Genomic DNA, 40998 nt, shown 5'->3' on the forward strand with positions numbered 1-40998 from the left:
CTTGCGCTTCACCTTCGCGGCCTTGCCGTCCTTGTGGACGGTGTAGCCGTCGCTCGCGAAGCGGCTGAAGGGCGAGTCGTACGCCTGGAACCGGTTTCGCATGAGCGAGCCGTCCGCCCACTTCTCGGCGGTCGGGTGCGCGTCGATCGGGAGGATCAGACCGGTGCCCGGGTGGGCGCTCACGTTGTTGTCCGGCTGCGAGGTGTCCCACTTCCAGATCAGCAGACCGTTCTGGTAGGGGAAGTGCTCGACCCAGTTGGGACGGGTGGAGGTCCAGCCGAAGTTGTACGGACCGGTCTTGAGGGTCTTGTCGTAACTCACGTACTGGCGGTTCTCCGCGAGGTAGTACTGCGGGTAGTCCTTGGTGAAGGAGCTGCCGATACGCGAGAAGCCCTTGCTGGTCCAGCCGTTGTCGTCCCCCTCGGCGTTGTCCGAGAAGACCGGGGAGCCGTCCGCGGTCAGCGTGAGGGAGTCGGCGGCGAAGCCCTTCTGCGCCACCCCGCCGTCGGTCTGGTAGCGGAAACGCAGGTCGATCTTCTTGCCCGCGTAGGCGTCCAGCGGGAAGGAGAGCTTCTTGTACGCGCCGGAGGTGCCGGTCAGGGCCGGCTTGTCACCGGCGTCCCGCGGGATGGCCTTGCCGTCCGCGGTGCCGTCCACCGGTTTCCAGTTGGCGCCGCCGTCCGTGGAGACCTCGGCGTAGAGGTAGTCGTAGTTCTTCTCGATGTCCCACCAGCCCTGGAGGTCCAGGGTGGCCTTGGACTTGCCGGTGAGGTCCACCGAGCGGGTGAGGGTGTTCTTCAGGTCATTCCCCATCCCGCTCCACCACTGCTTGGCGCCCTCGGCGGGCTTGGCCACCTCGGTGGTGACGGGCTTGGCGGGCAGCTCGACGACCAGCGCCTGCTTGTTCTTGGTGTTGTACTCCGCGACACCGAGTGTGTGGGTCGACTTCTTCCCGGCCTTGGCGGTCGCGTGGTTCAGCCAGCCGAGCTGGAGCTTGTCCCAGGCGTTCATGTCACCGGGCAGGTCACCGATGGAGTCCTTGCCGGTGCCCAGCCAGGAACCGGAGGACATCAGCGACCAGAAGGCCACCGACGACTCACCCTTGTTGCTGGTGTCGTACTCGTCCGGCAGACCGAGGTCATGGCCGTACTCATGGGCGAAGACACCGAGGCCACCGTTCTCGGGCTGCATGGTGTAGTCGCCGACCCAGATGCCGGTGTTCCCTACCTGCGTACCACCCGCCTTGTTCTGCGAGGGTCCGGTTTCGCCGACTGCGTGCTTGTAGACGTAGGCGCGGTGGGCCCACAGTGCGTTCTCGCCCTGGGCGCCGCCGCCCGCGGACTCGTCCTCACCGGCGTGCACGATCTGGAAGTGATCGATGTAGCCGTCGGGCTCGTTGAAGTTGCCATCGTTGTCGAAGTCGTTGCGGTCCCACTGGTCGTACTTCGACAGATCGGCCTTGATCTGCGCGTCAGTGCGACCGGCGGCTTTCTGGTCCTTGGCCCACTGGTTGACCCCGTCCCGGACGAGATCCTGTACGTTGTCGCAGTTCTTGTCGCCGCAGTAGTTGGAGCCGTAACGGGCTTCGTTCCAGTCGACCTTGACCCAGTCGGAGACCTCACCGTCGACCGAGTACCGGCCGGAGGACTGCCGCTCGTAGTACTTCTTCAGGGACTCCTTCTTCTTGTCCTTGGAGAAGTACATGTCCTGGAAGTGCTTGCGGTTGAAGTCCTTCTTCCAGTCCGTGCTGTTGTCGTCCTTGCGGTCCGGCTCGGCGATGGTGTTGTGCGCCGGGCCCGGGTCACCGCCGTACTTCTTCACCGGGGGCTTCGGACCGTCGCCGTCCGGGTCGACCATCGTGGTGTTGTCGACCTTGTCGCCGAACTCGGTCAGGATGGTGAAGATCTTGTCGGTCTTCTCCCGGGCCAGCTCGACGTACTTCCCCTTGCCGAGCTTCACCACCTGCGAGCCGCCGCGCTTGGTGGTCTTCGCGTCCCCGGAGATGACCTGACGCAGGGCCTCCTCGCGCTGCGCTTCCTGCGTCTTGCTGAACGGGCCTGGAATGTTGTGTTCAATGTTGGCCCTCACGGCGGCCGGATCCCGGCGCTCAACTGGCTTGGACGGAGAGTCGGCCTGCGCCGCTCCTGCCCAGAGGGTGGCCGCTCCCAGCGCGGCCACGGTGGCTATGGCGGCTGGTCGAGCCGCCATGTGTCTACCGTTCACTCTCGAATCCTCCACATTCTCCCCGTAGGTGGGAGTATTTGATCGGAGTGATGAGATAAAAGATAGATCTCGACTTGTGTGCGGAGTATCAAGTAGCTTGACGCGTTTGGCTGTGGACAGGACCGTCGAACTTGGGTGGAGGGCACTCAACGCCTCGGCTGGTCATCCCGGTGAGTCGATACGGGACTCTTCGCGTTTGCCGACCTCGTCTCGGGTGCAGGCGATGCTCCGGGCCCGCCGGGGGCCGGGTTGTCACATCGATCCATCCGGCAGGTCACAAGTGCTCGCTGGGCGGCCATTTCGCCGCCGGAAGAGAAGGGCCGGGGGCCACTGAGGACGGTCATCGGGTTCGCCGATCGCACTCACTGTGCGCGATGAGCGCTCTCCTTCTCCGTGTCAAGCGCCAGACGCATCAGCGCCAGAGAGGGCTCTGAAGTAAAGGGTTGTAAAAGTCGCGGGATCCTTCATGAGACTCGCAGGTCCTCCTGGTGAGGATGCACCAGCCGGGGCAGCGGAGCGGGCCCTGCCGGAAATCTTCCCCGCACGGTTGCGCTGTCCCGGAGTGGGCTTATCTGTTCCGTGCGGGAATGCAGGCCAGTCCACGGTCACCCTTCAATCCCGGTCCTGATTACAGCGGGAGTGCCTATCGGTTTCCTCTCCTTCTGCGGCGTCGGAGTGCCGCCCTCCATGTTGCCGTGGCACTAGAGGAGTTGACGATCCGTGGTCTGGAGAAGGCCGGGGCCGGTAATTGGCGGGGCACGACGAGTTCGCACGGAGGGAGTGATGAAGAGGTGCCCCATGGGCAGGACGCTTGCCACGGCCTCGGCCGTTACCCCGGGTCCGGATGCGGGATCGCGGAGCGGGGCGGACGCTGCGGCGGGGCGCACGTTCTACGTCAACGCGAGCACCGGTGACGACGCCCAGGCCAGCACCTCGCCGGAGAATCCCCGGAAGACGCTGGCCAATATGTCCGAGGCAAAGCTGGAGTCGGGCGACACCGTGGCCTTCGCACGGGGCCAGGAGCGGCCGGGGCAGCAGCTCCGTCCGTCCACGTCGGGTGTCGCGGGCAAGTCCATCATGTACACCGCTTACGGCAGCGGGGCGCTGCCCGAGCTCGACGCGCCAGGCGCGTCCGGTGGTTCCTACGGCGCCACTGTCTTCATACAGAACCAGCAGTACTCCCCGGAAGCCCCATCCCGTCCGTCCCCAATATCGGAGCCGACCAGCATCAGTGAGGTCGATGGGACGAGCGGCCCCGGCCGGGTGGAGAGACTCCAGTGGACGTACCCCTCCGGGCCTTGCCAGGCGATCCGGATGGACGTTCGCGCCCGCCTCGCGCCGAGGATGTCCTATGGCGTCATGGCTGGTGCGCCGGGCCGTCCTGGTCGGCGCACCAGTCGGCCGCCTGGCCCTTGGTGAGCAACGAACGCCAGCGGACGACACCTGCGGTCGGTGGCGAGGTGTGAATCTGCCTCATCTGCCCGGCCTCTGAGCGTTCGAGAAGAGCGGTCTTCGGCCCAGGGTTTTCACCGACGTCCGGATGTGTGATCTGGAGGCTGAACGCCGCGGTCCGTACGCCCGGGCCCCGGCAACCGCATCTCTCGAGTGCGAGGTGTGGAGACCGCCCTTGCTCAGACCCGTCAGAACAGCCGACGGCGTCGGACAGGATGTGTTTCTTCGAACCTGGCTCACCCCGTTCGCGGGCTCGGTCCTGTGTGTTCACACCCTCAAGCCGCCGTGCCAGACACGTCGTGCAGGGGCGGTGGAAGGACGCCTCGTCTTCGCGGAAGAGACCGGAGGCGGCTCGCTGTTGGGCCGGGGGTTAAAGGGATCGCCAAGCGGCGGGATGTGTGGGGTCCGGTGGCGCTCCTCCTCTATGGAAGTCGCAAGTGAACGCGAGCGCTGGAGGAGACCACTGCGGTCACGGGAGTGGCGCAGCCCCGGCTCCTCTTGTCCCGTCCCGCATCTGGAGCGGGGCTTGTTCGGCGCCACTTGCCCCACCGACGAACAGAGGCGATCTGATCGTGAAGAACACACACTCTGCCCATAAGAAGCGTGCGCGAGGCTCCAGACGCATAGCCGCTGTGGCTCTCGCCGTGGTCACCGCGACGACCGTCGCGGGTATCGCTTCGGCATCCGAGGACTCCAGCCACGCCACGACCCACACCGGCGCAAGCGAGGCCGTCGCCGAGACGCAGGTAGTGAAGGCGGCTCGCAAGGCAGCCACCGCCCATGCCAAGGAGACCGGGGTGGGTGCGCACGAGGCACTGATCGCCAAGGACACGCTGGTCGATCCCGACGGCAAGCGGCATGTCCGGTTCGAGCGCACCTACCGTGGGCTTCCCGTGGACGGGGGTGATCTGGTCGTCCACCTCGACACGCACAACGCGTTCCAAGGCGTGACCCGGGCGATGAACCATCAGGTCTCGGTGTCCTCGCTCACCCCCAAGCTGACCGCGAAGGAAGCGGCAGCCAAGGCGTCGGGCTCAGTGCACGGCGGCAAGGCTGTCGGCAAGGCAGAACTCATCGTCACCGTGCAGGGCACCAAGACGGTGCTGGCCTACCGGGTGAGTGTCAAGAGCGGACAGGCCGACGGGCGCAGCGTCGTGCTGGACGCGACCACCGGCAAAGTCCTGGGCGGAGAGGTCATCGCTGATGGCTTCATATCCCCTCAGCTGCGGGAGAAGCTGCGTGACCTCAACGAGGTGGCAAGACCCGAGAGAACATCGCTGGCTGCCTCTCTCACGGCCCGCGCTTCTGGATCCGCAGGCACCGGTATGTCCTTCTTCGCGGGCAAGGTCTCGCTGACGACGACCAAGAGCGGGAGTTCCTACGTCCTGAAGGACCCCAGCCGCAGTGATACGGAGACCCGCGATGCCGGCTCGCAGCAGCTGGAGTCTTTCGGATCCGGGGCGGCGTTGAAGGACTCGGACAACCGCTGGGGCAATGGCAAGACCTCTGACAAGGCCACGGCCGCGGTGGATGCCCAGTACGGGGTGACGGCCACGTTCGACTTCTACAAGAAGACGTTCGGCCGCAAGGGGATCAAGAACGACGGGCGCGGAGCCCAGGCCCTGGTCCACTGGGGCGACAGGATCGGGAACGCCTTCTGGATGCCTCGATGCCACTGCATGGCCTACGGCGACGGCGATGGAAAAACGTTCCGTCAGCCTCTGGTCGCCCTCGATGTCACCGGTCACGAGCTGACCCACGGTGTGGTGGAGGCCACCGCGGGCCTCGAACCCACCCGTGTCGACGCGGAAGACCACCAGTACGGTGAGCCGGGATCGCTCAACGAGTCCCTCGCCGACATCTTCGGCTCCGGCATGGAGTTCGCGACCAACAACAAGGCCAACCCGCCGAACTACTTCATCGGCGAGAAGATCGGCCTGGACCAAGGCTTCCTCCGACGCCTGGACAAGCCGTCGCTGGACAGGCTGGAGGACACCGTCGACTACTGGGACGAGTCCCTCTACGACAAGGAGGTGCACGGCGGCTCCGGAGTGTCCTCCCACGCCTTCTACCTGCTCGCCGAAGGCAGCGGCAAGAAGACCATCGGGGGAGTGCGCTACGACTCCCCGACCTACGACCACTCCACTGTCAAGGGCATCGGCCGGTCCAAGGCCCTGCAGATCTACTACCGCGCCATGACCCGCTACATGGTCTCCAACACCGACTTCCACCAGGCACGCGAAGCCACCCTCAAGGCCGCCGGCGACATCTACGGCAAGAGCAGCACTGAGTACAAGACCGTCGACAAGTCCTGGGCAGCCGTCAACGTCACACCGAAGAACACTCCCCGACGCTGACCTCCCCGACGTCTCGTGAACGTGGCGCGAGACAGCCGTCTCTGGGCTCACCAGCCCAGAGACGGCGGACATCGGCGGGCTCGCAGCCGACGTCGAGCAGCGTGAGATCTGGCCGTGAGCAGCCTGCTGGATGAGCGAATCTGTCGTGGTCGCGTACGACGGGACCTTTGAACTGGGAGACCAGTGCGCGAGTTGTGTGAAATATGTGACTGTTGAGTGCCCTCTAGGTGAAACCAGGCGACGCGTTCGCACGTCACACGACCATGAACGCGTTCCTGGCTCCGCCTGTCTCTGCGACACCAGTGAGTAAACGTCACTTCAGATGCCGTCGGAGCGGGCTGCGATGACGGGACGGCACACGCGGCGACCGCAACGGCCGCGGCGGCGGGAGCCGAGCGGGCGGCATCGGCAGCGACAGCAGCAGCCGCAGCAGCAACATCGGCAGCGACAACCGCAGCGGCGACGACCTGGACGGCCGCGGAAGCAGCGGCAGCGCCATCAGCAGCGGCAGCCACGGGTCCACTGGATGCTGTTGACCCTGTGTCTCTCCCTCCTGGCCACGATGCTGCTCTTCCAGGGATGGAGCACGAACGAGGTCTTCGCGGCCGAGGGCCGTCGCCCCTGCTCCACGCCCGCCCCCCGGGCCGTCTCGGACGGCGGACCGGTGCTGCGGTTCGAGAGGGGGCGGATGACCTCCTCCCAGATGCCCCCGCGCACCGTGGCGCTGACCTACGACGGCGGACCTGACCCGGTGTGGACCCCTCGCCTGCTCGACCTGTTGCGCGAGCATCACGCCCACGCCACGTTCTTCCTCCACGGCACCCAGGTCACCCGTTACCCCGGCCTGGTGCGAAGGATCCTCTCCGAGGGCCATGAAGTCGGGTCGCTCACCTACACCGGGGCCGCCATGGGCTCCGTCTCTCCGGCACGCGCCCGCATGGAGCTGTCGTTCACCCGGGCCGCGCTGGAGGGTGCCACCGGGGTCGGCACCGATCTGCTGCGGCTGCCGGGCACCTCCACCGTGCGGACCCTGTGCGGCGCGGAATGGCAGGCGGCCCGACGGGCCGCCGAGGGCGGCTACGTCCTGGTCGCCGCCGACTCGCCGCATGCCGACCCGGCCAGAGGCGCGATCCGGCAGTTCACCCAGACCGAGGAGGCGTACCAGCGGACCGCCAGACTGCTGCGGAACCGGGACGTCAGCGAGTTCCTCACCGTGACGGCCGGACTGGGGGAGCTCCGGGCCAACGAGCCCGCGTCGCCGAAGGAGCGGTGGCTCGGTACCCGGATCTTCTGGTTCGCGGCCGTAGGCCACGTCCTGGTCACCGCGATGACCTGGATGCTCGGCGTCGTCGGTGTGCTCGGGCTCCTCAAGGTGGCACTGCTCTTCCTCTTCTCACGAATGCACATCCGCCGGCTGCGACGGCACCGGCCGGGAGCTCCCTGGCTGCGCCGGGTCAGCGGGCCGGTCACCGTCCTGGTGCCCGCCTACAACGAGGAGGCGGGGATCGAGTCCACCCTCCGTTCCCTGCTCGCCTCCACCTACCGTGAGCTTCAGATCATCGTGATCGACGACGGATCGACGGACCGGACGGCGGAGATCGTCGAGGCCATTCCCGACCCCCGGGTGACCCTGGTGTGCCAGAGCAACGCGGGCAAGGCTGCCGCCCTCAACACCGGACTGGCCCATACCCGGCACGACATCGTGGTCATGCTCGACGGGGACACCGTCTTCGAACCGGACGCCATCGAGCGGCTCATCCAGCCGCTGGCCCACCCGTCGATCGGCGCGGTCAGCGGCAACATCAAGGTGGCCAACCGGACTGGCCTGCTGGGCAGATGGCAGCACCTGGAGTACGTCACCGGATGCAATCTGGACGTCCGGATGTTCGAGGTGCTGGAGTGCATGCCGACGGTTCCCGGCGCCATCGGCGCCTTCCGCCGTGAGGCACTGCTGGGGGTCGGCGGTGTCAGCGAGGACACCCTCGCCGAGGACACCGACCTCACCATGACGCTGTGGCGGGCGGGATGGCGGGTGGTCTACGAGGAGCACGCGGTCGCCTGGACCGAGGTGCCCGGAACACTCAGCCAACTGTGGCGCCAGCGTTACCGCTGGTGCTACGGCACGCTCCAGGCGATGTGGAAACACCGCGGTGCCTTCACCGAGGTCGGCTCCGCCGGGCGTTTCGCCCGCCGCGCACTCACCTTCCTCCTGGTCTTCCAGGTCGTGTTGCCGCTGCTCGCCCCGGTCGTCGACGTTTTCGCGTTGTACGGGCTGTTCTTCTACGACCCGGTGGGGGTCGGCGCCCTCTGGCTGGGCTTCCTCGGCCTCCAGCTGCTGGTCACCGGATACGCGCTCCGGCTGGACGGCGAGCGGCTGGACGCGCTGTGGGCGGTGCCGCTCCAGAGCCTGGTCTACCGGCAGTTGCTGTATCTGGTGGTTTTCCAGTCCGTTGTCACCGCGCTGTTCGGGGTCCGGCTCCAGTGGCGACGTATGCACCGCTCGGGGCTGGCCGGTCAGCGGCTGGCGCGATCCGCCGTGTCCAGCCCGGTGCACGGCGGATCGCCGCCCGCGGTGGAGCAGCACGCATACGGGACGCCAGGTGCCGACCATGCCCCGCATGCCCATCACGCCAGTCTCCCGGAGGGTTCCCATGAGTGATCAACTGGATCGGTGGGCAGGTCGTGAACTCGCCGCTGTTCCGCCACGGATCGGAAAGCACCGCGGTGAGGGGCTTGAATCCGGCCTTCGTGACTCAAGCCACCGAGGCGGACGCCGCCCCGGCGGACGGCTCCGGGCGGCCACGCGCCGACAGGCGCGGAGGAGGGCGGCCGTGGTCGCCGTGACCGTCGCCGCCCTGTTCGTTTCCCTCAGTTCCTATGTGTGGGCCGACAACGAACTCAACCGGGATGTCGACCTCGACGCGATCACGGACCGCCCGTCGCAGGGCAAGGGCACCACCTATCTCATCGTGGGATCGGACAGCCGGGACGGGCTGTCTGCCCGGGAGAAGAAGGACCTGCACGTCGGGTCGGCCGAGGGCCGCCGTACCGACTCGGTGATCCTGCTGCACACCGGGGCCCACGGCACCACGATGGTCAGCCTGCCGCGTGACTCCTGGCTGACCATTCCCGCATGGGTGCGCTCCGAGACCGGTGAGCGCCACCCCGCGGCACGGAACAAGCTCAACGCCGCCTTCTCCTACGGCGGTCCCGAACTGCTGGTGCGCACTGTGGAGCGGGCCACCGGGCTGCGTATCGATCACTACGCGGAGATCGGATTCCGGGGCTTCGTGGATATCGTGGACGAGACCGGCGGAGTCCGGATGTGCCTGGACCGGGCGGTCCGGGACGAGAAGTCCGGCGCCGATCTGCAGAAAGGGTGCCATCTCCTCAACGGCACCGAGGCGCTCGCCTTCGTCCGGCAGCGCCATCAGGAGGCCGACGGCGACCTGGGGCGCACCAAGAACCAGCAGGCGTTCCTGGCCGCCCTCGCCGCCAGCATCACCACTCCGCACATCATGCTCAATCCGGGGAAGCTGTATCCGATCCTGGACTCGGCGCTGGACACCCTCGTGGTGGACAAGGAGATGGAAGTACCGGACCTGATCTCCCTGATGCAGGCGGTACGTCGCGCCGCCGGGGGTACGGGGCAACGGGTCAATGTCCCGGTGGCGGCCGTTGGCATCCCGACGTCGAAGGGGAGCGCGGTGAAGTGGGACGCGGCCAAGGCGAGGCGTCTCTTCACCGCGTTGCGGAACGACGGGCCGTTGCCGGGCGGTGTGAACTGAATGCGTCCTGGCGCGTGGGAAGGCTTGGCTGGAGCCTTCCCAATGCGCCGTACCGGCACCAGAGCGCGCCCCCGGTTCCGCTGGTACGGGCCGACGCACGCCTCGACAACGGCGTGTTGGCCGAACGCCACGGGAAACATCACCGTCGTGGTGACCAGCACGGTCTATGCTGCCGGGATGATCAAGCCCATTGAACTCGTCATATTCGACTGCGACGGCGTATTGGTCGACAGCGAGCGCATCGCCGCGCGTGTTCAGGTCACCCTCGGAGCCGAGTTGGGTTGGCCGCTGACAGAGGACGAGGTCGTGGACCGGTTCATCGGACGCTCGCACGCCGCCATCCACGAGCAGGTCGCTGCCCGGCTCGGCCCGGACACGGCCGCGCTCTGGTCAAAGAGGTTCGAGCAATTGCACCGCGAGGCCGTGGACGCGGGACTTGCCCCGGTGGACGGCTTGCCGGAAGCACTCGACGCGCTCACTCTGCCGACCTGCGTCGCCTCCAGCGGCTCCCACGACAAGATGCGGCACACCCTGGGACGTACCGGGCTCTACGAACGCTTCGCAGGCCGCATCTACAGCGCAACCGAAGTCTCTCGTGGCAAACCCGCCCCCGATCTGTTCTTGCACGCCGCTGAGCAGATGGGTGTCGATCCCGGAGCCTGCGTGGTGATCGAGGACAGCCGGCCCGGCGTCCAGGCTGCCCGCGCCGCGGGCATGCGAGCCTTCGGCTACGCCGGCGGACTGACCCCGGCCGATCGCCTCGAAGGCCGCGACACCGTCATCTTCCATGACATGCGCAAGCTGCCGACCCTCATCGCCGAGCGGTAGCCCTCTCTTCACCAGGTGCTGCCCATCCAGGAGACGTGACAGGTGGCTCGGTCCCAGGGCTTGTCCGGTCGATCATGTCCGGCGCCGGGTGGCTGTGGCCGGGACTGGCTGAGCCGGTTGGCCGCTCGGTCGACGGTGTTGCGTCTCTTGCAGCGCTCTTCAACGAAGCCGGGCGGCCGCCTGCTGTGTGAGCTATTGCGTAGGCAGGCGGCCTGGCTGTCGGTGTCGTCTCCGGAATGGTGTGCCGAATGTTTCGACGCCGGAGGTGCTCGCGGCTATAGGCCCTGTCCGCGGGGAGGGAGTCGGCGCGAGGCAGGGAGCCAGAGCCGGATCACCCTTCCCGGCTTTCGGGCCGGGGGCCGCGCACCACGTAGAGGGTCGCGCCGGTGAGGAACGCGGTCAGGGCCGGGAGCCAGGAGATGGGCTGGGCTCCAGGTTGAACGGCCCAGGCCCACAGGGCGTGGGCGCGGCTGTGGGCGTCGGCCGGTGTGAGGTAGAGCGACGAGAGGTAGGCGAGGACGGGCATCCAGCAGAGACGGGAGCCGATGACCGTGGCCGCGGCCAAGGCGACTCCCACCGCTCCGAGGAGGTTACGCAGAAGACCCCAGCTGCCGAAGACAGGAAGGGTGGAGGGGGCTACCAGCACCAGGGCGGCGCCCGCGATGACGGTGAGCATCGTCAGATGGGCCAGACGGCGCGGTGGCCAGGGTCGGACGGCGGTCGCGTCCAGCGCTGGGGAGTACTGGTACGTGCTTACACCGATAGCGCATGCCGCGAATACGGGAGCCAGTGCTTCGGCGCGGACCCGCTGGGCCGGGTCGAGATAAATCTCGGACCGGTGGGCGCAGACGGCGGCCAGAGCGGCGACGGCGAGCAGCGCGGCCACAGTGTGGGGCATAGCCCGTGACCGGGCATACAGGAGGACACCGTGGGCGGAGGCGGACTGGCGGTTCACAGGGCGGGCACCTTACTGAAGTCGCAGGAGGGGCCGGCGGCGAAGTAGCGGTTCAGCCAGACGCGTCGCCGGTCCTCTCCCATGGACGTCAGACGGGACAGGGCGTCGGCCGTGGTCCGGCTCTCTGCCAGACCGCGCCGGTCACCCGAGTCGCGTGCCTGCTCTTCGTCGGCCTTCCGCCTGCTCTCGGCGAGGTCATTGGAGACCAGCCAGTCCTGTACCGCGTAGTGGAGGTAGGCATCGGGCCCGCCGTCGCACTCGGGTACGAGGGCGGCGCCGGTCTCCAAGACGAACCGCTCGGGGTCAGCCAGTTCGCCGCGCACGACGTTCTGACCGACGAAGAAGGGAGGCAGGGGCAAGCGGTCGGGCAGGGGATGCACCCCCTTCAGCCGCCCGGTCATGCCCGACAGCGCGGCCGATACCTGCGGCAGCAGACCCTTGTACTCCGCGTCGACGCATACGCGCGGTGTTGTCGTGTTGTCGCACACCTCGGTGCGCGTGTGGGCGGGCCACATGCCCTCGCCTACCCGCACCATGGGGACCGCCGCCGCGATCGCCGCAGCGGCGAGCGGGACTACGGCGCACCATGACCATCGGGGACGGAAGGTGTGGGCGCAGACCACCGCGGCGGCGAGGCCGCCGGTCCAGACGATCATCGTCAGTGGTTGCCACCACACCGGCCCCTGGTCGCCGAAGCCGTTGTCCGCGGCCGGGCTGAGGAAGCGGACCGGGGAGGCGTCGTCGGTGAAGCCGAGCAGTAGATACACGGCGAGGGCGAGGGCGGGTGCCGTCAGCCGCCACGGTACGAGTCGGCCGACGACGGCACCGATGACCGTCGCGCTGACAAGGACCGTCAGGTCCGCGGCCACCGGTACGAAGATCGGCCGTCCGCCGGAGACATACGGCCAGGTGGCCAGGAACGACAGGGCCGCTATTACGGTGTGGGCCACCACAACCGCGAGTGCCACCGGCAGTGAGACCACCAGGAACTGCGTGAACTCGCTCCTGGACGCGGAGGCACGCAGCCCGGTCATACGGCTGCGGTGCTCCCGCGCGCCCTGCCAGCACCCCGCGGCAGCCACCAATGGCCCGCACAGCATTGCGGCACCGATGTGCAGCTGATATCGAGTCTCAGCCCAACTGCCTTGCCAGAAGTCCGCTTTCGCCGCCATCGTCAGTGCCTCGACGACACACACCGCCAGGGCGACCCAGCGGGCCGAACCGCCACGTACCTCGGCGAAGACCGGGTGGCGTGGCCGACGGCCGAGTGGTGTCGCGGGACGCACGGTCCGGCGACGGACGAGGGAAGGAGCGTTCATCGGCCCGCCTCCTGCGCCGCCGCCCCGGAGCGCCGCAGGCGCAGCGCGGCGGCGTAGCCGCGCTCGATGGGGCTCCCGGCGAACGCCTCGTCCTCCCACCGTTCGCCCAGTGCGGCCAGCGAGTCCGGTGTGCCGCGGTACGCCACCGTCCCGTTTTCGATGAGGGTCACCTCGGTGCACGCGGCGGCCACATCCTCCACCAGATGTGTGGAGACGACGACGGTGGTGCCCTCCTCGCCCAGTTCCCGCAGCAACGCCCGGAACTCGACCCGCTGTTCCGGGTCGAGGCCCGCGGTCGGCTCGTCGAGCAGCAGCACGGCCGGGTCGTTGACGATGGCCTGGGCGATGCCGACCCGCCGCACCATGCCGCCCGACAGGGTCTTCATCTTCGTGTCGATGCGGTCCGTCAGCCCGACGCGGGCCACGGCTCGCTCGACCGCCCGGCCGGTTTCCGCCCCGGGCATCTCCTTCAGCCACGCCACGTAGGCGACGAAGTCCCGGACGCTGAAGCCGGGGTAGTAGCCGAAGTCCTGTGGCAGATAGCCGAGTCGGCGGCGGGCGGCGGACAGTTCCCGATGCCCGGAAAGCGGACGGCCGAGGAACTCCACGTGTCCGGCGAAGGGACGGGCGACCGTGGCCAGCACCCGTATCAGGGAGGTCTTGCCCGCTCCGTTCGGGCCCAGCAAGCCGTGCACTCCGGATCCGAAGTCCAGATCGACGGCGTCGAGGGCGATGGTTCTGCGATGCCGGACGGTCAGTCCGGTGATGCTGAGGGCGTTCACGGGATTCTCCAGGAAGTTCATTGGTGGGGCGCCCGGGGGGAGCGGGGCTCGACATCGAACGCGTGGCGCCGCAGGAGGACCAGCACCGCGCACAACGCGGCGGCCGCGGCCCAGCCCGACTGCTGTCCGGTGCCGGACACGACCCGGGCCAGCTGCTCGGTCAGTGCGGATTCCGGGTGCACACCGTCGCCCCGGCGGGTGGCGAGCAGCACGGGAACCAGCATGGTGAGGCTCCAGACGCCGGCGAGAAGTCCGGCCGCGATGGAGCATCCGATGTATGAGCCGAGCCCGAGGCAGCCCGCGGTCAGAGCCAGTCCCGGAAGCAGCCAGGTGGCGGGGCCCGGCGCCCCGGACTGGTTCGGCACGATGGCGCCTGCCGCTGTGAGGAGAGGCAGACTTACCGCGAGCACTGCCACACACCGGGTCAGCAGGAGCCGCAGACCACCGGAGGGGGTCGCGAGGGTGATCTCGTGGACCGGGTCCGCGGACGGGCCGTATGACAGGGCCACTCCTGCCAGCGGCAGCAGCGGAGCCAGGGCGAGCAGCAGTGGCCGGGCGCCGGTGAAGTCCGCCCCGTAGGCCAGTGATACCGCGCCCGCGCACACCAGGAGCACCGCCACCACCCACGCTCCGCGCAGTGCGGGCCCGGCGGCCCAGATCGCCCGGCAGAGCAGTCGGGTGTGACGGGGCTGCGGATGACTGAACACTCGGTGGCTGATGGCACCTTGCGGAGGGAGTGCGCCCAGCAGCGTGCTCCGCACATCCGCCAGCACCCGCGCCGTGTCCTTCCGCGCGCGCACGGCGGCCGACACGGTGGTCGCGCAGTTGCCGCAGTTCTCCGTGTGCTTCTCCAGCGACCATGCCACGGCGTCGCTGACGGTCCCCGCCGCGTAGTGGGTGGCCATCATCTCGTCTACATGCCAGTCTCCGGAGGCGTACCGGACCTCGTCGCCTTGCTGAAGCGGCTCGCTGTGTCGCCTCTTCACGCCAGACCTCCGAGTGGTGCGCGGTCCTGGGACAGCTGAGCCAGCGCGACCCACAGCTCGCGGCGGGCACGCATAGCCCGGGTCTTGACGGTCCCTTCGGGTATGCCGAGCAGTACAGCGGCCTCCCGGGTGGTGAGCCCGTCCACGACCGTTGCTCTGAGTACCTCGCGCAGCTCCGGCGAGATCCTGTCGAGGGCGGTGCCCACGTCTCCGAACTCGAGGCCGTCCAGTACTCGTTCCTCGGCGGAGGGGGCAACCGGCGGTGGGGCGTACTCCACCCGTTCGGCGCGCGCCTGTACGCGCTGGGCGTCCAACAGCCGCCGGGCGGCGATCACCCACAGCCAGCCGCCGCATTCCGCGCCGCGGTAGGAGCCGGCGGACCGCCAGACGGTGAGGAAGGTGTCCTGGAGGACCTCGCGAACGGTCTCGGGGTCGGTACAGCGCCGCGACAGCCGGGCGAACAGCCAGCCGGCATGCCGGTCGTAGAAGGTGGCCAACGCAGCCTGGTCCCCTCCGGCGACGGCACGCAGCAAGGCGGCGTCGTCATCTCGGTCAGCCCTTCGCGGGCGGAACAGTGTCACGCTCCCTCTATCGCTCAACGGCCCGCATCCGGTTCACCAACTCCATGATGAGGGCGGAGCTGATGGGGTGAATCAGCCGTCCGCACTTGGCGCCCTGGGCCGGTATCAATCTGTGATGGTGCGTCAGGGCTCAGCGGATTCAAGCGTCTGCGCTGCAACAGCGGGCCGCTGGGATCCGTGCATGCGAGGGCCCTGCTTCGGGTGCTCAGCCGGTGGACCATGAGGGCCAGAGTGCGTCGGGATCTTGCGCGCTCGCTCAGCGACCCACAGTGCCGCCGAAGGGCCGGGCCCACGTGGCAGTCGGCCCGGCCCCGCGGCTGGCGTACCCCAGCCGCGACTCGTACATCACGTGATCGAGTGCGTACATGAACAGTACGCCCCCGCCATTCGTCGCCTTCTCAGAGGGCAACCGTGCGGCGCGAGGCGAGTGGAGGCCACTTTGTGCAGCTCAGTGCCGGTGCTCCCACGACCATCTCGTGTAACACATAGGGTGCCACTGCCGCTCGGTGTGGTCCGGCCACGGCCTCTCAGGTCAGATGTCCTCTTCGGGGCCGACATGACGAAGGACCGTCTCGTGCTCCCCTGAGGCGACGAGCCCGTCGATGACCTTGGCCATCGACAGCACACCTGGGTCGCGCACGATGAGGCCGTCCCAGCACCACCAGTAATCGCCTTCCGGGTCACCCGCCTGCCGCCGGCGGTCCATGATGCGGTGCACCTCGTCGAGCGTGAATATGGTTCCGGACCAGCGCTCGCCATCGTCGCGGATGACCCACATGTCCACGTTGCAGACTTCGGCCAGGTCCTCTCCTGCTCCTGGTACGAAGCAGATCTCGTACCCATCGCGTCTGACCCGATAGAAGGGACCGTCCCACATGCTCGCCCACTCCGTAACGTTCGGTCCTGCCGCGCCTGCATCAGCAGAGATAGCCGACCAGTAGACCATGTTCTGCTTGAAGGTGGCGATAGCCGTTGGCGATGCGAAGGCCATGCTGCGGAGCCGTGTATGTCAGGTCGCTATCCACGCTGAAGCCTCAGCTGGTGGCCAGAGTGCGGTCCAGAAGAGGGAGCAGACGATCCCAGTGGTGCTTCAGCCCGGAGGTGTTGAAAGCGTCGGTGTCGGCCATGGTGAAGCCGTGGATGGTGCCGGGGTAGATCTCGGAGGTGTAGGTGACACCGGCGGCATCCAGGGCCCGGTTGAGCTCGCCCAGCGCCTCAGGTGTCATGTCGCCTTCGGCGTGGCCGAGGTGGACCTGGGCGGTGAGCTTGGAGAAGAGGTCGGGCCCATCGGCGCCCACGGGGCCGTGGAATGCGGCGACTGCGGCCACTTGGCCCGGGTGCGCCGCGGCGGTGCGCATCGCCAGGAGGCCACCGATGCAGTAGCCGGTCACGGCGACCGGACCGGCGTCGACCTCGGGCTGGGTGGTGAGGAACCTGAGGTAGGCGTCGGCGTCGCTCAGGACACGTTCGGTGGTGTGCGCCTCGATCAAAGGCATCAGCTGGGCGAAGACCGCGGGCCGGGCCTCTTCTCCGATGTGCTCGGGAAGCTCGATCACCGGTGCGGGGCCGTGCCGGTAGAAGAGATTGGGGACGAGCACGTAGTACCCGTGCCCGGCCAGTTCGTGGGCCAACTCTCGCAGTACGGGCCGGATGCCGAAGCCGTCCGCGTACATCAGCACCCCTGGGTGCCGCTCACCGTGGTCGGGGAAGGCGGCGAACGCGTCGGCCTGTCCGTCCGCGGTGGGAATCTGCAACGTCTTGATGGGCATGAGTTCTCCTGTCGTGTTGATGTGCCGAACCTGGGATCGACACGACAGGGGGAGCTCGCGCGGCGGCGCCAGGTCCTCGCTTGAACAGCGGGCCTGCACCGGCGGTTACGGCGCTCAGGAGAGCACCGGGTCACCAATCCGTGTGTGGCGCGAGGCCGTCCCGGTAGTCATGGTTGCGCAGCGTAGTCCACCGGACCAAGTCAACGCCAGCACACAGGTCCACAGTGCGATGAGCAGAAGTCGGCATCAGCAGATCACGGATTGAGGGAGGCCGACTCGCCGGTTCCTACAGGGCTTATCCGGCCTTGGGTGCCGTCTGCGGCGGGCGGGGTGTTGGTGGTGACGATGGTCTTGCCTGCAGTGTCATAGACGGTGACGTTGCGCAGGAAGGCCTTGGGGTGCTTGTCGTCGGTGGGTGTGGGGTTGGTGGTGCGGGTCTGGGCGTACCAGGCGCCCCAGCCGGGGTTGCCGGCGAGTGTGATCACGGTGGCGTGGGTGGTGCCGCTGAGTGTGCGGATCTGGGCGTGGTCGGGTACGCCGTTGCCGATGTAGCCGCCGGAGAGCCATGCGCGGTGGTCGTTGGAGTCCAGGCCTGCCAGGTTCGCGCCGGGCTTGGCGCCGGCCAGGGTCTGGCACCAGGGCGTGGTCTCGGAGGAACGCTGCAGGTACTGCTTGCCGTTCTGGGTGAGCCACATCTTCACCCCCGGCGCCACGGTGATCTTCTCACCCGGCGCCACCACCCGTGCCGTGTTCGGGGGAGCGCTTGCCGCCGGTGAGACCACGGACGACGTGGAGCCGCCTACGGTGGCGAGGTACGACAGGGGGGCGAGGAGGAGGGCGCAGCCGGCCGTGATGCCCGCAATGCGGCGGCGGGCCCGGCGCTTGCGTGTTGCGTGCAGGATGTCGTCCATCCGGATGGGGGCGGCGGGGATGGAGTCGGCCAGGTCGTCCAGGGCCCGGTACAGCTCTTCGGCCTCGTTGCGAGAGGTCATCGCGTCTCTCCGGTGAGGATGGGGGCATAGGTGGCCAGGGCGGGATGGGTACGCAGGGCAGCCAGCGCACGACGGGTGTGCACCTTGACCGTGTTCGGGGAGCAGCCGAGGATCTCGGCGGTCTGCTGTTCGCTCATGTCGTCCCAGTAGCGCAGAATCACCGCCGCGCGTTGTCTCGAGGACAGGGAATTCAGGGCCTGTGCCAGGGCGATCCGGTGCTCGACGGTCTCGGCATGCCCGGAGTCCGGGCGCTCTGGAACCAGCGAGGTCAGGAACTGGACCACCCGTCTCTTGCGCAGACGGCTTCGATAGTTGTTGATCAGAGCGCGGCGCACGTAGAGGTCTACTTCCCCGTCGGGAATCCGTCGCCAGTGGTCGCACACCTTGATCAAGGTGACCTGCACCAGGTCCTCCGCCTCATGGAAGTCACCGGTGAGCATGAAGGCGATGCGCAGCAGCCGACCCCAGCGAGCGCCGGCGAAATCGGCAAAGTCGGCATCATCACTCTCGTGCTTCACGTGGTCCTCACATCGGGGCGAGCAAGAAAGAAGAAGGGCTGTGGTGGGTGGGGCCGTGTCGGCCCCACCCACCAGAGGTCAGGACGCAGGAGTAACAGGTTCGCTGATCACCTTGCGGTCCGATACATCCTGGGCGCCGTCTGCGGCGAGCGGAGTGTCGGTGGAGACGATGGTCTTTCCTGCAGTGTCATAGACGGTGACGTTGCGCAGGAAGGCCTTGGGGTGCTTGTTGTCGGCGGGTGCAGGGCTGGTGGTGCGGGCTTGCGCGTACCAGGCGCCCCAGCCGGGGTTGCCGGCCAGTGTGACCACGGTGGCGTGGGTGGTGCCGCTGAGTGTGCGGATCTGGGCGTGGTCGGGTACGCCGTTGCCGATGTAGCCGCCGGAGAGCCATCCGCGGTGGTCGTTGGAGTCCAGGCCCGCGAGGTTCGCGCCGGGCTTGGCGCCGGCCAGGGTCTGGCACCAGGGCGTGGTCTCGAAGGAATGCTGCAGGCACTGCTTGCCGTTCTGGGTGAGCCACATCTTCACCCCCGGCGCCACGGTGATCTTCTCACCCGGCGCTACCACCTTGACCGAGCCCTTGTTCATTGAGCTCGCTCCGGCCTTGACCGCATCCGTCGCGGTGGAGGCGGAAGACGTCAGCGCAAAGGCTGCCGTCGGCACACCACCCATCACGGTGACCGCGCAAGCGGCAACGAGGTACTTCTTCATCCGGGTCATGGATGAACACTCCTTGCTAACGAGATCCGATCGAAGGGAGCGGCGCCTCTCCACCCCCTACAACGCCGTCCGCGCCCTCCTCGGGTGACACCCGCCCCAAACTTCTTCCAGCGGGCTCCTCCCGCAGGTCACGGACTCGCACACCACCCCATGAGCCGAGGGCCGAGCCCAAGCACGTCCACCTTTGGGAACGTCTTCTCGGCCGGGCCCGCCAAGCCGACGACTCGGCTCGCCCAGCGCGCCGGGCTTGGAAACATTCGGCTTCGCCCGGCCACGCGACGGGACCCCGATGGAGACCTTCATGTCCCGCCCCGCTCTCTCCAGCCGCTCCGCCGCGCCGGGGGCGCGGGTCGGACCAGTGCCTGACAGGGGCTGAGCCCCTCGGCGTCGTACGCCGTCAGAGGGGCGTCAAGACTGCGGGATGGTGCGCCAGGAACGCGCCAAGGAGATGCGCGGATGCGCGATCCCACCCGGAAGCTGGGCTTCCGGCGTATGGAGGTGCGATCACTATGCCGACGGTCTCCCAGGGAGAAAGCCCGGCCGACGCCGTCACCGGGCCCGGCGAGGAGCCCCCTGATACTGCCGCGGATCCCGGCGGTCGGCACAAGCTCACCGCGACACAGGGCCTGGCGGCGCTCTCGCTGGACGCGATGGCGTCCGTCGCGTACGGGCCGGAGGCGATCGTTCTGGTCCTGGCAGCCGCGGGCGCGCACGGCCTCGGCTTCACCTTGCCCGTCACCCTCGCGATCGCCGGGCTGCTGGCCGTGCTCGTCGCTTCGTACCGGCAGGTGATCGCGGCCTTCCCGAACGGCGGCGGTGCGTACGGAGTGGCCAGGGTGCATCTGGGCAGGAGGGCCTCGCTTGTCGCCGCGGCCTCCCTGATCCTGGACTACGTCCTCAACGTGGCCGTGTCGGTGACCGCCGGGGTCGCGGCCCTCACTTCGGCTTTCCCGGCGCTGTACGACGAGCGGGTGTGGATCTGTCTGGCCGTGCTGGCCCTGGTCACAGGGGTCAATCTGCGTGGCGTCGTGGAGTCCGCGCGAGCCTTCATCGTCCCTACGGCGATCTTCGTGGGCAGCCTCTTCGCCATCATCGCCATCGGGCTGTTCCGTTCCGAGCCGGTCAGCACCGCCACCGCCGACGGACACGCTTCCGCCCTCAGCCACGGCGCGACCACGGTCGGCGCGCTGCTCCTGCTGAAAGCCTTCGCCTCCGGGTGCTCGGCGCTGACCGGCGTCGAGGCCATCGCCAACGCCGTACCGTCGTTCCGGGCCCCGGCCGCCCGGCGTGCGCAACGCACCGAGGTGGCCCTCGGCACGCTGCTCGGTGCCATGCTCATCGGTCTGTCGGTGCTGATCGGACGCTTCCACCTCCAGCCCGTCGAGGGCGTCACCGTCCTCGCGCAGCTCGCGGACGCCTCCCTTGGCCACAACTGGGTCTTCTACGTTGTCCAGTTCGCCACCATGGTGCTGCTCGCGCTGGCGGCAAACACTTCCTTCGGTGGCCTGCCCGTGCTCATGGGTCTGCTCGCCCGGGACAACCACGTGCCCCACGTTTTCGGTCTCAAGGCCGACTGCCAGGTCCACCGCCACGGTGTGCTCGCACTCGCCGGTGCCTCGGCCGCCCTTCTGGTCGTCTCCGGCGGGGACACCAACACCCTCGTACCGCTGTTCGCCATCGGCGTCTTCGTCGGGTTCACCCTCTGCCAGACCGGTATGGTCCGGCACTGGCGTCGGCAACGGACGCCCGGCTGGCAGGGGAAGGCCGCGCTCAACGGATTCGGCGCGCTGCTCACCGGTGTTGCCGCGGTCGTGGTGACCGCCACCAAGTTCACCGAGGGCGCCTGGCTCATCGTGCTTGCCCTGCCGCTGCTCGTCCTCGCCTTCGAGCGCGTGAACCGGGCGTACGAGCGGATCGGTTACGCCCTGGGCCTCGGCCGCATCCCCGACGCCCCGCACCGGGACCGTTCCCTGGTCGTCGTCCCCGTCTCCGGACTGTCACGGCTGACCCGTGAGGCACTGGGAGCCGCCGCATCCCTGGGCGACGAGGTGTTGGCCGTGACGGTCGTCCACTCCGACCCGGAGGACGGGCGGGCCGCCGAGTCGCTGCGCCGGGACTGGGAACTCTGGAACCCCGGCACCGACCTCATCGACCTTCCTTCCACCACCCGCGCCCTGGGGCGCCCGATCGGCGCGTATGTCACGGAGTTGACCGCCCGGTATCCCGGCACCCGCATCACCGTCCTCATTCCCGAAGCCGAGCCCGCCCACCTCTGGCAGCGGCTGCTGCAGAACCAGCGTGGTGCCGTGGTCGCGCACGCACTGCGCCGCGACACCGACGCCGTGATCTGCCGGCTGCGGTTCAGGCTCCCCACGACCTGAGACCATGCCGCCCCCGGGTAGGCGGGTCGGGGCTGGGTGCACGCGGGGAGAGGCACTTGCCGTCGAGGGCGAGGGTGTGGCGCTCCGGTGCGGTCACCGCGGCACATTGTTGGCAAGCATTGCCGGAGCGGGGTGCGCGAGGCCTGCAAGCAGCGGAACACCGTCGAGCGGCGCATCAACAAGCTCGCGGACTGGCCACTCGATATGACAAAACCGCCACCATCTACCTGGCCGGACTCCACCTCGCCGCCATCTTCATCTGGTCAGCGAGGTGAACCGAAGGAAAGCCCTACGACCGCGTCGCTCGCCGACACTCGTCCCCGGAGGAGCCGCCGCGTGTGATCGGCGCGCTACGGTCGTACGGATCGACCTCGGTGCTGGTCTCGTCCGCATGGCGGTCAGTGCCGAAGGGCGGGGTGAAGTAGCCCGTGGGGGCGCCGCAGCCGCCGTTGGTCATGTCGTACTTGTACGAGACGATCGAGAAGGTGCCCGGCTCGGTGATCACCTTGTCAGGGTTGTCCCAGTTCAGGATCAGCTCGCGCCGGACGATGGTGCGCACGATCTCGTCGTCGCCGGCCGCGTCCGCGCGGGTGACCGGGTAGACGAAGGTGACGTCGGCGGTCACCTGGAGCGCGCCGCGCTTGCCCTCACGGTAGGTGAGTCGGCCCCGGGTCTTCACGATGTCGCCGACCAGATGGGTGCGGGAGGGCCGGAAGCGGCTGAAGAGGAGGAGGGGGTCGTTCTCCTCGCTCGGGGTTCGGAAAGCGGTTTTCAGGAGCTGCTGGACGTCCTTCTGATGCGGGTTGATCAGCGCAATCGCCTTCTCGGGGCGCTCGCCCCGCAGCACCCCGCGGTCCAGGCTGGACGTGACGAGGAAGTCCCGGCTGCGGGTGAGGGCCTGCTCGACCTTGGCCGCGCTCATCCAGCCGACCGCCTTGGCCTTCGGCACGGTGATCCCCGCCGCGCCGCTCGCCCACCTCGCAGCCGGCGAACCGCGGAACGGCTCGTCCATGGTGGGGCGTTGGCCGGACTCTGCCGGGGGCGCCTTCGTCGGGCGGGCGGTCTCGGCCGCCAGCGGCGGGGAGTCAGGGTCGTCACCGGCGAACAGGTCCACCGTCCACCCGGGCGCGAGCGCCACCACCAGCAGCGCCAGCGAGGCCAGCAGTCCCACCACGTACCAGCCCGTACGCCGCTTGGGCCGCGCGGGCGTGTAGCTGCGCCAGCCGTCCGGCTCGCGGCTGGGCTCCGCACGCAACCGCTTTGCCACTTCGCGAGCCCGCGCCGACGGCTCCTTGGGCGAGTCGGTGGCACCCGCCACCGACTCGCGCAGAAACCGCTCCCACTCCTCGTCGGACCTGGACGAGCCGTTCGGCTCCGTATCCGCACTCATCCCCAACCCCCTGGCCATCAGCCAACCGCAGCCCACTCCCCAGGGGCGCGTCCGAATAATGACACAGCCCGCCGACAGCGAGGTCAGCTGGGCGGATGGCTTCGGGCTTCCCGCAACGAGGGGGGCCGCAGCAAGAAACCCGTTGGCGAGCCACGGCGACCGTTGCTAATCTCCCGGAGGCCGTGCGAGAGAACGAGGAGGTGGTACCCGTGAACGCAGTATCGACATGGGTGCTCCCCTCCGGGGTCACGGTCGGGCGATAGGTCGTCCGGGAGCGCCGTTCACGCGCACTCCCGAAAGGCACGACCATGCACTTCACTTCTGAACAACGCCTCGACGACGGTGTCCTGGAACGCGAATTCACCCTCGGTGGGATCCCCGGCATCCTGTGGACGCCCGTATCCGCGTCCTCGTCCGTACCGGCGCCGCTGATCCTGCTCGGCCACCCTCCGCTCGGACTGCGCGGGATGTACCCGCGGCTGGCCGGGCGGGCTCGGCAGGCCGCGGCGGATGGCTTCGCTGCGGCCACCATCGAGCTCCCCGGGAGCGGTGACCGGCCCCGTTGGGCCGCCGTCGAGCAGGCCCGTGCCGATCTGCGCCGGGCCATGGAGGCCGGCGAGCCGGTGAGTGACGAGATCGTCGATGCCCTCGTCCTCCCGCTCGTCGACAAGTCGGTCCCGGAATGGCAGGGCGCCCTGGACGCCCTCCTGTCGCTGCCGGAGATCGGCGGCCCGGTCGGCTACTCGGGGGGACTGATGTCCATCGGCATCCGGCTCGCGGTGGTCGAGCCGCGCATCTCGGCCGCCGTTCTGTTCGCCGGCAGTCTCGTGCCCGCCGCCATGTTCGACGAGGCCCGCCGGGTCACTATTCCGCTGCACGTACTGCTGCAGTGGGACGACGAAGGGAACGACCGGCAGGCGGCCCTGGACCTGTTCGACGCCTTCCGCTCCAAGGAGAAGACGCTGCACGCCAACATGGGCGGGCACCGCGGCGTCCCGCAGTTCGCGGGGGACGCCGCGGCCCATTTCTTCGCCCGGCATCTGCGCTAGCCGCGGGCCGGCACCGCCCTGTCAGCAGGGCATGGCTATGCCGACCGGGCCCCTGAGTGCAGGGGTGGGCTCCTCCTGGCGGGAGGAGCCCACTTCGGGAGAACTATGAGGTGCTATTCCGTGCGCAGGCCCTCCGGGCGCATCATCCGCAGCAGCGGCGGCAGACTGAGCAGTGTGACCACGCCGACCACGGCCGCGCCCACGCCGGTCATGGTCAGGACGCTCGCCCAGTCCATAGCCACCGGGGTACGGGTCATCTTCAGCAGCACCGAGCCGAGGGTGATGCCCACCGTTGTGGCCAGTACGAGGCCGAGTCCGACCGGGAGGGCCGTTTGCCACAGCACCGACAGGCTCAGCGTGCGGCGCCGAGTGCCGAAGGCGACCAGCGCGGAGAGCAGCTTCTTGCGTTCGCGCAACTGCTCAAGCTGGGAGACCAGAAGACTGGCGCCGATCAGTGCCAGCACGAAGAAGGAGCCGACGAACAGGCCGGTGCGGATGGAGGTGTACTTGGCGTTCTCCTGGGTCGCCGACCAGCCGTAGGTGCTTGCCAGCGGGTCGATCCGGGCGACGGTGTTGCGTATGTACTCCCGTGAGTCCGGCACCGACGGGTCCAGACGCAGGTAGGCCCCGTCCGTGAACAACGTGGGTGCGGCCTTGGCGGGCAGGGCGGCGGGGGTGACCAGCAGACTGTTGGCGTCCTCCAGTGAGTCCTTGCGCGCGTCCACCACCCGCACGTTCGGCGGAACGGTCCAGGGTGCCTCGAGGCCGCGTTCGGAGGCGTCGCCGTATGACGGGCCGATGTAGAGCTGTCGACCGGGCTTCATCAGGGCGATTTCGTCGGCGTTGCTGGGGGTGGCGTAATGGCTTCTCGTTCGCGTGACGAACACGTCGCCGTCCTTGCAGGAGGGAAGCGTGGCGAGTTCGCGCAGGGCGGCGCAGCTACCCACGGTCAGGCCGTTGCTGTTCTCCGGGTCGCGACGCGTGTCCCCGTACTCCTGGGTGGCCAGGGCCACTGCGGCCCGTACTCCCTTGGTGTCGGTGAAATCGCGTTCGACGGCGGACAGCGACCTCCGGTCGCTGAAGTCGACCTGCATCTGGACCCGGTCGGGGTCCTTGCCGGTGGACTTGGTGTACTGGCTCTGCGTTCCTGTGAACAGCATCTGCAGCGCGATGGCACCGGCCACCGCGACGGCGATGCCGTTGACCATGCGTGCGGCGGTTCCGCTGCTCAGCTGCAGCCGTCGTATCGCGAGCTGCCAGGACAGCGTGCCCTTGCCGAGGCGGACGACGACCGCCTCCACGACCCAGGGGAGCAGCGCGGTGATGCCGATCAGCAGCAGCAGTACGCCGCCGATGACGAGGTACTGGTTGAAGTCGCCGTTCTTGCGGCCCTTGCCGATCAACGGGTAGAGCATCGCGAGGCCGGCCAGTGGCGGTATCAGCCGCCACCACAGTCGGCGGCGGCGCTGCTTGGCCGCGCGTACGACACCAAGCGGTTCTACCACCACGCCGCGCATCGCGAGCAGTGTGACGAGTACGGCGGCGACCGGGACCGTCACCGCGACCAGCGCGGCGAGCGCGGGGGAGGGGTCGAGGTAGCTGGGCCAGACGCTCACGCCCAGCAACTCGCCGGAACCCAGTGTCTGACGGCCGAGAAGGAAGAAGCCGGTGCCGATGACCAGGCCGAGCAGGGCTCCGGCGAGTGCTTCGCCCGCGGCGAGTCGCCGGGTCATGTGGCTGTCCGAGCCGACCAGGCGTAGCGCGGCCAGCCGGCGGTCGCGGCGCTCGCCGCCGAAGCGGACGGCGGCGGCGATGAACACGGCGACGGGTGTCAGTAGCACCACGAACACGACCAGGACCATGAGCAGCAGCACCGGGTCGGTCTTCTCGGGCTTCTCGTCCGGCTTGCCGTACTCGGTCAGCCGCTTCACCGGGGAGAAGTCCGTGAGTTTCAGCCCCGAGGCGCCCGCGTAGTAGGCCAGTTCGTGGGAGCCGATGAGGCCGCTCTCGCCGATCGTGCCGGTGATCTTGTAGGGCAGCCGTTCCCGCAGCAGCTTGGCGCCGTCCGAGGCGAGCAGGTCCTTGAGTGCGGGTGAGACGACCATCTCGCCCTTGCCGGGGAAACTGTCGACCCCTGGGGGCAATGGTGCTTTCTTGCCCTCGGGCTCGAGGAGTCGACCGCGGATGTCGTCGTCGAGCCAGGTGGTGTCGGTGGCGGCGATCAGGAAGGTGTCGTCCGCCTTCGGCGGGGTCTTTTCGGAGTAGGTGTTGTCGTAGCGGGCGTTCTCCACCTCGGTGCGGGCGGCGAATACGTTGGGCAGGGCCGTGCACAGCAGGAGCAATGCCACGCCGATGCCGACGCCGACGGCGGTGAGTGTCATCCGGACCCAGCCCTCGCGCCCGCCGGTGACGGCGAAGCGGGCGCCCATGGCCAGGTCTCTGGCCCACTGACGGGGACTCATACGGTGCGCTCCATGTCGTGGGACTTGCCGTCGCGGACGACGACCTCGCGGTCGGCGTAGGCGGCCACGTGTGTTTCGTGGGTGACGAGGACGACGGCGGCGTTGGTCGCACGGGCCGCTTCGGTCAGCAGTGCCATCACGCGTTCGCCGTTGGAGGAGTCGAGCGCGCCGGTGGGTTCGTCGGCGAACAGCAGGCGCGGCCCGGTGACCAGCGCGCGGGACACGGCGACGCGCTGGCCCTGGCCGCCGGAGACCTCGCCGGGACGCTTGGCCTTGAGGTCGTCGACCTCCAGGCGTTCCATCCAGCCGAGCGCGGTCCGCAGGGCATCCTTGCGGGAAGAGCCGTTCAGCCGCAACGGGAGGGCGACGTTCTCCACACAGGTCAGTTCCGGTACCAGCTGACCGAACTGGAACACGAACCCGAACTCGGAGCGGCGCAGCGCGCTGCGCTGGGCATCGTTCATCTTCGTCAGTTCACGTCCGTTGTAGGTGATCGACCCGGAGTCGGGCGGCACGATCCCTGCGAGGCAGTGCAGCAGCGTGGACTTGCCGGACCCGGAGGGGCCCATGATGGCGACGACCTCGCCTGAGTATATGGAGAACTCGGCGCCGTCCAGCGCGCTGGTGGGGCCGTAGGCCTTGCGCAGGTCGTGCGCGGTGAGCAGGGAATCGGGGGGCGAAGTCGTCATAGGGGTCACAGCCTCACGGAGTCTTTCGGGTCGGGCGGCGGTCAGCTCCAGCCGGCGCAGGTCGTCTTCCGGGTGGAACAGGGCGTGGTCGCAGATCGCTGGTCGGGCCAGGTCGTCCTTGCGTTTGCGGTCGGTGAGGATCCGCATGCTGCGCGGATGCTCGGACCGCTGGGTGTCGCGGATTACGGGGGCGTAGCCCAGGGTGAGCAGGGCGAGGACGACCTTGGCGTAGACGGCACTATACATGTCAGGTATACATGCCGTGTATACGTGCTGTGTATACACTGAAAGTGCAGGTCATGGGCTGCTGCACGACAGGGCAGGCGGGAAGGCCGATGGTCACGGTTCACGACAGGAGCCTCGGACGAACTACGGAGGCTCAGTGCGCTGGTGAAACTGCGCCCAGCCGTCCCGGCGTTGGAGGGAAGCTCGAGTCAGGTCTCGGCCAGAGCATCTACCTCGTGCGTTCATGCGTGGACTGCGTGGCGGCACTGCCGCTGTCGGCCCGCTGGTGAAGCCGTTCATCACGTGGCGATGGGGCGTGGCGCGCATCTGCTGCGCGCGTTCCGCCGCGAACCGGTGTTGAGGATGACGGCCGGGAGGTCAGCCGCCGCGGTCACGAACTCATCCGCGTACACGTTCAGCGGCCGGTGCCAGCAGTGCGCGTACCCGTGCCCCGGCACATGCCGGGGCACGGATCGCACGCCCTGTCAGTGCAGCGGCGGCGGGCCGTCCTGGGCCTTTGTTCCCCACGCGGACGGCTCGGTGCCGACGGTGAAGGAGAGCGACCGCATGTCCCGCAGGTCATCTGTCGTCAGATAGGTGCGGCCGTAGAGGGAGCCGTCCACGCGGGCCGATTGGATGTAGCGATGGTCGGCCGTGGTGCCGGGTGCCGTCACCGTGAGGGAGCCACGCGGGTAGTAGCGACGGTCGAGGGTGAGGTCGACGCGGTCGAAGACGGGGGTGGACAGGCCCCAGGTGGGATAGCCGGGTTGCACCGGGAAGATGCCGATGGAGGACAGCACCATCCAGGAGGACATGGTGCCGAGGTCGTCGTTGCCGGTCATACCGGTCGGGGTGTCCGTGAAGAGAGTCAGTGCGGCGTGGACGACGTCGGTCGTCTTCCACGGCTGGCCGGTCGACAGATAGGTGTACGGGGCGATGAGGTCGGGCTCGTTCTGCGGGTTGTACTTGTCCGCGTTGTAGTAGTCGTACGGCCCGTTCACCCATACCTCACGAGCGGTCTTCGCAGGATCCTTCACGAGCTGGTCGTAGGCGAAGAACGAGTCCAGCCGGTCGTTCGCCGGCTGTTTGCCCCCGATGAGGCCGATCACACCCGGGATGTCCTGCGGCACGAGCCACTGGTACTGCCAGGCCGTGCCCTCGTGGAATCCCTCGCTCTTGGCGGGGTCGCTGGAACCGGTGAAGGCGCCTGAGGCGTCGCGGGGGCGGAAGAACCGGGTCGAGCTGTCGAAGATCCTCCGGTAGTTCTGGGCCCGCGCGGCGTAACGCTCCGCGTCGGCACGGTGCCCGAGGTCGCGGGCCATCGCCGCGAGCGTCGCGTCCGACAGGGCGTACTCGAGCGTCGCGGACGCGCCGTGGCCGTAGTCCGAATCACCGGGCTTGGGATGCGGGCGGGGCTTGTGGTGCGGGACGAAGCCGCCCGCGATGTAGTCCTTGTTGGCCTCACGGCCCGTGGCCGGTGAGCCGATGGGCGGGACCCCGTCGGCATTCTTCTTCAGGGCGCTATAGGTCTGCTCCTCGTACCCCTTGAGCAAACCCTGCTGGTAGGCATGGGTGAGGAACGGGGTGACCGGGTCGCCGGTCATGATGTTCGTCTCGACCGGTCCGTAGCCCCACTTGGGCAGCCAGCCGCTTTCCTCATCGATCTTGATGACGGATATCGCCATGTCCCGGGCCTCGCGCGGCGCGAGCAGCGAGAGGAGCTGGTTCTGGCTGCGGTAGGTGTCCCACAGCGACCAGTTCTGGTAGTACCCATAGCTCTTCGCGCGGTGGATTCTCCCGTCCCAGCCCATGTACCGGCTGTCGGTGTCGCTGCCGATGTTGGGCGCCAGGAACGACCGGTACAGCGATGAGTAGAACGTGCGGCGGAGGGCGTCGCTGCCGCCCCGCACCCGCACGGCGCCGAGCCGGCTCTCCCACGCCATCTGTGCGGAACGGCGGACCTGCTCGAAGGGGCGGCCGCCCTCGGAGCGGAGGTTCCCCTTCGCGCCACGGGCGTCGACGTAGGAAAGAGCCGTCGTCGCCTCCACGGTACGGTCCTTGGTCGTGTCGAAGCGGACGTAAGCGCCGCCCCGCCCCGTCTTCGACCCATCGGTGACCGTGGAGCCGTCCCAGGTGCCGTACGTGGAGAACGGCCGGTCGAAGCGTGTGATCGTGTAGACGGTGTACGGCTGGGTGTCCTGGCAGAAGCCTCTGCCGGTGATGGCGGTACGAACGGTCCGGTCGTCGAGGACCTCGGCCGTGCTGGAGACCGTCTTGTGCAGCGACTGGCCGGCGTTGAGCAGGACGTTGGCCTTGTCGGTGGCGGGGAAGGTGTAGCGCTGCACACCGGTGCGCGAGGTCGCGGTCAGTTCGGCATCGATGCCGTTCTTGAGCCCGACCTTGTAGTAGCCGGGGCTCGCCTTTTCGGTGTCATGGCTGAACTCGGCCTCGTACTTGGTGTAATCGGTCTCGACGACCTCGCCGACGGTGGGCAGGACGGGCAGATCACCTCCCAGGCGGCAGCCGACGCCCGAGAGGTGGACGAGAGAGAAGCCCCGGATGTGGGTGTCGGAGTAGTCGTAGCCGGTGTCGTGTCCAGTGTCCGGAGAGAGCTGCACCATTCCGAAGGGCGCGGTCGCGCCGGGGAAGGTATTGCCTTCATTCTCGGTTCCGATGAACGGGTTGACGAGATCGGTGAGTTGCTCACGCTGTGTTCCTGCCGCCTGGGCCGTGGGGGCGAAAAGGGCCGCTCCGAGGAGTGCGACCACTGCGGCCACCGTGCCCGCGTCGCGAAGACGCTGAAACCGTCCCATGGATACCGTCCCTTTGCGGATCTAGACAACGTTGTCATCCGATGGGCGCTCATTTTTGGTGCTGGGCGGGAGACCGTCAAGGGATCGCGCAGGACGAGGAGTTGGCGCCTGGGGGCGGCACCGGGGAGGTGACTGGGTGGCTGGGTCCGGTAAGGAAATTGATTCACCTCACCAGGGGGCAGACGCGAGACTCACCTCATGACGACCGCAGACTTCACCGTGCGTCCGGCCCGACCCGGCGATGCCCGGATCCTGGCCGAAATGCGCTGGACCTTCAAGCAAGAGGACGATGAAGAGCGGCCGCCGGCACCGGCCCGGCCTCTGGATGAGGCCGAGCACTGGATCCGCGACCGCCTCAGCGATGGCCAATGGCTGGCATGGGTCGCGGAGACCGGAGGTGAAATCTGCGGCCACGTCTTCCTCTGTCCGGTCGAGAGGATGCCGGATCCGTACGGCGACAACACCCCGGTCGGCTACGTCACGAACTTCTACGTCATGCCGTCGCGACGCAACAAGGGGGCAGGCTCGGCGCTCCTTGAGGCGCTGAGACAGCACTCATACAGCGTCGGCTTCGACACTCTGATCGTCTGGCCGTCAGAGCGCAGCAGCCCCCTCTGGCAACGGTCCGGATTCCAGCCCTCGGAAGAACTGTTGGAGCTGCCGCTCGACACCTGATTGTCTCGTGTGCGAGGTCAGGCGGGCTCGCCGCAGCACCACCGGAGCCGTCTCGGACCCCCGGCGGTCGTTGTCTGACTGGTGCACCGCGGCGTGTTCGCGCTGACATAGGCAATGGAGCGGCTGCTCAGGCGCTGCCGGAACGCCCGCAAGGAGGACAGGCTCGGTGGCGGTGCGTCTCGGACGTTGCGGAGACGGGGAGGGGTGTCTGCTTCGGCGGGTCCGGCAGGGGAGGGGTGTGGTTGGGTGTCAGGCATCCTTCGCTGCAGGTGAGGTGGGCCCGGACTGACTCCGGCGAGGCGTGCCGGAGCGGGGCGGGTGGAGGCTTTGGTGTCGCGGGGCAAGAGCCGCTGCGATCTGAGCCCGGTCAGCCTCGTCGAGGGCCCAGTCCGCGAAGCCCTGCCGACGCTCTCAGTAGTCGAGGCGACCGACGGGAATGCTCTAGTTGTATTGCCCACCAACGTTGTTGACGGGTCAGCCCGGGACCCGCGGCCGTATTGGTGAAGATGGATGCGCTGGAATAGCGGCTGACCGCGACGGAGGGCGGCCAGGTCGGCTCGCGCAAGAGGCCTCTGGGGCCTTCAGGTGAGCGGTCGGCTCAACCATCCGACTTTCCGCGGGCTGTCCACGCGCTCGCATCCCGGCCGTAGCGGGTGAGGAAGCGCGCGAACTGCAAGCGGTCCGCACTGTCCCAGTGTGCAGTGATCTCCTCGAAGACGCGACGCTGCTCAGTGGCGTAGGCCCTGCGCGCCGACTCCCCCGCGTCGGTGAGCTCAAGCAGGCTGCTGCGCCCGTCCTGCTGAGAGGCGACGCGGCGAAGCAGGCCCTCGGCTCTGCACGCGGCGACGGCGCGGCTGGCGACCGGCTGAGCGACGCCCATCTCCTCGGCAACGCCCCCCACCGTGATCCGGCCTGCCGCGTCGCCGACCACGTTCAGGACGATGTTGCGGGTCAGGTCTCCACGTCCGGAGCCCACGCGCCTGCGCAGCCGGGACAGCGCCGGCCCCACGTCATCGAGGAGCGCGTCGTCGGCGGCGGGCACAGGCTGTCCTTGACTGGTCACACCCATAATCTACGACACGTCAGATCGACATGCGTAACGTATGTATATTACTTAAGGTATTGATTGTTGGGTTGGTCCACCGAAGCGAGGCACGATCATGAGCACTACCGCCATCACCGGCGCACAGGTCTTCGACGGGGAGAAGCCACTCGGCATCACCACCGTCGTGTTCGAAGGAAGCCGGATTGTCCAGGTCGGCGGCGACGCCCCAGCCGGGGCCCAAACCGTCGACGGAACCGGAGCGACGCTGCTGCCGGGCCTGATCGACGCACATGTCCACACCGACCGCGCCTCTCTCGCACTGGCCCTAAAGTTCGGTGTCACCACTGAGCTGGAGATGCAGGGGGCGAACACCCGCGACAGGCGCGCACCGATCAGCGAGGACGACTCGGTGGCCGATGTGCGCTCGTCCGGCTTTGCGCTGACCCCGCCTGGCGGGCACCCGAGCGAGCTGTTCCCTGAGGACTTCCACCCGGGCAAGGCCGGTGGCCCGGGCGGAGGGCACCGGGGCGAGCCGCCCTACCACCCCGACGCCACTAGCCCCGAGGCAGCGGCGGCCTCGGTTCCGCAGCTGATCGCGCACGGCTCCGACTACATCAAGTTCATGATTGACGACGGCAGTGTCGAGGGGCACCCGGGCCTGCCCATGCTCGACCTGGCCACCCTGAACGCCGGGGTGGCCGCGGCCAAGAAGCACGGCGCGCTGACCGTCGCCCACACGCTGACCATCGACGCCACCCGCATGGCCATCGAGGCCGGGATCGACGGCCTGGTGCACCTGTTCGTCGAACCGGCCACCGACGACATCATCACGATGATCAAGGACTCCGGAGCGTTCGTCGTGCCCTGCACCGTGCTGAACGCCTCCATGATGGGCATCACCGGCGACCAGCTGGCCGACGACCCGCGCGTGGCCTCACGTCTGGACACCGATTGGGACGTCACCTTGCGCTCCTGCTTCGGCTACTACCCCCAGGGCAAGCTCCAGGACGTCCTGGACAGCGTCAAGGCCCTCGCCGACGCCGGAGTCGACCTGCTGGTGGGCACCGATGTCTCCCAGCCCATGCCGTTCCTCGGCGGTCTCGCCCACGGCGCCAGCGTCCACCAGGAACTCCAGCACCTCGTGGCAGCCGGCCTGACCCCTGCGGCGGCGCTGCGCGCGGCCACCGCCACGACCGCGCGCCGTTTCCACCTCTCCGACCGCGGCCGGATCGCCGAGGGCCTGCGCGCCGATCTGCTGCTGGTCGACGGCGATCCCACCACCACGATCATCGACACCCTCAACACCCGCGCGGTATGGCGCCGCGGCACCCGCCTGGCGTCCTGAACTCCGTCAGATCCAGGGCCGGGCCTCAATGGGCCCGGCCCTGTCCGTTGTCCTGCACCTTCCTTCACGCAGCGAGGTGACTGCGCCATGCCCGCACACCGCATCGATGTCCACGCCCACTACTTCGGCGGCGCCGTCGCCGGCCCGGCCGGGAAGCAGCCCGCGCCCGGCGGGAGAGCGCCGTGGAGTGCCGAGGCCACGCTGGAGGCCATGGAGCGCACCGGCACCGCCGTCCAGATCTCGTCGGTCCCCTTCACCCCTCAATCACAAGGCGGCAGCGAGGCCAAGGGCCTGGCCCGCCGCATCAACGAGGACCTGGCCACTGTGATCGGCCGGCATCCCGACCGGTTCGGTGGGCTGGCCTGTCTACCGGGCGACGACCCGACGCCATCCTCGATGAACTCACGTACGCGCTGGACGTCCTGCACCTCGACGGGGTCGCCCTGACCTCCAACGTCGCAGGCCGTTACCTCGGCAACCCCTGGTGGCAGCCCCTCGTGGCCGAACTGGACCGCCGTGCCATCCCGGTCCTGCTCCACCCGACCAACTGCCCTCACGCCACCGAACTTGCGCTGGGCCGCTACCCATCGGTGATCGAGTACCCCTTCGACACCGCCCGCACCATCACCGACGCCCTGTTCGCCGGAGTCTTCCACCGCCACCCCGACCTGACCTTGATCCTGCCCCACCTGGGCGGCCCGCTACCCGCTCTGGCCTGGCGCATCGCCGAATGCACCACCATGCCCGGCCCCCACGACCCCGCCACCGTCACCCCCCGAGCACGTCACCGATGTCCTGGCCGCCCTCTACTGCGACACAGCCATGGGCGGCAGCCCTCACGCGCTCCTTCCTGCCCTTCCGGTCACCAGCACCGACCACCTCCTGGTCGGCACCGACGCCGGCGCCGCCCCAGCCGCCACAATCGACCGGGCCATCTCCGCCCTGACCACGACCCTGTACGCCGTCGAACATGCCAACGCCCTTCGCGTCTTCCCCCGCCTTGCTGCCCGCTGACAGCAACCTGGCTCGACGCACCACAACGACGGAGGAGCTCGTCCCCCACCCCAACGCCCGACTCACCGTCCACGGCAGACGCCTGCTGATCGAGCGGGTCCGATCCGGCCCCCCCGTTGCGCACGTGGCCGACGAAATGGGCATCTCCCGCGCCACGGCCTACAAGTGGGTGCGCCGCTGGCGCACCGAGGGCGACACCGGCCTGTTCGACCGCCCGAGTCGGCCCCGGACAACCCCGCATCGCACTGCCCCAGACGTCGAGGAACAGGTTTGCACGCTGCGGCGGGAACGAAAGCTCGGTCCCGCGCGGATCGGCCCGATCCTGGGCATGCCCGCCTCCACCGTCCACCGGGTGCTTACCCGCCACGGGCTGAACCGGCTGAGCTGGATGGACCGGCCCACCGGCCAAGTCATCCGGCGCTACGAACGCGCACGCCCCGGCGAGCTGATCCACGTCGACATCAAGAAGCTCGGCAACACTCCCGACGGCGGCGGGCACCGCATCATGCCCCGCCAGCAAGCCGGCCCCAACAGACAGGCCACGACCACCGCACGCAAGGGCGGCAGCCCCGTCATCGGCTACAGCTTCATCCACACCGCCATCGACGACCACTCCCGACTCGCCTGCAGCGAAGTCCTGACCAACGAGCGCAAGGAGACCGCCGCCACATTCTGGCAGCGGGCGAACGCCTTCTTCACCAAGCACGGCATCACCGTCGAGCGCGTCCTGACCGACAACGGATCCTGCTACCGGTCCAAGCTATTCAGTCAGACCTTGGCCGCCGACGGCATCATCCACAAACGCACCCGCCCATACCGCCCACAGACAAACGGCAAGGTCGAGCGCCTAAACCGCACGCTCCTCGAGGAATGGGCCTACGTGCGTCCGTACGCCAGTAGCGCCGAACGCACTGCGGCCCTCGCGGACTTCCTCCACACCTACAACCATCACCGCTGCCACACCGCGCTCAACGGACACCCGCCCATCAGCCGCATCAACAACGCTGCGGGTCAATACATCTAGTACGGGCCACCGCGGAAGAGCATGGTGCCGTGGTGGCGCGGGCGGTCGCCACGTTCGTGGGCTGCGTCGGAACGGTCAGCGGGGGACGAGAGCCGGGCAAGGGACCGGAGGGTTGCCAGGCCGGCCAGCACCTCGTCACGACGCTGAGAGGACTTCATCCAGGCCGGCAGCCGGGCGAACATCGCCATCGTCGGGGAGGCGCGACGCTCGCGTAGCCGGGCGTCCACGTAGGCGGCGAGGGCGTCGACGTGTTCTTCGCCGTAGGCCCACAGGATCCGTCCCGCGCAGCGGGTCTGAAGCCAGAGCGGCCGCCGGAAGAAGGGGTCCTCGGTGCCGCCGGGCTTCGCGCCGACCAAGCCGGCGCCCCGCTCCTCGGCCTTCCAGTCGGCGACCGTGCCGCAGCCGCCGCAGGCGAGGCGGCGGGGCTGGAAGAGCAGGGCGCTGAAGTACTTGGGCGCCGCGATACCGGGCCGAGGCACGACGAGCGCGCGGCCACCGCACTTCGGGCAGACCACGAGCACCCGGTCGGTGAACCGGACGAGCCATTCGCCGTGGTCGCGGTGGCGGGGCGGGGTGGGGTGCGCGGGCTCGGAGCTCATGATGGCACCCTGCCAGGTCCGACCCGCCGCGTCAGCTGCTGCCGGTGCATCGGAGTTGTTTGGCACTGGGCGCGGAGCAGGGCCAGCGAGTACACCTGGTGAGGGACATCGAGGTGGGTGGTCGGTTCGGCCGGGATCGGAACGTCTGGTTTCGGGACGAACACGCGGGATGAAAGGTCGTGTTGGCGTTCGCTGCCGAGCGTGACGGTGAACCGGTGCCTCGGTCTGACCTCATCGGAGCTGATACGGGGTCGGCCTATGCCCGGAAGGAACCGGTTGAGAAGGCGATCACGATCGGTATCCCGCACCCGGTGCGAAGGGGTGTGGTAGCCGAAGGCGGTCGGGCCGACCCCGTAGCTTCATACTCCTGCACATGGTCTGTTATTGCAACCGATGTGCAATAATAGTCTGTGCCGCCTCGCGGCCGAGTCAGTCCCCGGTGATCAGACCCGGCAGCGCTTCCAGAACTTCCGGCAGTGCACCAGCCGGGACGCCGCCGCCCTGTGCCGTTTCACTGGTGCCGCCGCCGCGGCCGCCGAGGAGACGGCGGACGAGGTCGGCGGCGGAGAGTCCGGTGTCACGGGCGGCGGGGGTGACGGTGAGGACGAGCGAGCCCTTGCCCTCGTGGGCCGCGCCGACGGCCACGACGCCGGGACGCCCGGCGGGCAGACGGTCACGGACGGCCAGCGCGAGAGCGCGTGCGTCATCCGAGGCACCCTCGACGGTGGTGGTGACGGTCAGGACACCGTGGACATCCCGGGCGGCGGTGGCCAGTTCGGCGGCGCGGGCGAGGGTGGCCCGGCGGCGCAGTTCCGCGTTCTGGCGGTCGGCGATGCGCAGCCGTTCCAGCAGGGCGGCGATGCGGTCGGGCAGTTCGGCGCGGGGGGCCTGGAGCTGTTCGGCGATGCGGGTGACGAGGTCGCGTTCGCGGGCCAGGTAGCCGAAGCCCTCGGCCCCCACGGACGCCTCCAGCCGGCGCATCCCGGCGCCGACAGAGGACTCTCCGGTCAGGGCGATGACGCCGATCTGGGCGGCGTGTTCCACATGGGTGCCGCCGCAGAGTTCGCGGGACCAGGGCCCGCCGATCTCCACCACGCGCACCCGCTCGCCGTAGGTCTCGCCGAAGAGCGCGAGGGCGCCGAGTTCCCTGGCCTCGGCGAGCGGCATCCACCGGACGCCGACAGGGAGGTCCTGGCGCAGGGCGCGGGCGGCCGCCTCCTCGATCTCGCTGCGCGCGGTCTCGGACAGCGCACCGCGCCAGGGGAAGTCCAGGCGCAGATAGCCGGGGCGGTTGTAGGAGCCGGACTGGAGGGCGCCCTGGCCGAGGATCTGGCGCAGGGCGGCGTGCAGCACATGGGTGCCGGAGTGGGCCTGGCGGGCGCCGAGCCGCCACTCGGGGTCGACGGCGGCCAGCACCGTACCGCCGGGCGTCAACTCGCCCGCTATGATGCGCACCTGATGGGTCACCAGGCCGGGGAGGGGCCGCTGGACGTCGATGACCTCGGCCTCGCCCGACGCCGCGGTGAGGCGTCCGGCATCACTGTCCTGGCCGCCGGACTCGGCGTAGAAGGGGGTGCGGTCCAGGATCACGGTGACGATCTCGCCCGCCGCGGCGACCGGCAGCGGACCGGCGGGGCCGAGGACGGCCACCACCCGGGAGTCGGTGACCAGGCTGTCCCACGCCCGCCAGTCGGTGGGGCCGTGGGCTGCGAGCACCTCGCGGAAGGCACTGGTGTCCAGGGTGCCACCGGACTTGCGGGCCCGTGCGTCGGCACGCGCCCGCTCCCGCTGTTCGCGCATGAGCGCGGCGAAACCGTCCCGGTCCACCTCCACGCCCTGCTCGGCTGCCATCTCCAGGGTGAGGTCGATGGGGAAGCCGTAGGTGTCGTGCAGCAGGAACGCCCGGTCACCGGCGAGGGCCCGCCCGCCCTCTGCCTTGACCTCGGCGATGGCGGTGTCCAGCACGGTCGTGCCCTGCCGGAGAGTGGCGCGGAAGGCGTCCTCCTCCGCGTACGCCTGCTGGGCGATGCGGTCGAAGCCGTCGGCGACCTCCTGGTAGCCGGGCGCCATGGTGTCCCGGGCGACGGGGAGCAGCTCGGGCAGTGCCGGGTCCTGGTACCCCAGGAGGCGCATGGCCCGCACCGATCGGCGCAGGATGCGGCGGAGGACGTAGCCGCGGCCCTCGTTCCCGGGGACGGTGCCGTCGGCGAGCAGCATCAGGGCGGTGCGGACGTGGTCGGCGACCACGCGCAGCCGGATGTCGGCCTGGGGGTCGGCGCCGTAGCGGAGGGCGGCCAGCGCGGCGGCGCGGTCGAGGACCGGGCGGACCTCGTCGGTCTCGTAGAGGTTGTCGGCGCCCTGGAGGAGGGTCGCCATGCGTTCCAGGCCCATACCGGTGTCGATGTTGCGGCGGGGCAGCTCGCCCACGATCGGGTAGCCCGACTTCCCCGGACCCTCGCCGCGCTCATGGCTCATGAAGACCAGGTTCCCGAACTCCATGTAGCGGTCCTCGTCGACCGCCGGGCCCCCGGCGCGGCCGAACGCCTCTCCCCGGTCGTAGTACAGCTCCGAACAGGGGCCGCACGGGCCGGGGACCCCCATGGACCAGAAGTTGTCCTCGTCGCCACGCCGGACGATCCGGTCCCGCGGCAGCTCCGCGGTGCGCAGCCAGATCTCCGCGCTCTCGTCGTCGGTGTGGTGGACGGTGACCCAGATGCGCTCCGGATCCAGACCGAAACCACCCTCGGCCACCGGGGCGGTGGACAACTCCCAGGCGTAGCCGATGGCTTCTTCCTTGAAGTAGTCGCCGAAGGAGAAGTTGCCGTTCATCTGGAAGAAGGAGCCGTGCCGGGTGGTCCGGCCGACCTCCTCGATGTCCAGTGTCCGCACACACTTCTGCACGCTGGTGGCGCGTGGCCACGGAGGGGTGTCCTCACCGGTCAGATACGGCTTGAAGGGCACCATCCCGGCGTTGACGAACAGCAGTGTCGGATCCGGGGTGGGCAGTGGCGCGCTGGGTACCACCGTGTGCTCGCGCTCGGCGAAGTAGTCGAGGAAACGGCGACGGATCTCGGCGGTACGCAACAGGTGCTCCGGAAACGGTCAGAGGGGGAGTGGGGCGGGATGGCGCGGGCCCAGGAACGCGGCGGCGCCCCGGCCTTCGGGTGCCGGGTGGGTGATCTGGCGCCAGCCGAGACGCCGGTAGAAGCGCATGGTGCCCACCGCGCGTACGGAGGTCAGCAGCCAGGACCGGCCGTCGGCCACCGGGGTGGTGATCTCGTGGAGCAGGGCTCGGCCCAGTCCGAGGCCGCGGGCCTGGGTGTGCACGGCGAGCTCGTCGACCTCCTGGCCGCCGCAGAGCAGGTCACGGGTGCGGTCAGGGCCGAGTGCGGCGGCGATCTGCGGATAGCAGCGACCGGTGGGGAAGGGGGTGGGCGTGGTCCAGGCGGTGGCGAAGCCCACGACCGTCCTGCCCTCCCGGGCCAGGGTGGCGAGAAAACCGGGACGGGCCGTGTCCTCGGCGAGCCGGTCCAGGTACGCGGTGGCCATCGTCTCGTTCTCCCGCCAGGGCGGAGCGCCGAACGCGGACGCGTAGACGGAGCGTATGCCGTCCAGGTGCGGTCCCAGCCGTTCGCGGGGGACCAGTGCGACGCGAACGGTGGGCGGGGTGTGGAGGGTCGTCACACCGCTCCCGCCGCCACGGGATGCCGGGGCCTGGCGACCGGGTGGAGGGTGGCGGACTCCAGGGGTGCCGAGGGGTCGATGGACACGTCGAGCGGTGCGGGTTCGGCGCCTGCCCGGACCAGCAGGTCTCCGACGGCGGCGATCATCGCGCCGTTGTCGGTGCACAGTTTCAGCGGGGGCACCCGCAGGGTGATCCCGGCGGCGGCGCAGCGCTCCTCGGCCAGTGTCCGCACCCGGGAGTTGGCGGCCACCCCACCGACCACGACGAGGGTGCCGACGTCGTGTGCGGTGCAGGCGGCGACGGCCTTGCGGGTGAGGACGTCGGCGACGGCTTCCTGGAGGGCGGCGGCGCCGTCGGCCACCGGCAGGGTGGTGCCGCGGTGGCGCTCGGCCCAGCGGGCGGCGGCGGTCTTGAGGCCGGAGAAGGAGAAGGCGTAGGGGTCGTCGCGCGGTCCGGTCAGCGGGCGCGGGAAGGTCACGGCGTGGGGATCGCCCTGGCGGGCGGTGCGGTCGATGGCCGGGCCGCCGGGGTAGGGCAGTCCGAACACCCGGGCCACTTTGTCGAAGCACTCCCCGGCCGAGTCGTCGAGGGTGTCGCCGAGGTGGACGATGGGGTCCCGGACCAGGTCCCGGACGAGGAGCAGTGAGGTGTGGCCGCCGGAGACGATGAGGACCACGCAGGGGTCGGGCAGCGGTCCGTGTTCGAGGGTGTCGGCGGCGACGTGTCCGGCCAGGTGGTGCACTCCGTACAGGGGTACGTCCAGGGCGTACGCCAGGCCCTTGGCCCCGGTGAGTCCGACCTGGAGGGCGCCGGACAGGCCCGGTCCGGTGGTCACCGCGACGGCGCCGATGTCGGACAGGGCCAGCCCGGCCTCGTCGAGTGCGGCGCGGACCACTGGGGTGAACGCGTGCACATGGGCGCGGGCGGCGATCTCGGGCACCACACCGCCGAAGCGGGCGTGCTCGTCCATGCTGGAGGCGACCGCGTGCCCCAGCAGACGGCCGTCGCGGACCAGTCCGGCGCCGGTCTCGTCGCATGACGACTCGATCCCCAGCACTAACAGCGGGGAGGCGCTCATCCCGCCACCTCTCTTATTGCACATCAATTGCAATTGCAGAATACTGGCAGAAGGGCCGTCCGTGCCACCGGACCGAGGGTCCCCCGCCCCACCCGGAGAGGGCGGGGCGAGGGAGCGCCGCCGCGGGGCCGGCTAGCGCGTGTCTCTTTGATGGGTTGGTGAGTTGATCGGATGTGCCTGTCCGATTAGTGATCACCGATGCGATGTGGGACCGGATCGAGCCGCTGATGCCGGCGGATCCGGTCCGCGGGCGGCGA

General features: G+C 68.9%; 33 protein-coding genes and 2 pseudogenes. 13 read left to right on the forward strand and 22 right to left on the reverse strand.

The features are described 5' to 3' along the window. Both NMK44_RS39875 and NMK44_RS39880 read right to left on the reverse strand, forming a co-directional pair. Positions 1-2208 (reverse strand): immune inhibitor A domain-containing protein (locus NMK44_RS39875; RefSeq protein WP_254752744.1); only part of this gene is annotated, 2208 nt, incomplete at its 3' end. 905 nt (positions 2209-3113) lie between these two features. Beyond that, on the reverse strand, positions 3114-3293 hold the full coding sequence (locus tag NMK44_RS39880) for a hypothetical protein (protein ID WP_254752746.1): 180 nt from the start codon (positions 3291-3293) through the stop codon (positions 3114-3116). 1014 nt (positions 3294-4307) lie between these two features. On the opposite strand from NMK44_RS39880, the gene NMK44_RS39885 reads away from it, so the two are divergent. After that, on the forward strand, positions 4308-6032 hold the full coding sequence (locus NMK44_RS39885; RefSeq protein ID WP_254752747.1) for a M4 family metallopeptidase: 1725 nt from the start codon (positions 4308-4310) through the stop codon (positions 6030-6032). Between the two features lie 313 nt (positions 6033-6345). On the opposite strand, the gene NMK44_RS39890 is transcribed toward NMK44_RS39885, so the two are convergent. Beyond that, entirely contained in the window at positions 6346-6555 is a 210-nt protein-coding gene (locus NMK44_RS39890) for a hypothetical protein (protein WP_254752748.1), read from the reverse strand. A 3-nt stretch (positions 6556-6558) separates the two neighbouring features. Here NMK44_RS39890 and NMK44_RS39895 point away from each other — a divergent pair, with 3 nt between their 5' ends. The 3 genes from NMK44_RS39895 to NMK44_RS39905 all read left to right on the forward strand — a co-directional run bounded on the left by NMK44_RS39895 (position 6559) and on the right by NMK44_RS39905 (position 10648). Further along, positions 6559-8691, forward strand: coding sequence for a bifunctional polysaccharide deacetylase/glycosyltransferase family 2 protein (locus NMK44_RS39895; RefSeq protein ID WP_254752750.1), 2133 nt, complete (start codon positions 6559-6561; stop codon positions 8689-8691). Between the two features lie 172 nt (positions 8692-8863). Next, a complete protein-coding gene (locus NMK44_RS39900; protein ID WP_308358795.1) occupies positions 8864-9820 on the forward strand; it encodes an LCP family protein in 957 nt (318 codons plus the stop codon). Between the two features lie 177 nt (positions 9821-9997). Further along, positions 9998-10648, forward strand: coding sequence for an HAD family hydrolase (locus NMK44_RS39905; RefSeq protein ID WP_254752792.1), 651 nt, complete (start codon positions 9998-10000; stop codon positions 10646-10648). 331 nt (positions 10649-10979) lie between these two features. Here NMK44_RS39905 and NMK44_RS39910 read toward each other — a convergent pair whose 3' ends face one another. From NMK44_RS39910 to NMK44_RS39955, 10 genes are all read right to left on the reverse strand, one after another. Then, the gene (locus NMK44_RS39910; protein ID WP_254752752.1) at positions 10980-11546 is read right to left on the reverse strand and encodes a hypothetical protein; all 567 of its coding nucleotides are present in this window, start codon (positions 11544-11546) and stop codon (positions 10980-10982) included. A 53-nt stretch (positions 11547-11599) separates the two neighbouring features. Continuing rightward, positions 11600-12922, reverse strand: a complete 1323-nt coding sequence (locus tag NMK44_RS39915; RefSeq protein ID WP_254752754.1) for a hypothetical protein — start codon at positions 12920-12922, stop codon at positions 11600-11602. Further along, complete coding sequence (locus NMK44_RS39920) at positions 12919-13725, reverse strand: ABC transporter ATP-binding protein (protein WP_374215412.1); 807 nt, start codon at positions 13723-13725, stop codon at positions 12919-12921. Before NMK44_RS39920 ends, NMK44_RS39915 begins: the two co-directional genes overlap by 4 nt. Further along, positions 13722-14690, reverse strand: a complete 969-nt coding sequence (locus tag NMK44_RS39925; protein ID WP_254752758.1) for a zf-HC2 domain-containing protein — start codon at positions 14688-14690, stop codon at positions 13722-13724. The genes NMK44_RS39920 and NMK44_RS39925 overlap by 4 nt, the downstream gene beginning before the upstream one ends. Continuing rightward, positions 14687-15271, reverse strand: a complete 585-nt coding sequence (locus tag NMK44_RS39930) for an RNA polymerase sigma factor (RefSeq protein WP_254752760.1) — start codon at positions 15269-15271, stop codon at positions 14687-14689. The genes NMK44_RS39925 and NMK44_RS39930 overlap by 4 nt, the downstream gene beginning before the upstream one ends. Positions 15272-15803: 532 nt before the next feature. Beyond that, positions 15804-16262 carry a hypothetical protein gene (locus NMK44_RS39935; RefSeq protein ID WP_308358796.1) on the reverse strand — a complete coding sequence of 153 codons (459 nt, stop codon included), beginning with the start codon at positions 16260-16262 and terminating at the stop codon, positions 15804-15806. Between the two features lie 43 nt (positions 16263-16305). Continuing rightward, positions 16306-17040 carry a dienelactone hydrolase family protein gene (locus NMK44_RS39940; protein WP_254752762.1) on the reverse strand — a complete coding sequence of 245 codons (735 nt, stop codon included), beginning with the start codon at positions 17038-17040 and terminating at the stop codon, positions 16306-16308. Positions 17041-17294: 254 nt separating this feature from the next. Continuing rightward, positions 17295-18032, reverse strand: coding sequence for a hypothetical protein (locus NMK44_RS39945; RefSeq protein ID WP_254752802.1), 738 nt, complete (start codon positions 18030-18032; stop codon positions 17295-17297). Further along, positions 18029-18550, reverse strand: coding sequence for a SigE family RNA polymerase sigma factor (locus tag NMK44_RS39950; RefSeq protein ID WP_254752764.1), 522 nt, complete (start codon positions 18548-18550; stop codon positions 18029-18031). The genes NMK44_RS39945 and NMK44_RS39950 overlap by 4 nt, the downstream gene beginning before the upstream one ends. A gap of 78 nt (positions 18551-18628) precedes the next feature. Then, positions 18629-19267, reverse strand: coding sequence for a hypothetical protein (locus tag NMK44_RS39955; protein ID WP_254752766.1), 639 nt, complete (start codon positions 19265-19267; stop codon positions 18629-18631). 509 nt (positions 19268-19776) lie between these two features. On the opposite strand from NMK44_RS39955, the gene NMK44_RS39960 reads away from it, so the two are divergent. Continuing rightward, positions 19777-21648 (forward strand): APC family permease, encoded by a 1872-nt coding sequence (locus tag NMK44_RS39960; protein ID WP_254752768.1) that lies wholly within the window; start codon positions 19777-19779, stop codon positions 21646-21648. Between the two features lie 147 nt (positions 21649-21795). After that, a pseudogene (locus NMK44_RS39965) lies at positions 21796-21923 on the forward strand (IS5/IS1182 family transposase); the annotation flags it as partial. A gap of 14 nt (positions 21924-21937) precedes the next feature. On the opposite strand, the gene NMK44_RS39970 reads toward NMK44_RS39965, so the two are convergent. Beyond that, entirely contained in the window at positions 21938-23038 is a 1101-nt protein-coding gene (locus NMK44_RS39970; protein ID WP_254752770.1) for a hypothetical protein, read from the reverse strand. Between the two features lie 308 nt (positions 23039-23346). Between NMK44_RS39970 and NMK44_RS39975 the strand changes: the two genes are divergently transcribed. Beyond that, positions 23347-24087: a dienelactone hydrolase family protein gene (locus NMK44_RS39975; RefSeq protein WP_254752772.1), complete on the forward strand. Its 741-nt coding sequence runs from the start codon at positions 23347-23349 to the stop codon at positions 24085-24087. Between the two features lie 113 nt (positions 24088-24200). On the opposite strand, the gene NMK44_RS39980 is transcribed toward NMK44_RS39975, so the two are convergent. The 3 genes from NMK44_RS39980 to NMK44_RS39990 form a co-directional block, all read right to left on the reverse strand. Beyond that, the gene (locus tag NMK44_RS39980; RefSeq protein ID WP_254752774.1) at positions 24201-26549 is read right to left on the reverse strand and encodes an ABC transporter permease; all 2349 of its coding nucleotides are present in this window, start codon (positions 26547-26549) and stop codon (positions 24201-24203) included. Continuing rightward, a complete protein-coding gene (locus NMK44_RS39985; RefSeq protein WP_254752796.1) occupies positions 26546-27238 on the reverse strand; it encodes an ABC transporter ATP-binding protein in 693 nt (230 codons plus the stop codon). The genes NMK44_RS39980 and NMK44_RS39985 overlap by 4 nt, the downstream gene beginning before the upstream one ends. A gap of 710 nt (positions 27239-27948) precedes the next feature. Further along, on the reverse strand, positions 27949-30276 hold the full coding sequence (locus NMK44_RS39990) for a GH92 family glycosyl hydrolase (protein ID WP_254752776.1): 2328 nt from the start codon (positions 30274-30276) through the stop codon (positions 27949-27951). A gap of 198 nt (positions 30277-30474) precedes the next feature. Between NMK44_RS39990 and NMK44_RS39995 the strand changes: the two genes are divergently transcribed. Further along, positions 30475-30951 (forward strand): GNAT family N-acetyltransferase, encoded by a 477-nt coding sequence (locus tag NMK44_RS39995; RefSeq protein ID WP_254752778.1) that lies wholly within the window; start codon positions 30475-30477, stop codon positions 30949-30951. A 598-nt stretch (positions 30952-31549) separates the two neighbouring features. Here NMK44_RS39995 and NMK44_RS40000 read toward each other — a convergent pair. Then, positions 31550-32020, reverse strand: coding sequence for a MarR family winged helix-turn-helix transcriptional regulator (locus tag NMK44_RS40000; protein ID WP_254752780.1), 471 nt, complete (start codon positions 32018-32020; stop codon positions 31550-31552). 91 nt (positions 32021-32111) lie between these two features. Here NMK44_RS40000 and NMK44_RS40005 point away from each other — a divergent pair, with 91 nt between their 5' ends. The 5 genes and pseudogenes from NMK44_RS40005 to NMK44_RS40020 all read left to right on the forward strand — a co-directional run bounded on the left by NMK44_RS40005 (position 32112) and on the right by NMK44_RS40020 (position 35379). After that, positions 32112-33341 (forward strand): amidohydrolase family protein, encoded by a 1230-nt coding sequence (locus NMK44_RS40005; protein WP_254752782.1) that lies wholly within the window; start codon positions 32112-32114, stop codon positions 33339-33341. An 87-nt stretch (positions 33342-33428) separates the two neighbouring features. After that, positions 33429-33788: an amidohydrolase family protein gene (locus tag NMK44_RS40010; RefSeq protein WP_254752784.1), complete on the forward strand. Its 360-nt coding sequence runs from the start codon at positions 33429-33431 to the stop codon at positions 33786-33788. Continuing rightward, positions 33731-34027, forward strand: a pseudogene (locus NMK44_RS42840) (amidohydrolase family protein); the annotation flags it as partial. The gene NMK44_RS40010 and the pseudogene NMK44_RS42840, both read left to right, overlap by 58 nt. A gap of 136 nt (positions 34028-34163) precedes the next feature. Beyond that, positions 34164-34355, forward strand: coding sequence for a hypothetical protein (locus tag NMK44_RS40015; protein WP_254752804.1), 192 nt, complete (start codon positions 34164-34166; stop codon positions 34353-34355). 7 nt (positions 34356-34362) lie between these two features. Then, entirely contained in the window at positions 34363-35379 is a 1017-nt protein-coding gene (locus NMK44_RS40020; RefSeq protein WP_254752798.1) for an IS481 family transposase, read from the forward strand. Here the strand turns inward: NMK44_RS40020 and NMK44_RS40025 are convergent. The 4 genes from NMK44_RS40025 to tsaD form a co-directional block, all read right to left on the reverse strand. Then, the gene (locus NMK44_RS40025) at positions 35376-35978 is read right to left on the reverse strand and encodes an FmdB family zinc ribbon protein (protein WP_254752786.1); all 603 of its coding nucleotides are present in this window, start codon (positions 35976-35978) and stop codon (positions 35376-35378) included. The genes NMK44_RS40020 and NMK44_RS40025 overlap by 4 nt on opposite strands. A gap of 429 nt (positions 35979-36407) precedes the next feature. Then, positions 36408-39062 carry an alanine--tRNA ligase gene (gene alaS, locus NMK44_RS40030; RefSeq protein WP_254752788.1) on the reverse strand — a complete coding sequence of 885 codons (2655 nt, stop codon included), beginning with the start codon at positions 39060-39062 and terminating at the stop codon, positions 36408-36410. Positions 39063-39080: 18 nt separating this feature from the next. Next, positions 39081-39662, reverse strand: a complete 582-nt coding sequence (locus tag NMK44_RS40035; protein ID WP_308358798.1) for a GNAT family N-acetyltransferase — start codon at positions 39660-39662, stop codon at positions 39081-39083. Beyond that, positions 39659-40741, reverse strand: a complete 1083-nt coding sequence (tsaD, locus tag NMK44_RS40040) for a tRNA (adenosine(37)-N6)-threonylcarbamoyltransferase complex transferase subunit TsaD (RefSeq protein ID WP_254752790.1) — start codon at positions 40739-40741, stop codon at positions 39659-39661. Before tsaD ends, NMK44_RS40035 begins: the two co-directional genes overlap by 4 nt. Between the last annotated feature and the right edge of the window lie 257 nt (positions 40742-40998).

The sequence above is a fragment of the Streptomyces cucumeris genome (assembly GCF_024295805.1).
In the GTDB taxonomy this organism is placed as follows: domain Bacteria; phylum Actinomycetota; class Actinomycetes; order Streptomycetales; family Streptomycetaceae; genus Streptomyces; species Streptomyces cucumeris.

Bases quoted from the DNA above. Each gene is read 5' to 3' on its own strand.
- NMK44_RS39910 (WP_254752752.1), bottom strand. From the start codon at position 11,546: ATGCCCCACACTGTGGCCGCGCTGCTCGCCGTCGCCGCTCTGGCCGCC.
- NMK44_RS39915 (WP_254752754.1), bottom strand. From the start codon at position 12,922: ATGAACGCTCCTTCCCTCGTCCGTCGCCGGACCGTGCGTCCCGCGACA.
- NMK44_RS40005 (WP_254752782.1), top strand. From the start codon at position 32,112: ATGAGCACTACCGCCATCACCGGCGCACAGGTCTTCGACGGGGAGAAG.
- NMK44_RS39945 (WP_254752802.1), bottom strand. From the start codon at position 18,032: ATGACCTCTCGCAACGAGGCCGAAGAGCTGTACCGGGCCCTGGACGAC.
- NMK44_RS39960 (WP_254752768.1), top strand. From the start codon at position 19,777: ATGCCGACGGTCTCCCAGGGAGAAAGCCCGGCCGACGCCGTCACCGGG.
- NMK44_RS40000 (WP_254752780.1), bottom strand. From the start codon at position 32,020: ATGGGTGTGACCAGTCAAGGACAGCCTGTGCCCGCCGCCGACGACGCG.
- NMK44_RS39980 (WP_254752774.1), bottom strand. From the start codon at position 26,549: ATGAGTCCCCGTCAGTGGGCCAGAGACCTGGCCATGGGCGCCCGCTTC.
- NMK44_RS39955 (WP_254752766.1), bottom strand. From the start codon at position 19,267: ATGACCCGGATGAAGAAGTACCTCGTTGCCGCTTGCGCGGTCACCGTG.
- NMK44_RS39975 (WP_254752772.1), top strand. From the start codon at position 23,347: ATGCACTTCACTTCTGAACAACGCCTCGACGACGGTGTCCTGGAACGC.
- NMK44_RS39985 (WP_254752796.1), bottom strand. From the start codon at position 27,238: ATGACGACTTCGCCCCCCGATTCCCTGCTCACCGCGCACGACCTGCGC.
- NMK44_RS40025 (WP_254752786.1), bottom strand. From the start codon at position 35,978: ATGAGCTCCGAGCCCGCGCACCCCACCCCGCCCCGCCACCGCGACCAC.
- NMK44_RS39905 (WP_254752792.1), top strand. From the start codon at position 9,998: ATGATCAAGCCCATTGAACTCGTCATATTCGACTGCGACGGCGTATTG.
- NMK44_RS39935 (WP_308358796.1), bottom strand. From the start codon at position 16,262: ATGGCCTTCGCATCGCCAACGGCTATCGCCACCTTCAAGCAGAACATG.
- NMK44_RS39940 (WP_254752762.1), bottom strand. From the start codon at position 17,040: ATGCCCATCAAGACGTTGCAGATTCCCACCGCGGACGGACAGGCCGAC.
- NMK44_RS39895 (WP_254752750.1), top strand. From the start codon at position 6,559: ATGCTGTTGACCCTGTGTCTCTCCCTCCTGGCCACGATGCTGCTCTTC.
- NMK44_RS40010 (WP_254752784.1), top strand. From the start codon at position 33,429: ATGCCCGCACACCGCATCGATGTCCACGCCCACTACTTCGGCGGCGCC.
- NMK44_RS39970 (WP_254752770.1), bottom strand. From the start codon at position 23,038: ATGAGTGCGGATACGGAGCCGAACGGCTCGTCCAGGTCCGACGAGGAG.
- NMK44_RS39920 (WP_374215412.1), bottom strand. From the start codon at position 13,725: ATGAACTTCCTGGAGAATCCCGTGAACGCCCTCAGCATCACCGGACTG.
- NMK44_RS40015 (WP_254752804.1), top strand. From the start codon at position 34,164: ATGGGCGGCAGCCCTCACGCGCTCCTTCCTGCCCTTCCGGTCACCAGC.
- NMK44_RS39990 (WP_254752776.1), bottom strand. From the start codon at position 30,276: ATGGGACGGTTTCAGCGTCTTCGCGACGCGGGCACGGTGGCCGCAGTG.
- NMK44_RS39995 (WP_254752778.1), top strand. From the start codon at position 30,475: ATGACGACCGCAGACTTCACCGTGCGTCCGGCCCGACCCGGCGATGCC.
- tsaD (WP_254752790.1), bottom strand. From the start codon at position 40,741: ATGAGCGCCTCCCCGCTGTTAGTGCTGGGGATCGAGTCGTCATGCGAC.